Consider the following 55,608-nt stretch of genomic DNA (forward strand, 5'->3'; position numbering starts at 1 on the left):
CTCCGGACCCTACCCGCCCCCACCTCCCCGAACCCCAAAACAACCAACCTCCCCGGCCGCGTCGATCATGGAGTTGTGGCGGCAAACGAAAGTCGCGAATGCGGCCGAAACGGCCACCGCAACTCCATGATCGACAGGGTGAGACGCCGGCGCCGCCCCGCACGTCGTGTGCGGGGCGGCGTCGGAGAATCGGGGATCACCAGAACCGGCGGCGCTTGGCCTTCTGCGGACGGATCAGGTCCGCGCCCCTGGTGAGCAGCCGGGTCGCCCCGGAGGGACCACGCCGGGCCTCCAGGGTGTGGCTGAGCCTGCGGGCGCCAGCGGCGGCAAGCGGCACCGCGACCGCCATCACCGCCCACTGGGCAATGCGCTTCTGGATCATGTGGGTTCACCTCCGTCAGTGGCTTCTGACGTCTCTGGTACCCAGCGTGACCGGTTGGTAAGCCTCAGACCGTCGGGGCCACCGGATTGGGCAGCGCGCCGCCGAACCGCCGGTCGCGCTGGGCGTACAACTCGCAGGCGTACCAGAGGTGGCGGCGGTCGAAGTCGGGCCAGAGCGTGTCGAGGAAGACCAGCTCGGCGTACGCGGTCTGCCAGAGCAGGAAGTTGGAGATCCGCTCCTCGCCCGACGGGCGCAGGAACAGGTCCACCTCCGGGATCTCCGGGTGGTAGAGGTACTTCGCCACGGTCTTCTCGGTGACCTTCGCCGGGTCGAGTCGACCGGCCGCCACGTCCCGGGCGATCGCCGCGGCGGCGTCGCCGATCTCGGCCTGCCCGCCGTAGTTGACGCAGAACTGCAGGGTGAGCGTCGAGTTGCCCCGGGACATCTCCTCGGCGGTCTGCAACTCGGAGATGACGCTCTTCCACAGACGGCCGGGCCGGCCCGACCAGACCACCCGGACGCCGAGGTCGACCAGCTGGTCGCGGCGGCGACGGATGACGTCCCGGTTGAAGCCCATCAGGAACCGGACCTCGTCCGGCGAGCGCCGCCAGTTCTCGGTGGAGAACGCGTACGCCGAAAGGTAGGGGATGCCCATCTCGATGGCGCCTTCGATGGTGTCGAAGAGGCTGTGCTCCCCCGCCTCGTGACCCTTGGTGCGGGGCAGCCCGCGGTCCTTGGCCCACCGCCCGTTGCCGTCCATCACCACTGCCACGTGCTGCGGCACCGCCTCGCTGGGCAGCGCCGGCGGCCGGGCGCCGGACGGGTGGGGCGTCGGTGGCGTCGGCTCACGCCGGCTGGCCCTGGTGGATCGTCGGATCACTCGGCTCTCTCCCTGCTCGCACCGTCCGCTCCGGCCTCGACGTCGCCGCGCGGCCGGAGCATCGCCGCGCCACCGCCGCCGGGCGGCGGGGCCGTGCCGGCGACCGAGGGACCCCGGTCGACCAGCGGCAGCGAGCGTAGCGCGCGCTCCAGGTGCCACTGCAGGTGCGCCGCGACCAGCCCACTGCACTCCCGGCGTACGCCGGTGTCGGTGGCGTCCGCGATCACCCAGTCGCCGGTGGTCAGCGCGGACATCAGGTCGATGGTGGCCGGGGCGGGGTGGGCCGCGCCGGGCGGGCGGCAGTCCGGGCAGACGGCGCCGCCGGCCGGTACGGAGAACGCCCGGTGCCGGCCGGGGGTGCCGCAGACCGCGCACGCGATAAGCGCCGGCGCCCAGCCGGCGAGGGCCATCCCGCGCAGCAGGTACGCGTCGAGCACCAGGGTGGTGTCGTGCTCGCCACGGGACAGCGCCTTCAACGCGCCGACGGTGAGCTGGAACAACCGCAGCGACGGCTCCCGCTCGACCGGGGTGAGCCGCTCGGCGGTCTCGGCGATCGCGCTGGCCGCCGTGTAGCGGGGGTAGTCGCCGAGGAACCGCTTGCCGTACAGGTCGATGCCCTCGACCTGGCTGACCGTGTGCAGCGAGCTGCCGTGGTTTCCTTTGGGGTCGCCGGCGAGCTGGAGGTCGACGTGGCCGAACGGCTCCAACCGCGCCCCGAACTTGCTTGTGGTGCGGCGGATCCCGCGGGCCACCGCGCGGAGCCGGCCGTGCCGGCGGGTGAGCAGGGTGATGATCCGGTCGGACTCGCCGAGTTTCTGCACACGCAGCACCACCGCGTCGTCGCGGTAGAGCTGTCGGCGGTACCCGGCCATCGGGCCATTCTCCCTCGGGGTGTGAAATCAGGGTCGCTTCGGGGTGGACGCGCGGAAGAACCCCGATGCGCCCGGCTCGTGCCCGGCCGTAGCGTGCTGGCCATGGCACTGCTCGAAACCACCGCGGCCGTCCGCCGTCGCGTCACGGCCCCCGTCGCGCTGGGGATGACCGCCACCCTCATCCTGCTCGCCGGGTGCGACAACCTCTCGTTCCGTCGGCTCGACTACGACGACACCGAGGCGGTGAAGATCACCACGATCCGGATGCTGGGGGGCTCCGGCGACATCGTGGTCCGGGGCACCGGCCCGGTGGGCGAGGCGCGGATCAAGCGGGTGGTGCGCTACCAGGGGGGCGAGCCCAAGGCCCGGTACGAGATCAAGGGCAGCGAACTGGTCCTGGACAGCGACTGCGGCAACCGGTGCTCCGTCTCCTACGAGGTGACCGTGCCGGAGGGTGTCACCGTGCAGGGCGAGTCCGGGTCCGGTGACGTCGAGCTGAGCAAGATCGGTGCGGTCGACCTCCGGCTGGGTTCGGGGGACGTGCGGATCGTCGGCGCGACGGGGGCGGTCGGGGTGGAGACCGGCTCCGGAAACATCGAGGTCAGCGAGGCCACGGCGGCGGTCCGCCTGCGCGCCGGGTCCGGTGACATCACGGCTCGGCGGCTCGGTGGCGCGACCGACGCCGAGGCCGGCTCCGGCAACGTCACAGTCGAACTGGACACGCCGGCGGCGGCACGCGCGCACGCGTCCAGCGGCGACGTGACGGTGCTGGTGCCGCAGGGCAGCTACCGGGTGCGCTCCAGCACCGGCTCCGGCGACGACCGGGTCACCGTCGCCGACGATCCGGCCGCGTCCCTGGTGCTCGACGGGTCGGCCGGCAGCGGCGACGTCACGATCAGCCAGCGTTGAGGTCGACGGTGGCCGCATCCCCGGCCACCCGCTGCGCCGGCACCACGGCCCGTCCGGCGGCCGGCACGGGCCACGCCGCGCCGGGCCGGCCACCCGGTCCGGCAACGGGCCGGGCAGCCGACCCGGCCGGCGCCGGCGGGGCGCCCGGGATCAGCTCCGGAGGCCGCCGGGCGGCGACGTCCTCGACCCAGCCGACGGCCAGGGTGACGAGCCCGACCAGCGCGAAGACCAGCAGCACCCGGATGGCCAACCCCAGCAGGTTCTGGTGGGACCAGCCGACCACGTCGACGAGCGGGGTGAGCGCCACCACGAACGGCATGTGCCAGAGGTAGACAGTCAGCGCCCGCCGGTTGACCACGGTCACCGCCCGGTCGGCCAGCCGGTTGCGCCCCAGCCAGGCGATTCCGGCCGGCGCCCGACCGAGCACGATCAGGATGAACGCCGCGGACCAGAGGGCGTTGCCGAGGTGGTTGTCGTTGAGGTCGTACCCGCGTGGGCCGGGATGCGCGACGATCCACGCGCCGCCGACCACAGCGAGCGCCAGCGCCAGCGGGTACAGCACCCGGCCGGAGAGCCGGCGCAGCATCCCCGCGTGGTGGGCGAACCCGAGCAGCCACGCGCCGAAGTACAGGCCGAACTCACGCAGCACCGGCGGCGCCGGGTAGATGCCCACCTCGATCGCCACCAGCAGGAGGTACGGGGCGAGCAGGGTGGGCAGCGGCGCCCTGCGGAACAGCCAGAACGCCACAGGTGAGGCGAGCACGAACCACAGGTAGTCGCGCAGGTACCAGATGATGCTCAACGCCAGGGCGCCCCAGTTGTTGGCCGGCGGGTCGGCGATCGGGAACAGCCACAGCAGCAGTCGAGGGCTGGCAGCCAGCCCGCTGAACAGCATGGCCGGGACGAAGACCGCCGCCAGCACCCACAGTGACGGCAGCAGCCGGCGCAGCCGGCGACCGACCGCGGCCGGCCCGGACCGGGTGAGCGACGCGGCCATCAACGAGCCGGCCAGCGCGAACATCACCGACATGGCGGGGAAGACGAGGGTGAGGGTTGCCCACCCGGTGACGTGGTAGACGACTACTCGGACGATGGCCAGGAAGCGGAGCAGATCGAGATACCTGTTGCGCATCAGCCTGCATCTGGGTCGGGGACGCGGGGCGTACTCCCCCTACCCTGCGCGGCGCCGACGCCAAACGGCCGGCACCCCTACCAAACGTGAACCCTGCCATCGGTACGACCGAAAAAGATCATGGAACGCCCGACCGGGACACCCGGCCGGGCCCACGACGTGGATCAGAAGCCCAGCTTGCGCAGTTGCTTCGGGTCGCGCTGCCAGTCCTTCGCCACCCGTACGTGCAGGTCCAGATAGACCCGGGTGCCCAGCAGCTCCTCGATCTGGCGGCGGGCGTTGGTGCCGACCTCCTTGAGCCGGCTCGCCCGGTGACCGAGCACGATCGCCTTCTGGCTGGGCCGTTCCACGTACAGGTCGGCGTAGATCTTCATGACCTGCCCCTCGGGCATCATCTCCTCGACCACCACCGCGATCGAGTGCGGCAGCTCGTCGCGGACACCCTCCAGCGCGGCCTCCCGGATCAGCTCCGCGACCAGCACCTGCTCAGGGTCGTCGGTCAGCATGTCGTCCGGGTAGAGCTGCGGCGACGGCGGCAGGTACTTGGTCATCACATCGACAAGCGTGTCCACCTGGTGCCCGGAGACGGCGCTCACCGGCACGATCTCGGCGAACTCCCCCATCTCGCTGACCGCGAGCAACTGCTCGGCCAACCGGCGCTTGTCCACCAGGTCGGTCTTGGTGACCACGGCCAGCACGGTGGCCTTCAACTCGGCCAGCTCGCCGGAGATGAAGCGGTCCCCGCGCCCGACCGGCTCGTCGGCCGGGATGCAGAGGCCGATCACGTCGACCTCGGTCCAGGTCGAACGCACCAGGTCGTTGAGGCGCTCGCCCAGCAGCGTACGGGGACGGTGCAGACCAGGCGTGTCGACCAGGACCAGCTGCGATTCCGGACGGTGCAGCACGGCCCGGATGACGTGCCTGGTGGTCTGCGGCTTGTTCGACGTGATGGCGATCTTGGTGCCGACGATGGCGTTCGTCAGGGTGGACTTGCCGGCGTTGGGACGCCCCACGAAGCAACCGAACCCGGCCCGGTACGGACGCGGCTCCGGATCCCGCACGGGGCTCACCTGGTCACCGTGCCGAGCACGGTGCCGTCCGGCGCGGCCACGTGGATCGGCGCGTCCGCGGCGAGGTCACGGACCGCCGCGTGCCCGGCGCCGTCCAGCGTCGACGCCTCGGTCACCACGACCGCCGCCTCCAGCCGGCTCGCCCCCGCCGCCACCGCCGAGGCCACCGCCAACTGCAACGCGGTGAGGGTCAGCGAGGGCAGGGCGACACTGGCCGCCGCGTACGTCCGGCCGTCCTGGTCCCGGACGGCGGCCCCCTCCACCGCGGCGACCCGCCCGCGGGCTCCCCGGGCCAGGACCACCAGCTTGGCGTCCTCGGCGCTCAGCGGAGCCGGCGCGGTGGGGGTGGGCTGCGCGGGCGCGGCGGGTGTGTCAGGCATCGGCGGGTTGCCTCTCCTCGTCTCGGTTGTGACCCTGGTCGTCTCCGGGGCCGGTGTGCCCCGCGGTGTCCTGCTCGTCGCCCGGCTCGGCCCGGCTGACCAGGACCGTGTCGATCCGGTTGCGCCGGCCGGTGGTGCCCTCGGCGACCAGTCGGAGACCGGCGACCTCGGCCTCGGCGCCGGGGATCGGCACCCGCCCGAGCGACTGGGCGAGCAGACCGCCGACCGTCTCCACCTCGTCGGTGGGCAGGTCGGTGTCGAACAGCTCGCCCAGGTTCTCCACCGGCAGGCGGGCGGTGACCCGCACCGAGGAATCGGGCAGGCGTTCGACAGGCGGGCGTTCGACATCGTACTCGTCGGTGATCTCGCCGACGATCTCCTCCAGGATGTCCTCGATGGTGACCAGGCCGCCGGTGCCGCCGTACTCGTCGACGACGATGACCAGGTGGTTGCGGGCCGCCTGCATCTCCGACAGGAGGTCGTCCACCGGCTTGGACTCCGGTACGAAGGTCGCCGGGCGCATCAGCTCGGCCACCGGCAACTGCTCGGCCTGCGGATCACCGCCGCGGGAGCGCCGGATCAGGTCCTTGAGGTAGAGCACACCCAGCACGTCGTCGACGCTCTCGCCGATCACCGGGATGCGGGAGAAGCCGGACCGCAGGAAGAGCGCCAGCGCCTGCGCGAGGGTCTTGCCCTCCTCGATCCACACCATCTCCGTACGCGGCACCATCACCTCACGGGCGATGGTGTCGCCGAGCGCGAAGACCGAGTGGATCATCTGGCGTTCGCCGTGCTCGACCACGCCGCGCTGCTCGGCCAGGTCGACCAGCTCCCGCAGCTCGACCTGGGTGGCGAACGGGCCCTCCCGGAAGCCGCGCCCCGGGGTGACCGCGTTGCCGATGAGGATCAGCAGCGACGCGAGCGGGTTGAGTGCCCGGCCCAGCCAGCGGACCAGCGGCGCCACCGCCCGGCCCACGGCGTACGCGTGCTGCCGGCCGATGGTGCGCGGGGCGACCCCGACCACCACGAAGCTGACCACTGTCATCGCACCGGCGGTGACCAGCGCGGCGCGCCAGCCGGCGCCGAAGCTGTCCACCGCGACGAGCGCCACAAGTGTGGTGGCGGTCAGCTCGGCGAGCAGCCGCAACAGCAGGAGCAGGTTGAGGTGCCGGACCACGTCACCGGCGACGGCCTGGAGGGTGCGGGCGCCGCGTACGCCGTCCCGGGCCAGCTCGGCGGCCCGGGCCGGGGAGACCGCGGCGAGCGCCGCCTCGGTCATCGCGATCACACCGGCCAGCACGACCAGACCGGCCGCGAAGACGATCAGCTGCACATCGGGAAGGCCGGCGGTGGGGCCGGCCGCGAGTAACGGAGGAGTGGACATCACTGGGTGCGGGTCGACCGCCAGCTCGCCAGCAGCCGGGCCTGGAGGGCGAACATCTCCCGCTCCTCCTCCGGCTCCGCGTGGTCGTAGCCGAGCAGGTGCAGCACCCCGTGCACGGTGAGCAGGTGCAGCTCGTCCGCCGGGGTGTGCCCGGCGGCGGCCGCCTGCTTGGCCGCCACCTCGGGGCACAGCACGATGTCGCCGAGCAGGGCCGGCTCCCCACCGGCCGGGGCGCTCTCGCCCGGGCCGTGGTCGACGCTGCCCTCGTCCATGGGGAACGCGAGCACGTCGGTCGGGCCGTCGCCACCCATCCAGCGGTGGTTCAGCTCGGTCATGTAGTCGATGTCGACAAGCAGCACGGACAGCTCGGCGAGGGGGTTGACCCCCATCTCGTCGAGTGCGTGCCGGGCGACGGCGAGCACGGCGTCGGTGTCGACGTCGACACCGGACTCGTTGGCGATCTCGATGGACAACTGCTTTCCTCTGCTTTAGCGGCGGCGGCCGGCCCGGCCGCCCTGGGCGGGTCGCCCGGGCACGGCGTGGACGCCCTGCGCCTGCTGGTTCTCCCGCTCGGCGTCCCAGCGGGCGTACGCGTCGACGATCTCCCCGACCAGCCGGTGACGGACCACGTCGGAGCTGGACAGCTGGGCGAAGTGCACGTCCTCGACGTTCTCCAGGATCTCGCGGACGACCCGCAGACCGCTTGTCGTCCCGCCGGGAAGGTCCACCTGGGTGACGTCACCGGTAACGACGATCTTGGAGTTGAAGCCGAGCCGGGTGAGGAACATCTTCATCTGCTCGGGCGTCGTGTTCTGTGCCTCGTCCAGGATGATGAACGCGTCGGAGAGCGTACGGCCCCGCATGTAGGCCAGCGGGGCGACCTCGATCGTCCCCTGGGCCATCAGCTTCGGGATCGTCTCCGGGTCGAGCATCTCGTGCAGGGCGTCGTAGAGCGGACGCAGGTACGGGTCGATCTTCTCGTTCAGGGTGCCGGGCAGGAAGCCCAGTCGCTCGCCCGCCTCCACGGCCGGCCGGGTCAGGATGATCCGGTTGACCTGCTTGGCCTGCAACGCCTGGACGGCCTTCGCCATGGCCAGGTACGTCTTGCCGGTACCGGCCGGGCCGATGCCGAAGACGATGGTGTTCGAGTCGATCGCGTCGACGTACCGCTTCTGCCCGAGGGTCTTGGGGCGGATGGTGCGCCCGCGTCGGGAGAGGATGTTGAGCGTCAGGACCTCGGCGGGCCGCTCGGCGGTGCCCTGCTCGAGCATGCCGACGGTACGCCGGACGGCGTCAGTGGTCAGGGTCTCGCCTTTCTCGATGAGTTCGAGCAGCTCAGTGAAGACCCGCTCGGCGAGGGCGTTGTCCGCCGGGGCGCCGGTGATGGTGATCTCGTTGCCACGGACGTGCACGTCACTGGTGACCGAGCGTTCGACGAGTCGCAGGATCTCGTCACCCGCGCCGAGGAGGTTGACCATGATCTTCGAGTCGGGCACGGTGATCCTGGTCTGCACCCGGGGCGGGCCGGGAGGTGGGGTGCCGGTCATAGGTCGGGCCGAAGGGCCCTGCGCCACCTGCTCTCGATCTCGGCGCCGGCCCTGCTGGCACGGCGTGCGGACGTTCCACCCATCGTATCGGTTCAACGCGGGCCGCATCGCGCCCATTTCCGCTGGCCGCGATCAACTCCCGGCCCGGAAGTCGTACCTGTCGAACGTCTCCTGGTGGCGGGTGAAGCGGTACGTCGCCCAGTGCATCCGGATCACCGCGCCAGCGTCGTCGCGGGTGAGCCGCAGCAGCTCGCCGACCTCCCGACCGGAGACCGTCCGGTACACGTCGGGGCGGTCCGGCAACGGGGCGAAGACCGCAGGGGGACGCCCGGCCGGGTCCCGTTCGGCGCGCGCCTGGAGGGTGCCGTCGTGCCAGGAGAAGACGTACTCGGAGCCCTCCCCCCACCAGCGGCCGAGCAGGCCGCGCAGGGCGGCCGGAGCGGGGGCGCCGGGGCGCCACGGTTCGATCTCGGCCGGGTCGTGCTCGACGGCCTCGGCCAGCAACCGGTGCGGCAGCTCGAACAGCTCCGCCGCCGTACCGGACGAGCCGAGCACAGCCGCGCCCATCGCGCCGGCCGTGCCCTCGCCGCCCCGCCGGCCGTACACGCCGGCGAGGAAACCGGGCATCGCCCCGTCGTGCCCCACGTGCATCACCCGCTCGCCCTGCGGGATGAGGATCAGCCCGAGCCCGAAGCCGGCCCCCCAGAGCGTCTCGTCGGTGGTGGTCACCGGCCAGCGCATCTCGTCCAGGGTGCCCGGGGCGAGCACCGCGCCGGCCGGGTCCAGTGCCGCCGGGTCGGCCAGGAAGGCGGCCCAGCGGGCCATGTCCGTCGCCGTGCTCCACAGCTGGGCGGCCGGGCCGACCGCGCCGAAGTCGGTCGGCGGCTCCGGGTGCGCCTCGTCGGAGTACGCGTCGACCAGGTACCCGGTGGCCGCGCCCGGCCCCGGGGAGACGGTGGTGTCGGCGAGCCCCAGCGGCGTCAGGACCCGCTCGTCGAGCACCTCCGCCCAGGTGCCGCCGCGCAGCCGGGCCACCAGTTGCCCGAGCACGGCCAGGCCGAGGTTGGAGTAGTGGAACCGGCGGCCCGTCGGCAGCACCCGCTCGGCCCGGTCCAGCTCCGCCACCAACCGGGCGTCGTCCGGCGCGCTCAGGGAGTCCCACACGTCGCCGAACGGCTCGCGTTGCAGGCCGGCGGTGTGCGACAGCAGGCGGCGTACGGTCAGCTCGCCGTGCGCCGGCAGGTCCAGGTGCCGGCCCACCGGGTCGTCCAGGTCCAGCAGGCCGTCGTCGCGGCACTGGAGGGTGAGCGCCGCGGTGAAGGTCTTGGTGACCGAGCCGATCCGGAACTGGGTGCCCGGCCCCAGCGGGCTGTCGGTGCCGGTCTCGCCGACGGTGCAGCTCCACAGCGGCCGGTCGGCCCGGTGCAGCGCCGCCGACACCGCCGGCACCCGGGCGTCGGCCTGCACCCGGCGGACCAGCCGGCCCAACCGGTCGGGGGCGGCCGTCACGCCAGGTCCCGGGCGAGCATGGGGCCGAGCGGCGCGCCACCGAGCAGGTGCGCGTGCACGTGGAACACCTCCTGCCCGCCGTACCTCCCGGTGTTGAACATCAGCCGGAAACCGTCGCCGAGCAGCCCCTCGTCGTCCGCGACGACGGCGGCCGCGGCCAGCACCTCACCGGCCAGTCCCGGGTCGCCCTGGGCGAGGGTGGCGACGTCGGCGTAGTGCTCCTTCGGAATGACCAGGATGTGCACCGGGGCCTTCGGGGTGATGTCGCGGATGGCGAGGGTGGTGGCGGTCTCCCGGACCACGGTGGCCGGAATCTCCCCGGCGACGATGCGGCAGAACAGGCAGTCGGATCCCATCCGGGCAGTGTAAGGAGGAAACGGCTACGGCAGGATGGCCGGCATGACGGATCGAGCGGTACTCGTGACCGGAGCTTCGCGCGGCATCGGCCGGGCGGTGGCGGAGGCGTTCGCGGCCAGCGGGGACCGGGTGGCGATCCACCACCGCGACTCCGCCGACGCGGCCGAGCAGGTACGCGCCCACCTGCCCGGCGCGGGGCACGTCGTGGTCCGCGCGGACCTCACCGACCCGGACGCGGTCCGGGTGATGGTCGACCGGGCGGCCGAACTGCTCGGCGGGCTCGACGTGCTGGTCAACAACGCGGGGATGTACGGCGACCGGGACGACCCGCACCCGATCTTCGGCGCCACCTACGAGGAGTGGCAGCGGCGCTGGCGGCAGGTGCTGGAGACCAACCTGACCGGCGCCGGCAACGTCACCTGGTGCGCCGCGCAGCACATGCGCGGGCGCGGCGGTCGGATCGTCAACGTCTCGTCCCGGGGCGCGTTCCGGGGCGAGCCGGAGCAGCCGGCGTACGGGGCCAGCAAGGCGGGACTGAACGCGTTGGGCCAGTCCCTCGCGGTGGCGCTCGCGCCGTACGGCATCGCGGTGGCCACCGTCGCGCCGGGTTTCGTGGCGACCGACATGGTCACCGAGCACCTGCGCGGCGAGCAGGGCGCGGCGATCCGGGCGCAGAGCCCGTTCGACCGGGTGGCCCGGCCGGAGGAGATCGCCGCCGCCGTGCACTGGCTGGCCTCGCCAGAGGCCGAGTGGGCCTCGGGCACCATCGTCGACCTCAACGGCGCCTCCTACCTGCGCAGCTGACCGGAATCACCGGCGCTTCGAGGGTGGGTGCCGCCATTCGCAGGGTAAGTCTCTGCGGCATGGCCGACTCCACGCTGCTGGACCTCGCCGCCGACTACCGGGTGGTCGACGGGCACGACGACGATCCGGTCCTGCTCCGCCCCGACGGCACCCCCGTCGAGACGTGGCGTGAGGACTACCCCTACGACGAGCGGATGGGCCGCGACGAGTACGACCACCACAAGCGGCTGCTCCAGATCGAACTGCTGAAGCTCCAGGACTGGATCAAGGAGTCCGGCGAGCGGCTGGTGATCCTGTTCGAGGGCCGGGACGCGGCCGGCAAGGGCGGCACCATCAAACGGTTCATGGAGCACCTCAACCCGCGCGGCGCCTCCGTGGTGGCGCTGGCCAAGCCGGACGAGCGGGAGGCCGGCCAGTGGTACTTCCAGCGGTGGATGGCGCACCTGCCGGCGGCCGGTGAGATCGTGCTGTTCGATCGGTCCTGGTACAACAGGGCCGGCGTCGAGCGGGTGATGGGGTTCTGCAGCCGCAAGGAGTACCTGGAGTTCCTGCGCCAGGCCCCGGAGTTGGAACGGATGCTTGTGCGCTCGGGCATCCGGCTGGTCAAGTTCTGGTTCTCCGTGTCGCAGAACGAGCAGCGCACCCGCTTCGCGATCCGCCAGGTCGACCCGGTACGGCAGTGGAAGCTGTCGCCGATGGACATCGCCTCGCTCGACAGGTGGGACGAGTACACCGAGGCGAAGGAGGCGATGTTCTTCTGGACCGACACGGCCGACGCGCCGTGGACGGTGGTGAAGAGCAACGACAAGAAGCGGGCCCGCATCGAGGCGATGCGGCACGTCCTGCACCGCTTCGACTACACCGGCAGGGACCCCGAGGTGGTCGGCACACCCGACCCGCAGATCATCGGGCCGGCCGGGCTGGACCTGGGGCCGGAGGAGGAGGTAGTGCCGGTGTTCCCGAGGCCCTGAACGGTCACCAGCGGCCGAGGCGGGTGGCGAGCACGCTGAGCGCCGCCACCCCGGCCGTCGAGGTGCGCAGCACCGCCGGCCCGAGGCGTACCGGCCGGCCGCCGGCCTCCCGGAAGGCGGTCAGCTCGGCCGGGGCGATGCCGCCCTCCGGGCCGACCACCAGGACGATCTCCCCGGCGGTGGGCAGCTCGGCGGTGGTCAGCCGATCCTCGGCCTCCTCGTGCAGCACGAACGCGGCGGCGGCGCCGGCGATCCGGCGGGCCACAGTCGCGGTGGACTCGTCCGGCGCACCGGCCACCACCGGCAGCCACGGCCGGCGGGCCTGCTTCGCGGCCTCCCGGGCGGTGGCCACCCACTTCTCCCGGGCCCGTACGCCCCGGTCACCGCGCCACTGGGTGACCGAGCGGGACGCCGCCCAGGGCACGATCTCGTCCACCCCGACCTCGGTCATCGCCTGCACGGCCAACTCGCCCCGGTCGCCCTTGGCGATGCCCTGCACGGTGACGATCCGGGGTACGGGCGCGTCCGCGTACCCCCGGGAGGTGACAGTGACCTCCAGGCTGCCCCGGCCGACGGCGGTGACCACGGCGGCGGCCGTGCCGCCCCGCCCGTCGGCGAGCAGCAGGTCCTCGCCCACCCGCAGCCGTTGCACGGTGGCGGCGTGGTGCCCCTCCGGGCCGTCCAGGGTCAGCGCGTCACCGGTGGGCAGCGCCTCGACCAGGAACAGCGGCGCGGACACTCAGGCGTGCCCGTTGAACGCGTCGCGCATCCGGGAGAAGAAGCCACCCTGCTTGGACAGCTCGGCGACCTCCTCACCACGGGTCTTGGCGAAGTCGCGCAGCATCTTCTCCTGGTCCGGGTCGAGCTTGGTGGGCGTGCGGACGTCCAGGTGCACGTAGAGGTCGCCCCGGCCGGTGCCGCGCAGGTGCGGCACGCCCCGGGCGCGCAGCCGCAGGGTGCTGGCCGGCTGGGTGCCGGCCTTGACGTCGACGGTCTCCTCGCTGTCCAGCGTCTTGATGGTGAGTCGGGTGCCAAGCGCCGCCGCCGTCATCGGCACGGTAACCCTGCAGTGCAGGTCGTCGCCCTTGCGGGAGTACACGTCGTGCGGGCGCTCGTGGATCTCCACGTACAGGTCCCCGGCGGTGCCGCCGCCCGGGCCGACCTCGCCCTGCTGGGCCAGCCGGATCCGCATGCCGTCCTCGACACCGGCCGGGATCTTGACGGTCAGCGAGCGGCGGGTCCGCACCCGGCCGTCGCCGGCGCAGGTGGGGCAGGGGTGCGGGATGGTCGTGCCGTAGCCCTGGCAGACGGTGCACGGACGGGCCGAGACGACCTGGCCGAGGAAGGTGCGCTGCACCGACTGCACCTCGCCCCGGCCGCCGCACGCCTCGCAGGTGGCCAGGTGGGTGCCGGCGGCCGTGCCGGCGCCGGAGCAGGTGGTGCAGAGCACGGCGGTGTCGACGGTGATCGGAGCCTCGACGCCGAACGCCGTCTCGTGCAGGTCGAGTTCGAGTCGCAGGATCGCGTCGGCGCCCGGCCGGGTCCGCGGCCGTGGACCACGGGCGCCACCTCCCGCGCCGCCGAAGAACGCGTCCATGATGTCCTGGAAACCGACGAACGGGCCGGCCCCGCCCGGGCCGCCCGGGCCGCCCGCGCCGCCGCCTCCCGGGGCGAGCGGGTCGCCACCCAGGTCGACGATCTGCCGCTTCCGGTCGTCCGAGAGGACCTCGTACGCGGCGTTGATGTCCTTGAACTTCTCCTGAGCCTCCGGGTCCGGATTGACGTCCGGGTGGAACTGGCGCGCCAGCTTGCGGTAGGCGCGCTTGATCTCGTCATCGGAGGCTTCCCGGCTCACACCGAGGATGCCGTAGTAGTCCCTGGCCACTGCGTTCCGTGTCCTCATGTTCGTCTCGCGTTACGCCGACCGGCGGCCGCAGCCGGCCGTCGGCCCTGACTGGTCAGTTCTGGGCCAGCAGCTCGCCCACGTAGCGTGCCACGGCGCGCACCATGGCGATATTGCCGGGGTAGTCCATCCGGGTGGGCCCCAGCACCCCCAGGCCGCCCACGATCGTGGCGCCCGGGCCGTACCCGGTGCTGACCACCGAGGCGGCTCGCAGGTTGTCGAACTCGTTCTCGTCACCGATCAGCACCCGGGTCGTGCTCGGCTCGGTCTCGCCGATCAGCTTGAGGAGCACGACCTCCTCCTCCAGGGCCTCCAGGATGGGCCGCAGCGAACCCTGGAAGTCGAGCAGGCCGCCCCGGGTGAGGTTGGCGGTGCCGGCAAGCGCGATGCGTTCCTCGTGGCGCTCGACGAGCGTCTCCAGCAGAACGGTGGAGAGGGTGGTCATCGCGGGGCGCAGCTCGGGCGACGCCTCCTCGACCAGCGCCTGCACCAGCGGCGGAGTGTCCGACAGGCGGGCGCCGGCCAGCTTCTCGTTCACCAGTCGACGCAGGTCGGTGACGTCGTCGGCGGGCACCGGCCCGGGCAGCTCCACGAGCCGCTGCTCCACCCGCCCGGTGTCGGCGATCATGACGAGCATCAGCCGGGTGGTGGAGATCGGCACCAGCTCCAGGTGCCGCACCGAGGAGCGGGCCAGGCTCGGGTACTGCACGACTGCCACCTGCCGGGTCAGCTGGGCGAGCAGGCGTACGGTGCGGTGCACCACGTCGTCGAGGTCGACCGCGCCGACGAGGAAACGCTCGATGGCCCGACGCTCGGCCGGGCTGAGCGGCTTGACCCGGGACAGCCGGTCGACGAAGAGCCGGTAGCCGCGGTCGGTGGGCACCCGCCCCGCACTGGTGTGCGGCTGCCGGATGTAGCCCTCCTCCTCCAGCACGGCCATGTCGTTGCGGACCGTGGCCGGGGAGACCCCGAGCTGGTGCCGCTCGACAAGCGCCTTGCTGCCGACCGGCTCCTGGGTGGAGACGTAGTCCTCGACGATGGCGCGGAGCACGGCGAGCTTGCGGTCGTCGAGACCCATCCTCCGCACCTCCTGTCGCACGTCGGCCGCCGGCTCGATCTCAAGCCGGCGGACCGTCCTGGCACTCGACTGTAACGAGTGCCAGTCTACGTCGGCGCCCCCGCCAGCGCGATGATCAACGACAGCTCGTCGGTGCGGTCCGTACCACCCCGCCCGGTCCGATCGGCCCGGCCGACCGGGCGGTGTCGCTCTGGTGCGGCGTTGCCAACGGCACCTACCGTGACACCCATGACTGAACCTCCTCGCCCTCCCGGAGCGGGAGACCCCGGCAACTACCCGCCGGAGCCGACCTCACCGAGCTCGCCCCCATCGGCCGAGCCACCCACCGCACCACTGTCCGGGGCACCCGGCCCGGGCGGCTATCCCCCGGCCGGTGGCTATCCGCCGCCCACCGGTGACCAACCGTCGTCGGGCGGCTACCCTCCGCCGGGCGGCTACCCGCCCGGGGGCTATCCCCCGGCCGGAGGCAACCCCGGTGGCGGCTATCCGACCGGTGGCGCCTACGGCGGCCCCGGCGGCGGCTACGCCAACAACGAGGACAAGACCTGGGCGCTCGTCGCGCACTTCGGCGGTGCCGCCGGGATGATCGTCAGCGGTGGCGTGCTCGGCTGGATCGGCCCGCTGGTGGCGCTGCTGGCCCGGGGCAACCAGTCCCCCACGGTCCGTACGCACGCCGTGGCGGCGCTCAACTTCCAGCTCATCTGGTCGATCATCGGCCTGGTCGGCTGGGTGCTGTCCTGCATCGTGATCGGGTTCATCCCGGTCGCGGCGGCCGTGATCCTCGGCGCCGTGTTCGGCATCATCGCCGGCATCAAGGCCAACGAGGGGCAGTTCTACCGCTACCCGCTCTCCGCCAGCTTCATCAAGTGACGACGGGCCGGCCGCTCCCCCGGCCGGCCCGTCGCACCGCCCCCACCTGTAGGGCAGCGCTCCGGCTCAGGGCAGCAGGTCGCGGACCACGGCGTCGGCGAGCAGCCGGCCGCGCAGGGTGAGCACCGCCCGCCCGGCCGCGTACCTCCCGGCGTCCAGCAGACCGTCGGCCAACGCCCGTTCGGCGCCGGCCCGACCGGTGGCGTCGAGCACCGCAAGCGGCAGGCCGCTGGCGAGCCGCAGCCGGAGCATGACGTCCTCCATGTGCGCCTCGCCGGGGGTGAGCACCTCCCGGGCCAGGCCGGGCGACGCGCCGGCGGCCAGCCGCTGGGCGTACGCCGAGGGGTGTTTGACGTTCCACCAGCGCACCCCGCCGACGTGGCTGTGCGCCCCCGGCCCCAGCCCCCACCAGTCCGCGCCGGTCCAGTAGAGCAGGTTGTGCCGGCACCGGGCGTCCTCGGTGCGGGCCCAGTTGGAGACCTCGTACCAGGACAGGCCGGCCGCGTCGAGGGCGGCCTCGGCGGCCAGGTAGCGGTCCGCGGCGACGTCGTCACTGGGGTACGCCAGCTCGCCGCGCTTCATCCGCGCGGCGAGCCGGGTGCCGTCCTCGACGATCAGGGCGTACGCGCTGACGTGGTCCACCCCGGCGCCGACGACCTGGTCCAGCGAGGCCGCGAAGTCCTCGGCCCGCTCCCCCGGGGTGCCGTAGATCAGGTCGAGGTTGACGTGCTCGAACCCGGCGTCGCGCGCCTCGGACGCGGCGGCGGTGGCCCGGCCGGCGCTGTGCCTGCGGTCCAGGATCGCCAGCACGCCCGGGGAGGCGGACTGCATGCCCAGCGAGATCCGGGTGTAGCCGGCGTTCCGCAGCAGCTTCAACGACTCCGGGGTGACCGACTCCGGGTTGGCCTCGGTGGTCACCTCGGCGTCGGCGGCCAGCCCCCAGGTGCGGTCGATGCCGTCGAGGATGCGGGCCAGGTCGTCGGCGGGGAGCAGCGTGGGCGTGCCGCCGCCGACGAAGACGGTGTCGACCCGGGGCGGTGGGGTGTCGCCGAGCACCCGGGCGGCGAGCGCCAGCTCGGCCAGCACGGTGTCGGCGTACCCCTCGCGGCTGGCGCCGCCGCCCAACTCGGCCGCCGTGTAGGTGTTGAAGTCGCAGTAGCCGCAGCGGCTGGCGCAGAACGGCACGTGGACGTACACGCCGAAGCCGCGCGCGCCGACCGCAGTGGTGGCGGTGGCGGGCAGCGATCCGTCGACAGGGACGGTCTCACCATCTGGAAGGACGCCGGGCATGGCCACTAGTGTGCCCGGCATGACCTCTCCCGACGTCCTCGTGCGGGTCGCCACGGCCCGTGGGGTGACCACCCTCACCCTGGACAGCCCGCACAACCGCAACGCGCTCTCCACGGCCCTGATGACCCAACTGCTGGCGGGGCTGGCCGACGCCGTCGCCGACGACGCGGTCCGGGCGATCGTGCTCGACCACACCGGTCCGGTGTTCTGCTCGGGGGCCGACCTGAAGGAGACCGCCGCGGCGTACGCCAGCGGTTCGGTGCCCGCCGGGATGCTGGGTGACGTGCTCGCCGCGCTGTGGGACTGCCCGAAGCCGGTGCTGGCCCGGGTCGGCGGACCGGCGCGCGCCGGTGGGCTGGGCCTGATCGCCGCCGCCGATCTGGCGGTCTGCGCCGACGAGGCGACGTTCGCGTTCACCGAGGTGCGGATCGGGGTCATCCCGGCGGTGATCTCGGCGACCGTGCTGCCCCGGCTGCACCCGCGTGCCGCCGCCGAGCTGTACCTGACCGGGGACACCTTCGACGGTCGGCGGGCCGCCGAGGTCGGCCTGGTCACGGCCTCCGTGCCGGCGGACGGGCTGGATGACGCGGTGCGGCGCTGGTGCGACTCGCTGGTCCGTGGCGCGCCCCGCGCGTTGGCCGGCGCGAAGGAGCTGCTGCGCCGGCCGGGCACCGCCGAACTGCGCGACGACCTGACGCGGCTCTCCGCCCTCTCGACCGGTTTCTTCCTCTCCGATGAGGGGCGCGAGGGGGTCATGGCGTTCCGCGGAAAACGACCGGCGAGCTGGGTGCCCGCTCCCGACGTGGATCACGGCGATCACGCCGGGTAGGACCGAGCCTTCCGCCCGGGACGCCGCGCGGCCGGTGGCGTCCCGGTCACCAGGCGGTCGCGCCGCCGTCGACCATCCGGTGACGCGGGAGACAGGCCTGCGGAGCAGGTGAGATCCGCGCGGAACCGGGAAGTTCCCGATCGGGTACGGGCCGGCAGAGCCGACCCCGAACCGGTCGGACGACCCGGACGACGCCAACGGGGACGTACGCTTGCCGAACTGTGTCGACCAGGGGGTGTGGGTGCGAACTCGGGCAGCCGTGGCAGGTGGAGTGGTGCTCATCCTTGTCGCCGTGATCGGAATCTGGCTCGTCGTACGGCAGGCCGGGGACCGTCTGCAACTGCCCCTGGCCCGCAAGTGCACAGTCCAGGCCGACGGCCGGGTGGCGCTGGACGCCGACCAGATGGCCAACGCGGCGACCATCGCGGCGATCGGAGCGCAGCGGGGCATGCCCGAGCGGGCCGTGGTGGTCGCGCTGGCCACCGCGTACCAGGAGTCGGGGCTGCGCAACCTCGCCGACGGCGACCGGGACTCGGTCGGCCTGTTCCAGCAGCGGCCGAGCCAGGGCTGGGGCACCCAGGCGCAGATCCGCGACCCCCGGTACGCGGCGAACCGCTTCTACGCGGCGCTGAAGAAGGTGCGCGGCTGGGAGAAGATGCGGGTCACCGACGCCGCCCAGCGGGTGCAGCGTTCGGCGTTCCCCGAGGCGTACCAGAAGTGGGCCGACGAGTCCGAGGTGCTCAGCCGGGCACTGTTGGGCGAGGCCACCAGTGCGGTCGCCTGCACGGTGGGGCGTACCCCGGTGATGCGGGGCGCGGCGGCGGCCGCGCAGCTGACCCACAACCTGAAGCTGGACTGGGGGTTGTCCGGCACCGACGCGGCCGACCTGACCGGGCTGACGGTGCCGGCGGCCGACCAGCGCGACGGCTGGCGGTACGCGCACTGGCTGGTTTCGCACGCCCAGGACCACGGGGTGAAGCGGGTCCGCTTCGGCGGCCGGGAGTGGACCGCCCGCAACGGCACGTGGGGTCCGGTGGACGGCGAGCAGGGGCCGGCCGGGCAGGTGCTGGCGGAGGTCTTCGCCGAGGGGTGAGCTAGCCGGATCTCCTAACCGGCAGTCACCGCACAATCGGGCATCCTGCCACGTAACGCCCAATTGATCATATAGATGTCACTCTTCGCAGTAGAACCGCTGCACTAGGTCCGGCCCGGGTCCACCCGCGCCGTACGCCCTCCCCGATGTCTGGACAGTCGCGTTACGATCGGCGGCCTGTGCCAGAAAAGGTTTCACCTCATGGGGAGGGGTACGACGCGGTGTTCGATTACGGCGACCGGACCGGCTACGAACCGATCAGCGACACTGACCGCAAGGAGTTCCACGAGCAGGGCTTCCTCCTGCTGCGCAACGTCCTGACGGAGGACCACCGGGCGGCGCTGGAGGCGGCTGTCGACCGCGTCTACGCGGAGGAGCAGGCCAAGGGCACCACCAAGAAGGACGGCACCCTGCACCTGCTGGGCTTCCTGGAGCGCGACGAGCTCTTCGGTGAGCTGCTGACCCACCCGATCGCCTTCCCGTACATGTGGGGGCTGGCCGGCTGGAACATCTACACCCACCACAACCACCTGGACGTCACCCCGCCGGCCGCCGAGCCGGAGAAGCCCTACTGGGGCTGGCACCAGGACGGGTACCGGCAGAACTCCGACCCGGAGACGATGGACCCGAACCTGCCCCGGCCGATGTTCTCGCTGAAGGTCGCGTACGTGCTGTCCGACCTCTCCGAGACCGGCCGCGGCGCCACCAAGGTCATCCCGGGCAGCCACCTGTGGAACTCACTGGACCGGCCCAAGGACCTCAGCGTGCACAACCCCGACCCGGAGGGCACGGTGGAGATCACCGCCAACCCGGGTGACGCCTTCATCTTCGACCGCCGGCAGTGGCACTCCCGGTCGACGAACCTGTCGACCATCACCCGCAAGATGCTGTTCGTCGGCTACACCTACCGGTGGATCCGCCCGCTGGACGAGCTGCACCCCGACGTGAACGGCGAGTGGTACCGCAACCGCACGCCCGTGCAGCGCCAGCTGATCGGTGAGGGCACCCACACCGCCAACTACTGGGGCATCAACTGGGACGGGTACGTCGACGACGAGATCCCGCTGCGCAAGGAGCTCAAGGAGCGCGGTCTGCTCGACCGCAACATTCCCTGGCTGCGCTGATCTGCTACCCGTGCGGAAGGCCCCCTGTGCGCAGGGGGCCTTCCTCGCTTTTCAGCCGCGACCGGCGAGACGGCGACGGGCCTTCTCCCGGATCTTCTCCGGCAGGTCCTCGGCGTCGAGCAGCCGGGGCAGCAGCTCCGGCTCCAGACTCGTCGCCCGGAACACCTCGCCGATGGTGACCCCGTGCGCGGGGCGTTCCACCACCTCGACCGGGTCACCGGCGCCCACCTCCCCCGCACGCAGCACCCGCAGGTACGCCCCCGGTGTGGCGCGGACGGTGAAGCGCCGGATCAGGTCCGGAACGCCCCAGAAGCCGGCGAACGTCGTACACGGCGTACGCGGCATCGTCACCTGGAGCACCGCCGTGCCGACCGCCCACTGCTCGCCGATGACCGCCCCGGTGACATCCACCGCGTAGGTGGTCAGGTTCTCACCGAAGCCCCCCGAACGGATCGACCGGCCGATCTCGGCCGACCACCACGCGGCGTCCTCCTCGGCGTACGCGTAGACGGCCTTGTCCGCACCGCCGTGATGGGCCCGCTCGCCGATGAAGTCGCCGGCGAGGCCCTCGGCGAGCACCGGTACCGGGCCGTCGACGGGCCGCTTGTCGATGCCGCTGCGGCCGCTCGCGTCGCCGGCCCACTCCGCCTCGGTCACGATCCCGAGGTTCACCGCTGCCACCCTGCCGGTCATGACGGTCAGCCTAGGTGAATCCGCACTGCGGGCTTGACCTTGACGCTGCGTCAACCCTCCATGCTGGCTGCCATGAGCACCTCGCCAACAACCGATCAGGTCGAACAGCCCCCGATACACGTGCAGGGCCTGGAGAAGTCGTTCAAACAACTGAAGGTGCTGCGCGGCGTGGACATCGACGTGGCGCGGGGCAGCATCTTCGCCCTGCTCGGCTCGAACGGGGCGGGCAAGACCACCGTGGTGAAGATCCTGTCCACGCTGCTCAAGGCCGACGCGGGGACCGCCCGGGTCAACGGCTTCGACGTCGCGGCCCAGGCCGCCCGCGTACGCGAGTCGATCAGTCTCACCGGGCAGTTCGCGGCGGTCGACGAGGTCCTCAGCGGACGGGAGAACCTCGTCCTGGTCGCCAAGCTCAGGCACCTCAAGGCCCCGGGAACGATCGCGGACGACCTGCTGAAGCGCTTCTCGCTGACCGAGGCGGGCACCCGGAGGGTGGCGACGTACTCCGGTGGCATGCGGCGCCGACTGGACATCGCGATGAGTCTCATCGGGGAGCCGCCGGTGATCTTCCTCGACGAGCCGACAACCGGGTTGGACCCGGAGGCGCGCATCGAGGTGTGGCAGGCCGTCAAGGAGCTTGCCAAGGGCGGTACGACAGTACTGCTCACCACTCAGTACCTCGACGAGGCGGAGCAGCTCGCCGACCGGATCGCGATCCTGCACGAGGGCCGGATCATCGTGGACGGCACCCTCGACGAGCTCAAGCGGCTCCTCCCACCCGCCGAGGTCGAGTACGTCGAGAAGCAGCCGACCCTCGAGGACGTCTTCCTCACCCTCGTCGGCGCCAAAACGGAGAAGGAACAACGATGAACAAGCACTTCCTCGGCGACACCGCCGTCCTGCTGGGCCGTTCGCTGCGCCACATCGCCCGCAGCCCGGACACCATCATCACCACCGCGATCATGCCGATCGCCTTCATGCTGCTGTTCGTCTACGTCTTCGGCGGCGCGATCGAGACCGGCTCCGACTCGTACGTGAACTATCTGCTGCCCGGCATTCTGATCATCACGATCGCCTCGGGCATCTCCTACACCGCCTTCCGGCTCTTCCTGGACATGAAGGGCGGCATCTTCGAACGATTCCAGTCCATGCCGATCGCACGATCCTCCGTGCTGTGGGCGCACGTCCTGACCTCGCTTGTCGCCAACCTGATCTCGCTCGTGGTCGTCGTGCTCGTTGCCCTGATGATGGGCTTCCGTACGGGAGTGGGCGTGCTGGGCTGGCTTGCCGTCGCCGGCATCCTGGTCCTGTTCACCCTGGCGCTGACCTGGATCGCCGTGATCCCCGGCCTCACCGCAAAGACTCTGGACGGTGCTAGCGCGTTCTCCTACCCGCTCATCTTCCTGCCGTTCGTCAGCTCGGCCTTCGTGCCCACCCAGTCCATGCCCGGCCCGGTGCGCGCCTTCGCCGAGCACCAGCCGGTGACCTCCATCGTCAACGCGATCCGGGACCTGTTCACCAAGCAGCCGATCGGCACCGACATCTGGATCGCCCTCGCCTGGTGCGTCGGCATCCTCGTTCTCGCCTACCTGTTCGCCACCGTCACCTACCGTCGCAGGATCTCCTGAGCCGGCGTCGACCAAAGTTGGGCGAACAGCGGGCAGGATCGGAGCATGCTGACGATCGGTCAACTGGCGGCGTACGCCGGCGTCACGGTGCGGGCGGTGCGGCACTACCACCAGATCGGGCTACTGCCTGAGCCGGAACGGGACCCTTCGGGTTACCGACGGTACGCCGCGACGGCAGCCGTGTCCCTCATCAAGATCCGCACCCTCGCCGACGCCGGCGTGCCGCTGTCGCAGATCAGTCGGATGCTCGAAGCCGAAGCGTCAGCCTTCGCCGAAGCGATTCGAACCATCGACAACCATTTGCGCGACGAGATCGAACGGCTGGAGACCAGCCGTCGACACATCGGGCAGCTCACCGCCGGGGACAGTCTGGCGCTCCCACCGGAGGTGGCCGCCTATCTCGATCGGCTCCGGAGCATCGGGGCGTCGGAGCGGATGGTGGAGGCTGAACGGGACGGGTGGATCCTGGTCGCGGCGCGCTGGCCCGACCGCATCGTCGAGTGGATGCCCGGGAAGGTCGCCCAACTCGACGATCCGCAGGTCGTCCGGCTCTACCGGGTGCTGTCGGAAATCTTCGACGGCGACGTGGAGGACGACCCGCGTCTGGCGGAGGCCGCCGACATCATGGCGTGCCTGGCGGAGCAGGCACACGCCGCCGGTGAGGTCATTCTCGGCGAGGAGGCCGACGACGATCTCCCGCACGACCTGATCGACGCGCTCGCCGTCGAGTCCGATCCGCGGGTGGAGCGGCTGCGGGAGCTGATGCGCGAGCGCGGCTGGTCCGGTTGGAACCGGATGGAGCGGCTGGCCGAGCCTCCCGCCTGATCGCCCGGGCGTCCCTGCACACGGTCAGCCCTTGACGGCGCCCGCGACCAGACCGGAGACCATCCGTCGCTGCACCAGCAGGAAGAAGATGATGACCGGCAGGGTGAACAGGGTGGAGGCGGCCATCACCGGCCCCCAGTTGGTGTCGTCGCGGCCGAAGAAGAAGGTCATCGCCACCGGCAGCGTGTAGCGGCCCTGGTCGTTGATGAACGTCAACGCGAAGATCAGCTCGTTCCAGGCCGTGATGAAGGAGAAGATGCTGGTCGCCACCAGGCCCGGCGCGACGAGGGGGAACAGCACCCGCCGGAACGTCTGGGCCCGACTCGCCCCGTCGATCGCCGCCGCCTCCTCCAACTCCTTGGGCACCGCGGCGACGAAGCCGCGCAGCATCCACACCGCGAACGGCAGCGAGAACCCGAGGTACGTGAGGATCAGGCTGGGCAGCGTGTTGTACAGACCGAGCCGCTGGATCATCAGGAAGAGCGGGATGACAAGCGCCTCCAGCGGGATCATCTGCACCACCAGCAGCATGATCAGGAAGCTGGTCCGCAGCGTGAAGCGGAACCGGGCCACGGCGGTCGCGGCGAGCAGTGCCACCAGGCCGCTGAGCACCACCGTCGAGACCGCGACGATCGCGCTGTTGACGAAGAAGTCGAGGAAACTCACGCCCGGGATCAGGTTGCCGGTCAGGATCTCCCGGTAGTGCTCCAGCGTCGGGTGCGCCGGCACCGGCTGCGGAGTGGACGAGAAGATCTCCCTGCTCGGCTTCAGCGAGGTGGAGATCATCCAGTAGACGGGGAACGCCGCGAAGAGCGCGACCAGCAGCCCGGCGCCGTTGAGGGCGATCTTCTTCACGACTCGTCCTCCTGCCTGAGCACCATCCGTACGTAGAAGCCGGTGACCACCAGCAGGATCAGCGTGAGGATCACCGCGATGGCCGCGCCGAGCCCGTACTTCGGCGGCGGCGAGAAGGCTTCGGCGTACGAGTAGATGGAGAGCATGAACGTCGGCCGGTCCTGGGTGCCGCCGGCCAGCACGAACTGCTGGGTGAAGACCTTGAAGTCCCAGATGGTGGAGAGCACGATCAGGATCCCGAAGACCGGGCGCAGCAGCGGGAAGGTGATCTTCCAGAAGACCCGCCACGGGCTCGCGCCGTCCACCCGGGCCGCCTCGTGCAACTCGCTCGGCACGCTCTTGAGACCAGCGAGCACGCTCACCGCGATGAACGGGAACGAGTGCCAGACCACCACAAGGGTGAGGATGGCGAAGAACAGCAGGGGCGAGTTGAACCAGCCGTAGCCGGTCCAGTCGCTACGGCCGAAGAGGGAGTTGGACAGGCCGTCCGGCAGCGCGTTGAACAGCCAGGTGACCAGGCCGCTCGTGTCGTCGAAAATCCACTTCCAGACGATCGTGCCGGTCAGCGCCGGGGTGGCCCAGGCGAGCATCACGCAACTGGCCACGAAGGTGGCCATCTTGCGACCCAGCCGGTTGAGCAGCAGCCCGACCAGGGTGCCGAGGACCATGGTGAGCAGCACGTTCGCCGCGGCGAACAGGACCGTGTTGCGCAGCACCGTCAGGAAGAACGGATCGGACAGGATGTCTGTGTAGTTGCCGAGCCCCACCCACGGCCACTCCCGGTCGCCGCGCAGTTGCCGGACGCTGTTGAGGCGGTAGAAGGACATCGCCACGACCTGACCGAGCGGCCAGAGCAGCAACACCCCGATGATCACCAGGGCGGGCAGGAGCAGCAGGTAGGGCAGGCGGTCCACCCGGCGACGCCGCCGCGCGGGGTTCTCCCGCGCGGCGGCCGTCTCCGGCACCTCGGTCAGCGTGGTCACTTGGCGTTGAGGATGCTTTCCATCTCACCGGCCGCATCGGCGGTAGCCTTCTCGACCGTCTTCTGACCCTTCATGACCGAGCTGTTCATCGCCTGGGTCACCGTCTTGGTCCGGCTGACCTCCACCCACTTCGGGGTGAGCGGCGTGAGCTTGGTGTTCTGCATGGTCGTGGCGAACGCCGCCATCACCTTGTCGTTGGCGTACGTGTCACCGGCGACCAGATCCTGGTAGACCGGGAAGAAGCCGAGGCTGCTGGCGAAGGCCTGCGCGTTCTTCTTGTTCAGCAGCACGGTCAGGTAGTCCCAGGCGAGGTCCTGACGCTCGCTGTCCTTCCAGATCGCCACGTCCGAACCGCCCGCGAAGCCGGGCGCGGCCTTGCCGTCCGGGCCGGGGATCGGGAACGTACCCCAGACCTTCTCGATCTCCGGGTTGTCCTTCTTGATGGCGCCCTGCTGCCAGCTGCCGGCGAACGCCATCGCGGCCTTGCCGGTGGCGAACTGGGTACGCGCGTCGATCTCGTTCCAGCCGGCGGCGGCCGGCGGGGCCACCTTGTGCACCGTCACCAGGTCGGTCCAGTACTTGACGGCCCGCTGCGCCTCCGGCGTCGTGTAGCCCGACTTCCAGGTGCCGCCCTGGTTGCTGGCGATCTCCCCGCCGGCACCCCAGAGGAAGGAGTAGAACGGCAGCTCGGAATTGCCCGGCAGCGCGATGCCGTACGTGCCCGGCTTCTTCGCCTGCACGGTCTTGGCGACGGCGACCAGGTCGTCCCAGGTCTTCGGCGGCTGCACGCCGGCCTCGGCGAACCAGTCGGTGCGGTAGTAGATCGCCCGCACGCCCGCGTACCACGGCACGCCGTACTGCTTGCCGTCGAGCTGCGCGTTGCGCACCAGGTCGGGCAGCAGGTCCTTGCTCTCGGCCCAGCCGCCCATCCGCCCGCTGACGTCGGCGAGCGCCTCCTGGGCAGCCCAGCCCTGGGTCTCGGTGTTGCCCAGCTCGGTGATGTCCGGCCCCTCGCCGCCGGCCAGCGCCGCCTGGAACTTCTTGGGTGCCTCGAGCCAGGGAATGTACTGCACGACCACGTCGGTGTCGGGGTGCTTCTGGCGGAACTCCGTCTCGACGGAGTCGAGGAACTTGTTCTGGGCGTCGCCGCCCTCGCCCATCATCCAGACCGTCAGTTTGCTGTTGTCGGACGCCTCGTCACCGGAGCCTCCGCAGCCGGTCAGCACCATCGCGGCCGAGGCCACCATGGCGGTGACCGGGGCCAGCCGCTTCCACCTGTTCACGCCAGTTCTCCCCTCGCGCCGCCTGGAACTAACCTTCTCCGCCGCACCTTAGTACGAAGAATTCCTTTACGACAGTGGGAGGTGTCCGCGACCGTACCGCAGCCGCAGGGCCCGGTACGGCGTGGCACCGGGCCGAAGTCGGGCACTCCAGCACGAAAGAGCGCCCGGCCGATGGCCGGGCGCTCTTTTCAAGCGGTGCTGTGCAACCAGGTGATACCGGGTTGTTATCGGGTGACGCTGCGGCGGCGACCCACACCGGCCACCAGCGCGACCGCGATGGCCGCCACGACGACCTGCACCAGCAGCTCGCCCCAGTCGATGCCGCTGGTCTCGGTGGCGATGCCGACCGCCCGCGCCAGCACGGTGCCCAGCAGGGCCGCGCCCACACCGATCAGCAGGTGCAGCCAGATCGGCATGTTCTGCCGACCCGGGACGACCAGGCGGCCGAGCGCGCCGACGATGAGACCAACAACGAGCGCAGTGATGATGCCCCACACGGTGAGCTCCACGGTCGCCCTCCTTCAAAGAATGTCTGACACACGAAGTTGTGTGTTTCCTGTCGTGACCGCTAAGTGCCCGACCGGCCTGAAGTCCAAACCGACTTCGTCCACCAGACGATCACGACTTGGCCTACCTGGGCAGGTTCCACCAGCCCGGCAGGAACGCCGATGGGCGCCCGACCTGTCGGTCGGACGCCCATCGGAGGGTCGCGGTGGTACGGGTGGTGCGGCTGTCAGTGGGTGACGCTGCGGCGGCGACCCACGCCGGCCACCAGCGCGACCGCGATGGCCGCCACGACGACCTGCACCAGCAGCTCGCCCCAGTCGATGCCGCTGGTCTCGGTGGCGATGCCGACCGCCCGCGCCAGCACGGTGCCCAGCAGGGCCGCGCCCACACCGATCAGCAGGTGCAGCCACATGGGCATGTTCTGCCGACCCGGGACGACCAGGCGGCCCAGGGCTCCGACGATGAGACCAACAACGAGCGCAGTGATGATGCCCCACACGGTGAGCTCCACGGTCGCCCTCCTTCGAAGAATGTCTGACACACGAGGTGTGTGCTTCCTGTCGTGACCGCTAAGTGCCCGACGGGTCAAAAATCCAAACCGACTCACGGCAAAAGGCAGCGCCCGCCGTCTATGTCCAAGGAGCTGCGTCGATTGGCGACACACGCATCCGCACAGGTAGGAGGCCTTCTCGCCGGGACCGCCAACCCCCGGCGGCGGCCGAAAAATTTCTCCACACCACCGGACGCCAGCACCCCGCCGAGCGGGCGCGAGGACGCCCCAGGGCAGTCCGCCGCGCCGGCACCCACACGGCAAGATCCGCGCAACTTCAGGGAAACTGGTGCCTCGGCGCGGCCGCAGGCAGCACTATCCCCGAAGGTGCGCGGATCTTGGTGGCTCGGTGCGGCCAACCAGCGCCGGCGGACTACTTCTTTCCGGCGGCCTTGCCGTCGCCGGAGTCGGAGGAGAGGGCGGCGATGAACGCCTCCTGCGGCACCTCGACCCGGCCGACCATCTTCATCCGCTTCTTGCCCTCCTTCTGCTTCTCCAGCAGCTTGCGCTTACGGCTGATGTCACCGCCGTAGCACTTGGCGAGCACGTCCTTGCGGATCGCCCGGATCGTCTCCCGGGCGATGACCCGGCTGCCGATGGCCGCCTGGATCGGCACCTCGAACTGCTGGCGCGGGATCAGGGTGCGCAGCTTCGCGGCGATGGTGACGCCGTAGTTGTACGCCTTGTCCTTGTGCACGATGGCGCTGAACGCGTCCACCGGCTCGCCGTGCAGCAGGATGTCGACCTTCACCAGGTCGGACGCCTGCTCGCCGGAGGGCTCGTAGTCGAGCGAGGCGTAGCCCTTGGTACGGCTCTTCAACTGGTCGAAGAAGTCGTAGATGATCTCCGCGAGGGGCAGCGTGTAGCGCAGCTCCACCCGGTCGGCGGAGAGGTAGTCCATGCCGAGCAGGGTGCCGCGACGGCCCTGGCACAGCTCCATGACCGCGCCCACGTAGTCGTTGGGCGTCAGCACGGTGGCCCGGACCACCGGCTCGTACACCTCGGCGATCTTGCCGGTGGGGTACTCGCTCGGGTTGGTGACGACGATCTCCGCGCCGTCGTCCGTGATCGCCCGGTAGACGACGTTGGGCGCGGTGGAGATCAGGTCGAGGTTGTACTCGCGCTCCAGCCGCTCCCGGATGATCTCCAGGTGGAGCAGGCCGAGGAAGCCGCAGCGGAAGCCGAAGCCCAGCGCGCCGGAGGTCTCCGGCTCGTAGTCCAGGGCTGCGTCGTTGAGCTTGAGCTTGTCCAGTGCCTCACGCAGGTTGGGGTAGTCGGACCCGTCGATCGGGTAGAGGCCGGAGTAGACCATCGGCTTCGGGTCCTTGTAGCCGCCCAGCGCCTCGGCGGCCGGCCGGCTGTTGATGGTGACCGTGTCACCGACCCGGGACTGGCGGACGTCCTTCACGCCGGTGATCAGGTAGCCGACCTCGCCGACGCCGAGCGCCTCCGCCTTGACCATCTCGGGCGAGATGACGCCGATCTCCAGCAGCTCGTGCACCGCGCCGGTGGACATCATCTTGATCCGCTCGCGGGCGCTGATCCGCCCGTCGATGACCCGGACGTACGTGACGACGCCGCGGTACACGTCGTACACCGAATCGAAGATCATCGCCCGGGCGGGCGCCTCGGCGTCGCCGACCGGCGGGATGAACTGCCGGACGATCTCGTCGAGCAGGTGCGGCACCCCCTCGCCGGTCTTGCCGGAGACCCGGATGCAGTCGGCCGGGTCACCACCGATGAGGTGGGCCAGTTCCTCGGCGTACTTCTCCGGCTGGGCGGCCGGCAGGTCGATCTTGTTGAGCACCGGGATGATGCGCAGGTCGTTCTCGAGGGCCAGGTAGAGGTTGGCCAGGGTCTGCGCCTCGATGCCCTGCGCGGCGTCGACAAGCAGCACGGCACCCTCGCAGGCGGCCAGCGACCGGGACACCTCGTAGGTGAAGTCCACGTGCCCCGGGGTGTCGATCATGTTGAGGACGGCGTGCTCACCGGCCCGCTCGCCCTCGCGGATGGTCCACGGCATGCGAACGGCCTGGCTCTTGATGGTGATGCCGCGCTCGCGCTCGATGTCCATCCGGTCCAGGTACTGCGCGCGCATCTGCCGGGGGTCGACCACGCCGGTGAGCTGCAACATCCGGTCGGCCAGGGTCGACTTCCCGTGGTCGATGTGGGCGATGATGCCGAAGTTCCGGATGCGACCGGGGTCGGTGGCACCAGGGGCGTTCGCGCCGGGATCGAGCTTCGGTGGCACAGCGGTCCGTTCTGGTCGGCTGACGTGAACAGGCCGGCGCGCCGCCGACCCCCTCCATGTTCCCACGCCGCCGGGGTACGCCCGCTGCGCGGGCGACGGATCGGCCGGGGAACCTCACTCCGGCGGCGGCTCCACGAAGAGCGCGGCCAGCCGGGGCAGTCGCCGGCGGGCCTCCTCCTCGTCGTCGAAGTCCCAGAAGTCGTTGAGGTCGGGGGTCCGCACCGGGTCGCGGTCCGCCGGCAGCTCCGTCGCGGTGGCCTTTCGGTACGCGTCCCAGGGCACCGAGAGCATCTGCTCGGCGGAGAACTCCTCCCCGCTGAGCGAGGCCGCCCGCACCTGGGGCAGTTCGGCAAGCGAGTCCGGGTCGGCGACCGCGCGGGCGAAGACGGCCCGCCCCTGGGTCATCAGCCAGCCCCGGAAGTGCTCGAACCCGTCCGCCGAGGCGCCCCCGTTGATCAGGTACGCCGCACCCCACAGATCCGCCCTGTGCGACGCGGCCAGCACCCGCGTCTGGTGCCGGGCGTACCCGACGATGTCCTCCGGGTCGCGTTCGGCGAGCAGCGCGACGGCCCGCGCGGCCACCGGGCCGGGCTCTCCCCCGCCCCCGGCCCGTGCCTGGTCGATCAGGTGCCAGAAGTCCTCGGTCCTCATGGCTTGGCAGTCTGGCAGTGTCGCCGCGCACCCCGCACGTACCCCGGGGCAGCATGGTGGGGTGTCCCCGACTCCGCTGCCTCCCGTGCCGTACCACGCCAGCGCGCTGCGCCCGTCCTGGCAGGCGTTGCCGGCGGCGCTGCGGACCGCGGTCGCGGACCGGCTGGGCGCGCCGGTGGTCACCGCCCGGGTCGCGGGCGCGGGCTTCACCCGGGGGTTCGCCGCCGTGCTCGACACCGCCGACGGCGGTCGGGCCTTCGTCAAGGCGGCACCCGCCGCCGAGCAACCGCACCTGGTCGAGTGGTACGCCCGGGAGGCCGCGATCCTCGACCGGCTGCCGGCCGATCTGCCGGCGCCCCGCCCCCGGTGGACCCTCCACGAGGCCGGCTGGTTCGTGCTCTGCACCGACGCGGTCGACGGGCACACCCCGCGCCTGCCCTGGGTGCCCGCCGAGCTGGACGCCGCGCTCGACGGCTACGCGCAGGTCGCCGCCGCCCTGGCCGACGCGCCGGCCGGGCTGACCGCGCTGGGCCTGCCGCACCTGGCCGACCTGGCGCGCTCGGACATCCTCTGGTGGGAGGAGGTCGCCGCCGGCCGGGAGCCGTCGCCGCCGCTGCCCGAGCCGGTACGGGGACGGCTACCCGAGCTGGTGGCGCTGGAGGCCCGCCTTCCCGGGTACGCCGCCGAGGCGGCCGGGCTGATCCACGGCGACCTGCGGGTCGACAACGTGCTGATCGACGCGGACGGCCGGGCCTGGTTCTGTGACTGGACCTGGGTCTGCCACGGGCCGCCCTGGTTCGACCTGGCCGGCCTGCTGCTCACCGCGTACGCCGGCGGGCTGGACGCGGACCGGCTCTTCGCCGCGCACCCGGCGACTGCGGGCGCACCTCCGGACGCGCTGGACGCGACCCTGGCCGCGTTGGCCGGCTACTACCTCACCGGTGCCGCGGCGACGCCGCCCACGGCCTCGCCGCACCTGCCCGCCCACCAGCGGTGGAGCGGCGAACAGTCGCTCGACTGGCTTGCCCGCCGCCAGGGCTGGCAGTGACCGACGGCAGCGACCGGGGGCGTATTCTGGTCCCCGACGGGCCGGGTCCGTCCGCGCGATGGCCGAGCCGTTTTGGCTCGTCCCGGGCGACCTGGTAACCTGGCTCTTCGCGCAGCGATGACGCATGTTCGTCATCTCGCGCAGAAGCTGACCAACCCGAGCTATCAAGACGAGGCTGTCGCGTGGCGAACATCAAGTCCCAGATCAAGCGCAACCGGCAGAACGAGAAGGCCCGGCTGCGCAACAAGTCGGTCAAGTCGTCGCTGAAGACCGCCGTCCGGAAGTTCAACGAGGCTGCCGAGGCCGGTGACGTCGAGAAGGCCACCGCGCTCATGCAGGACGCCTCTCGCAAGCTGGACAAGGCCGTCAGCAAGGGCGTGATCCACGCCAACCAGGCCGCGAACCGCAAGTCCGCGATCGCGAAGCGCGTGGTTGCGCTCGCCGCCTGACGACTTCGCCGTCAGACTGATTCGGAAAGCCCCGGACCCTCGGTCCGGGGCTTCCGTGTGTCCGCGGCCAGCCTTCGCTCCCGCAGACCTGGTGCTCAGTCTGACGAGTCGGCGCGGCGGGTGGGCGGCACCGGATCGGCGGTGATCACCACGCCCGGCACGGTGTGCCTGACCCACTCGACCCGGGCGCGGCCGACGACCGGCTCCATCTGCCTGCGGAAACGGTCGCGTTCCTGCTCGGGCACCAGCGCGGCGGACCGGACCACGACCGCGGCCACCAGGTCGTTGAGTTTGACCATGACCGCCACCACGGCGGGCAGCACCAGCACCGACCACCAGGTGACCAGCTCGGCGAGGGCGAGCAGCACCGCCAGGGCGATGGTGCCCTCGAAGAAGAGGAAGCAGAGCACTCCCCCGGGGTTGACGAACCGCAGGCCGAGGAGCCGGGCGTACAGCGGCCGGTACCGTTCCTCCTCGGCGGGGATGGTGGCCCACGCCGTGCGGTTCGGCCCCGTCACCGGGTGCTGCCCTGCCGGGCCGCCGCGACCGAGAAGACGGCACGCTCCAGGGCGTACGCCCGGTCGTCGGAGCCGCCCTTGACTGCCGCGTTGCACTCGGCGGCGACCTGCATGGCCCGGACCAGGCCCTCCGGCGTCCAGCCGCGCCCCTGCCGCTGCGCACGCTCGATCTTCCAGGCCGGCATCCCGAGGCTGCTGGCGAGCTGGTACGCGTTGCCCCGCCCGGCCGAAGCCACCCGCGCCACCGTCCGCACCCCGTCGGCCAGGGCGTCGGCGATGGGCACCGGGTCGACGCCGACGTGCAGGGCCCAGCGCAGCGCCTCCAACGCGGCAGGCACGTCGCCGACCATTGTGGCGTCCGCCACCGTGAAGCCGGTCACCTCGACCCGCCCCCGGTAGTAGCGGGAGACCGTCTCGGCGCTGATCCGCCCGTCGGTGTCCGCGATCAGTTGGGAGCAGGCGGCGGCCAGCTCGCGCAGGTCGTTGCCGACGGCCGCAATGAGCGCCTCGGCGGCGTCGTCGGCGCACCTGCCGCCGGCCCGGCGGATCTCGTCACGGACGAAGGCCACCCGGTCGCGGTGCCCCTTGAGCTTGGCCGCCGGGACGACCGTCGCGCCGGCCGCGCGCAGCCCGTCGGCGAACGCCTTGCCCTTGGCGCCACCCAGGTGCAGCACCAGCAGTTGCACGTCCGGGTCGGGGTTCTTCGCGTACGACAGCAGGGCGGTGACCAGGTCCTTGCGGGCGTCCTGGCCGGAACGCAGGATCAGCAGCCGCCGCCCACCGAACAGCGACGGGCTGAGCATCTCGGCGATCTCGCCGACGGTGAGCGCGCTGGCCTGGTACTCGCGGACGTCCACCTCGGGGTCGACAGCGCGAACCTTCGCGACAGCTTCGGTGACCGCGCGCGTGGCGAGCAGTTCCTCGTCGCCGAGGACGAGCAGAATGGGGGCGAGGTCGGCGGGGGTCACGCCGCCCATATTCGCACGGCCCACGGCGCGATCGTGCCTGCTCATCCGGCGCTCAGTCGGCGCAGCCCGCACACAGTGCAAATCCAGACATTCACCGTAATTCACCGCCTAATTGACAATACGGTTGCCTTTTCCGGCTCACCTGTGCAATTTCCACCAATCTCCCCCGGCCTGCTCATGGCCGCCGCCCCGCCGGCACCCCACGGCGGACCACCCCCAGGCCGGAGCCGGTGCGGAGCACCGCCAGATCGCCGTCGGTGTCGGTTCGCAGCACCCGGGCGCCACCCCTGCCCAGCCGGGCCAACAGCCCCGGGTTCGGATGCCCGTACGTGTTGCCGGCGCCGACGGGCACCAGCGCGACGGCGGGCCGCACGGCGTCGAGAAACCCCGGATCCTGGTACGCCGAACCGTGGTGGGCGACCTTCAACACGTCCGCCCGCAGCTGTCCGGGGCCGGCCCGGGCCAGCACCGCGTGCTGCTCCTCGGTCTCCGCGTCACCGGGCAGCAGGATCCGCACCCCGGCGACCGTGGCGCGCAGCATCAGCGAGTTGTTGTTCGGGTCGGATCTGGTGCCGGCGAGCGGGTACGGCGGGCCGAGCACCAGCAGGTCGACAGCGCCGACCGGATGGCGGGCGCCGGCCACGGTGGTCAGCAGCGCGGCCCGCCCACCGGCAGCCGCCGCCCGGACCTGCTCCCGACCGCTCTCCGGATCCGTCGAAGGTGGAGTCAGCACAGCGCCCACCCGCCGTCCCCGGAACACCCCGGCCACCCCACCCACGTGGTCGGCGTGAAAGTGGCTGACCACCAGGAGCGGCACCTCCCGTACGCCGAGTCGGCGCAGGCAGGCGTCCACCGCTGCCGGCTCCGGCCCGGCGTCCACCACCACCGCCCGACCAGGGGCGACGGACAGCACCAGGGCGTCGCCCTGACCCACCGCGCAGGCCACCACCACCCACCCCGGCGGCGGCCAGCCGGCAGCCACCAGCCGAACCGGAAGGGCACCTAGCACGCCGGCGACACCGATCACCGCCACCAGTCGCCGTACGAGTGGCCGGCGCACCGCGACCAGCAGCGCGACGGTCAGCGCGGCCAGCAGCAGGGCTCCCGACGCCCCGCCCGGCCAGGGCAGGGTGCCGCCCGGCAGCCGCGAACCGTGCCGGGCGATGACGACCAGCCACCAGGCCGGCCAGCTCGCCAGCCACGCGGCGAACTCGGCGCCCGCCGGCCACAGCGGCGACACCGTCGCCGCCACCACGCCGAGGATGGTCGCCGGCGCGATGGCCGGCACCGCCAGCAGGTTCGCCGGGACGGCCGCCAGACTGACCGTGCCGGAGATGCCCGCGACGACCGGCCCGCAGGCCAGTTGCGCGGCCGCCGGCACGGCCAGCGCCTCGGCCACACCCGGCGGAACGCCGCGCCGGCGCAGCCCGTCACGCCAGCGCGGCGCGAGCAGCAGCAGGCCACCAGTGGCCAGCACGGACAGCGCGAACCCGGCATCGCCGGCCAACTCCGGGTCGACCAACACCAGCACGGTGATCGCGGCGGCCAACGCGGGCAGCGCGGCCCGGGGACGACCGGCGGCCAGCGCGGCGAGCCCGATAGCCCCCATCGTGGCCGCCCGCACGACACTCGGCGACGGGCGGACCAGGATGACGAAGCCGACAAGCGCCACCCCGCAGAGCCCGGCGGCGAGCCACGGGCCGGCGCGCGTCCACCGGGCCAGCAGCAGCACCGCCCCTACGACAATCGCCACATTGCTTCCCGAGACGGCATTGAGGTGCGTCATGCCGGTGGCCTGGAAGTCCTCCTCGACTGCGGGCGGCAACCGGCTGGTGTCCCCCACGACCAGCCCGGGCAGCAGCCCGCCCGGGTCGTCGGGCAGCGGCGCGCAGGCCCGTTGCAGGCCGGCGCGGAGCGTGCCGGCGGCGCGTTGCGCCCAGGACGGCGCCCCGTGGCGTGTGGGCGGGCCGTTGGTGCTGAGCACCGCCCCGGTCAGGTCACCGCCACGCGGAACGCCGAGGCGCCCCTCGGCGGTGAGGCGCTGCCCGGGGAGCAGGCCCCGCCAGGCCGGGTCGGTGGCCAGGACGAGCACCCGCACCGGCGCACGGATCCGTCGGCCGCCCGGATCGGTGAGCCGGACCAGTTCCGTCGACACCAGCAGCATGCCCGGCCGACCGGCGCTCCGGATCGGACGTGGATCGTCCCGGACCACCAGGTCAGCGCTGACCGGGGCGCGTTGCTCGGCCAGGGCACGGATCGGCGGCGCGTCCCGGACGGCGAGCCGGGCCGCGGTGGCCGCCCCTGCGCAGACCACGCCGAGACCGACCGCGACGACGATCCAGCCGTACCGGCGGGAGACGGCCCGCGGTCGGCCGCAACAGCCGAGCAGGTGCAGGGCACCCGCTGCCGTCACCACCGCTGCCGCCCCGGCGACCACCACGAGTGGGCGGATGCCGAGGTGCAGTCCGGCGAGCGCGGTGAGCCAGGTGCCCACCGCCAGCCCGGCCAGCCGCAGGTCCGGCGGGACGGGCTCAGCCTCGGTGGCAGCTGGCGCCACGGCCCGGCCGCTCACACCGTCACCAGGTCCTTCAACTGCTCGTAGCGGGCGTCCCCGATCCCGTCGACCTGGCGCAGGTCGCCGACGGCCTTGAACCCGCCGTGCTGTTCGCGGTGGGTGAGGATGCGCTGGGCGAGCACCGGGCCGACCCCGGGCAGCGCGTCGAGCTGGGCGAGGGTGGCGGTGTTGAGGTTCAGCGGCCCGGCGGCGGGTGGGGCACCGGCCGCCGCAGGGCCCGCCGCGCCGCCCGGCATCGGTGGTGGCGTCACCCCGACGACGATCAACTCGCCGTCGGTGACCTTGCGGGCCGGGTTGAGCAGCGCCACGTCGACGCCGGGCAGGGCCCCACCGGCCGCCTGGACCGCGTCGGCGAGCCGCGACCCGGCTGGCAGCCGCACCAGCCCGGGTCTGCGGACCTTGCCGGCGACCGCCACCACCACCTCGGCCGCGCCGGACGCGCCCGGGGCAACCACCTCGGAGGCCGCCGTGACCGCGTCGGTCAGCGGGGCCACCGGCTCGGCGTGCGGCCGGGAACGCCAGGCCCACCCGGCCGCGGCCAGCACCACCACCACGGCGACGACCGCCAGTGCCCGCACCCCGCGCCGCCCCGGATCGAACGCCCCGGGCCCGGGCAACCGCGACGCGGGATCGGCCACGAGGCCGTCCGACACCACGCCCGCGTCCGGATCCGCGGACGACACGCCGGCCAGGGGTACGCCAGCGGTCGGCACCTCGGCCCGGAGCGACGGCCCGCCAACCGGTGGAGCCGTCAGCCGGCGCAGCCGCTGGCGTACCTCTGTCTCCTCGTCGTGCGACACGGCCCGACGCTAGGGGCGGCGGACGGCCCGAAGGGGCGCGGTGACCTGTCCCTGTGGACAACCAGCGCCACTGTGGACAACGCCCTGATCATGCTTCGATCTGCTAGAGATACGGCGCTCCCGACGAACGGCGTCCACGGGACCGGGTCGGGCGGTCAGCGGGCCTCCGGATCGAGGCCGAGGACGGCCCGTCCCCCGTCCACCGGCAGGATGACACCGTTGACGAAGCTCGCGGCCGGTGACAGCAGGTACGCGACCGCCTCGGCCACCTCCTCGGCACGCCCGATGCGGCCCACCGGGTGCAGCCGGTTGAGTTCAGCGTCGATCCACTCGGCCTGGGACGGTTCCTGGGCGGCGAGGAATTCGGCGTACCGCTCGGTGGCGATCGAGCCGAGCGCGACGGCGTTGGCGCGGATGCCGTGCCGCCCGTACTCGACGGCCAGCGCCCGGGTCAGCCCCTCCACGGCGGCCTTCGCGGTGGCGTACGGCAGGGCGCCGGACACGGGCCGGCGGGCCTGGTGCGACGAGACGTTGACGATCGCGCCGCCGGTGCCGGCGGCGAGGAAGCGGCGCACGGCGACGGCAGCGCCGACCACGGCGGGGCGCAGGTTCAGCCCGATCAGGTCCAGGACCGTGTCGGCCGGCGCGGAGTGCAGCGCGGCGTCGCGGAAGACCGCCGCGTTGTTGACCCAGCCGGCGAGCGGGGCGGCGCGTTCGGCCAGGTCGGCGGCGTGCTCGGCGACCCGCTCGTCACCGGCGTCACCGACCACCGGGACGAGTCGGTCGGCGGCGGTGTGCCCGGCCAGCCAGTCGACGGCGTCGGCGTCCCGTTCCACGACGACGACTGTCGCGCCGGTCGCCACGAGTCGTCGCACCACGGCCCGGCCGACGCCACGGCCGCCTCCGGTGACCACGCAGGAGGTCGACACCGGCTCAGCCGCCCGGGCGGCGGTGGACGACCACGGAGGCCAGCCCCGGGCCGGCGTGCGCGGCGACCACCGCGCCGGCCTCGGAGACGTACGTGTCGTGCAGCCGGTCACCGAACCGCTCGGTCAGCGCGGCGAGCAGCGTCTCGGCCCGTTGCGGCGCGGCGAGGTGGTGCACGCCGAGGTCGACGTCGTCGTCGCCGGCCGCCTCGACGGCCAGGTCGACGAGCCGGGCCACGCCCCGACTGGCGGTACGGACCTTCTCCCGCAGCACGATCGCCCCGTCCGGCATGTGCATGATCGGCTTGACCGACAGGGCGGTGCCGAGCAGCGCCTCGGCCGCGTTGATCCGGCCTCCCCGACGGAGGAACTCCAGCGTGTCGACGTAGAACCAGACGGTGGTCCGGGCGACGGCGGCGAGCGCGGCGTCGCGTACCCCGGTCAGGTCGGCGCCGGCCGCGGCGGCGGTGGCGGCCGCGATGGCCGGGAAGCCGAGCCCCATGCCGGTGGAGCGACTGTCGACGACCTCGACGCGGCCGTCGAAGTCGGCGGCGGCGAGCCGGGCCGCCTCGACCGTGCCGGACAGCGCGGCGGAGATGTGCACCGAGACGACGCCGTCGGCGCCGTCGTCGAGCAGCCGGCGGTACGTGCGGGCGAACTGCTCGGGTGCCGGCCGGGAGGTGGTAGCGGTGACCCGCCGGGCGCTCAACGCCAGTGTGGCGTCGGCCGGCTGGGTCTCCACCCCCTCCAGCCCTTCCGCGCCGTTGAGCACGACTGTCAACGGGACGACTGTCAGCCGGTGCGCCTGCACCAGCTCGGGCGGAAGGTAGGCGGTGGAGTCGATGACAACCGCGACGGGCATGCCCGGCACGCTAGCCGATCGGGGCGTCGAACGCCGAGGCGGAAGCGCTCAGATCGCGTCGACGACCACCGGGGCGGTGACCAGGCCGACATTGTGTGCCCGCAACTGCCAGCCACGGACGTCCTGCGGACGTCCGACAGCCGGCGCGCGGTCGTCGTGCCGCAGTTCGCTCCAGTGGCAGTTGGCCAAAGAACCGATGGTGCGCAGCACGCCGGTGTCCCAACCGAGCAGGTGGCCGATGCCCTGCCGGCTGGCGCCGCCGTGGGTGGCGATCACCACGGTGCCGCCCGGTGCCGCGTCGGCGGCCTCCCGCAGTGCGGTGCCGACCCGCTCGCCAATGTCGTGCAGGGGCTCCAGATCCGCCCCCGGATCCGGGTCGCCCGCCCGCCAGCGGGCGTACTCCTCGGGGAAGCGCTCGGCGGCCTCGGTGAGGTGCAGACCCTGCCACTGGCCGAAGTGCCGCTCGCGCAGCCGTACGTCGGTGCGGACCGGCAGGCCGGTCAGCGCGACGAGCGCGGCGGCGGTCTCCGCGGCGCGGCTCAGGTCGCTGGACACGATGGCGTCGGGCCGCAGCGCCGCGAGCAGCGGCGCGGCGGCGCGGGCCTGGTCGCGGCCCAGCTCGTTGAGGGGTACGTCGGTCTGCCCCTGGACGCGGTTGGCGGCGTTCCAGTCGGTGTTGCCGTGCCGCCAGACGATCAGTCGGGTCATTCGGCTGCGGCGGGCCCGCCGGCGTCGGCCTCGACCAGGTCGCGGTCGACGAACGGGATGGTGGGGCAGTCCTTCCAGAGCCGGTCGAGCGCGTAGAACTCGCGCTCCTCGGTGTGCTGGACGTGCACCACGATGTCGACGTAGTCGAGCAGCACCCAGCGGCCACCACGCTCGCCCTCGCGCCGGATCGGCTTGGCCTTCTCCGGCAGCTCCAGCAGGCGCTCCTCGATGGCGTCGACGATGGCCAGCACCTGACGCTCGTTGGGGGCGGCAGCGAGCACGAACGCGTCGGTGATGGCGAGCTGGTCGCCGACGTCGATGATCGCGATGTCCTGCGCCTTCTTGTCGGCGGCGGCCTGGGCGGCCGCCATTGCCAGCTCGTGAGCGCGTTCGGAAACTGTCACCGTTCTCCTTCGATCAACCGTGCGATCCTCCAAGCGTCTCATACCCGGCGGCGCCTCGACCTGTCAGTTCTGGTCGGTCAGGGGCACGATCCGTCCCATACCGGGCGCGATCAGGGCTGATAGAGGCGTCGCTTCGCGATGTACTGCACCACACCGTCGGGCACCAGGTACCAGACCGGCTCACCCCGGGCGACCCGGGCGCGGCAGTCGGTCGACGAGATGGACATCGCCGGGACCTGGATCAGGCTTACCGTGTCCGCCGGCAGGTGCTTGTCGGTCAGCTGGAAGCCGGGCCGAGTCACCCCGACGAAGTGGGCCAGCTCGAATATCTCGTCCAGGTCCTTCCACGACAGGATGCGTTGCAGCGCGTCCGCGCCGGTGATGAAGAACAGCTGCACCTTGGGGCCGTACTCGGCCTGGAGGTCGCGCAGGGTGTCGACGGTGTAGGTGGGGCCGCTGCGGTCGATGTCGACCCGGCTGACCTGGAAGCGGGGGTTGGAGGCGGTCGCGATGACCGTCATGAGGTACCGGTCCTCGGCCGGGCTGACCGGTTCGTCGGCCTTCTGCCACGGCTGCCCGGTGGGGACGAAGACCACCTCGTCCAGGCCGAACCGGTCGGCCACCTCGCTGGCCGCGACGAGGTGCCCGTGGTGGATCGGGTCGAAGGTGCCACCCATGATCCCGATCCGCCGGATATCTTCCTCCACCCCGTGATCGTAGGCCGGGCGTCCGGCCCGGACGTGCGGGGTCGCCGCACCGATACTCGTGGGCATATACTCGTCCACGAGTAACAGGAGGTGCATCATGGGGAAGCGGCGCAAGGTCGGCAACCTGCTGGCGCTGGCCGTCCTGTCCGCCCTGGTCCAGCGGCCGATGCACCCGTACGAGATCGCCACCGCACTGCGTTCCTGGGGCAAGGACCAGGACATGGAGTTCAAGTGGGGATCCTTCTACACGGTCATCCGCAACATGGACAGACACCGCATGATCGAGGCCGTGGAGAGCGTCCGCGAGGGCCGACGCCCGGAACGCACCGTCTACCGCATCACCGACGTGGGGCGGGCGGAGCTGATCGACTGGGCCCGCGAGCTGGTCTCCACACCGATGCCGGAGCATCCCCGCTTCCGGGCCGGCCTGTCCGTCCTCGCCGCCCTGCACCCCGACGAGGCCACCGACCTGCTGCGGCAGCGGCTCGACCGCCTGGAGGACGCCATCCGCCAGGACCGCGAAACGCTCGACGCGCACCTGCGGGACATCCCGCGGCTGTTCCTGGTCGAGTCGGAGTACGACCTCGCCATGCGCGAGGCGGAGGCCGCCTGGCTGCGGGCGCTGCTCGCCGAGATGACCTCGGGCGGCTACCCGGGGCTGGACACCTGGCGGGCCTTCCACGAGACCGGCGCGATGCCCGCCGAGCTGACCGAACTGGCCGAGAGGACCACCAGCGACCCCGACACCACCGACTGACGGACGGCTCCGGCGGGGTGCGCCAACACCCCGCCGGAGCCCTTACCCCGAACCGACACCTGGGAAGGCGCCCGGCCCGAAGCGGCAACCACGAGGATAACCGGGCTCCCTCCCAGGCCAGGTCCGCGCGCCCGCGCGCGGACCACGACACCCAGGGAGAGAGCATGACCACGGTACGAACCGCGATCGTCATCGGCGGCGGCATCGCCGGACCGGTGACCGCGCTGGCACTGACCCGTGCCGGCATCGCCGCCACCGTCCACGAGGCGTACCCGGCCACCGCCACCGGGGCCGGCGGCATCGGCGGCACCCTCGCGCTCGCGCCCAACGGCGTGGCGGCCCTGCGCGCGGTCGGCGCGCAGGAGGCGGTGACGGCCATCGCCACCCCCATCCACCGCAGCGCCATGGCCGTCGGGCATCGGCGCATCGCACTGCCCACGCTCGCCGGAGTGCCGCCGCTGCGGGTGGTGCACCGGGCCGAGCTGCACCGCGTACTGCACGACCGGGCGTGCGCCGAGGGCGTCTCCTTCGCGTACGGCAGTCGGCTGGTCGACGCCGAGCAGACCGACAGTGGAGTGACCGCCCGTTTCGAGGACGGCAGCACCGCCTCCGCCGACGTCCTCGTCGGCGCGGACGGCATCCGGTCCACGGTCCGCAGGCTCATCGACCCGTCGGCGCCCGGCCCCCGGTTCACCGGCCTGCTCAGCTTCGAGGCGGTCGCCAGGCACGAGGTGGACGTCGAGCCGGGCACGATGACGTTCGCGTTCGGGCGACGCGGCTACTACCTGTACTGGCCCGAGCCCGGCGGCGGCACCCGGTGGGGGGCCAACCTGCCGCAGCAGCGACCGATGAGCCTCGTCGAGGCCCGGGCCGTACCGGCCGGACAGTGGCTGGACACGCTGCGCGCCAGCTACGGCGACGACGACCCGGGCCGGCAGCTGATGGCGACAAGCACGGCCGACGAACTCCAGGTGGTCGGCTCGTTGCAGATCATGCCGCCGGTGCCGCACTGGCACCGGGGGCGGATGGTGCTTGTCGGCGACGCCGTGCACGCGCCGTCGAACAGCTCCGGGCAGGGGGCGTCGCTGGCCATCGAGAGCGGGGTGCAACTCGCCCGCTGTCTGCGTGACCTGCCCGACGTGGAGTCGGCGTTCGCCGCGTACGTGCGGCTGCGTCGCACCCGGGTCGAGAAGGTCGCCGCCCGGGCGGCACGGATCAACCACGCCAAGGCGCCCGGGCCGGTCGCCCGGACGCTGATGCCCCTGCTGATGCCGCTGCTGGTGCGCACGGCCATGGACCCGGAGAAGACCGTCGCCGACGAGCAGCGATACGCCATCGACTGGGACGCCCCGGTGACGGCGGAGCCAGCGCTGCGCTGAGACGGGGCGCGGGGTGGCCGGTCCAGCCACCCCGCGTCCACCCGGCGCGTCAGGCCGCCGCGGCGGCCACCGCCGTCCGGGCGACGAGCGCGCGCCGCAGATCGTCGTCGGCGTCGACGACCACCCGGCGCAGGCCCGGGGTCAGGTCGTCGCGGGCGAGCAGCGCCGCGGCCGCCTCCCGGGTCGGCTGCGCCACGGCGTAGCGGGGGAACGCCAGCGTCGCCACCCGGTCGGCCGTCCACGCGGTACGCCGAGCCGCGGCAGCCGGCATGTCGGTGAAGTACCGCTCGACGTACGCGGCGGTCAACTCGGCCTGCTCGGGCTGCCAGAACCCCTCGGCGGTCGCCTCCAACAGCCGGTTCGACAACTCGGTGTCGCGCACGATGATGTCCCACGCCGCCTGCTTCGCGGCCGGGTCGGGCAGGGCGGCCCGACACCGGGCGGCCCGTTCCGCGCCCGTGGAGCTGACGTCGGCCGCGGCCTCGGCGGCGATCTCCGCCGCACCGGCGGCGCCCAGCACCACCAGTCGCCGCAGCACCGCCCAGCGAAGCTCCGCGTCGATTTTCAGCCCGGCCGGCACGTCCCGGCCGGCGAGCCATCCGACGAGCAGATCCGTGTCGGTGGTCGCGGCGATCCAGCCCCGCGCGGCGGCGAGCTGCAGCGACTCCCCCGCCGGCGCCCCGTCGAGCAGGCGCTGGCACGCACCGGCGATCCGGGCGAGCGCCGCCGACCGGGTCAGCGGGTCGAGGTAGCGGTCGACAAGCGACCGGCTGAGGCCCAGCACGTCCTCCGCGATGATCACCTCCGTCTCGGCCGGCAGCGCCGCGACCATCAGGTCGACCAGGCCGGTGACCGGCCGCTCCCCGTCGGTCGCCGCGTCCAGCGCCTCGCTCCAGAGCACCGCCCGGGTGAGGGAGTCGGCCAGACCGGGCAGCACCAGCGGGACGGCGTCCGCCGACGCCGGGTCGAGACGCACCTTCGCGAAGGTGAGATCGCCGTCGTTGAGCAGCAGCAGCCGGGCCGCCTGCTCACCGGCCAGCTCACCGAGCACGGTGCGACCGCCGTCGACGGCCGGGTCCAGATCCACCTCGTGACGCCGCACGGTGCCGTCCGCCGCGTACCGGCCCACGCCGATCCGGTGCGGGCGCAGCACCGGGTACGACTCGGGGGCGGTCTGCACCACTGCCACCTCGGTGTAGCGGCCGTCCGCGTCGACTGTCACCTCGGCGCGCAGCGTGTTGACCTGCGACCGGCGCAACCACAGCTCGGCCCAACCGGACAGGTCCCGACCGCCGGCCGCGGTGCCGCCTTCGCTCGCGACCGCGGGGCTCGCAAGCTCACTCCTCGCGTTCGCGGAGAGGCTGGTCAGCAGGTCGGCGAGGGTGGCGTTGCCGAAGCGGTGCGCGGCGAAGTGCGCGTTCAGGCCGGCGAGGAACGCCTCGTCGCCGAGCCACGCCACCAGCTGCCGCAGCACGCTGGCACCCTTGGCGTACGAGATGCCATCGACGTTGAGCAGGCCCTCGGCGGCGTCGGCCACCTCCTGCGGCGCCACCGGGTGGGTGGAGGGGCGCTGGTCGGCCGCGTACCCCCAGGCCTTGCGGCGCATGGCGAACGTCGTCCACGTCCCCTGGAAGCGGGTCGCCTCGGCGGCGACCCGCACGCCCAGGTACTCCGCGAAGGACTCGTTGAGCCACAGGTCGTCCCACCAGCGCATGGTGACCAGGTTGCCGAACCACATGTGCGCCATCTCGTGGGCGATCGTGGTGGCCCGCATCTCCCGCTGGGTGTCGGTGACTGCCGACCGGAACACGTAGTCGTCGCGGAACGCCACGATGCCCGGGTGCTCCATGGCACCGAGGTTGAACTCGGGCACGAACGCCTGCTCGTACTTGCCGAACGGGTAGCGCTCGGCGAAGAGCTGGTGGAACCGGTCCAGGCACTGCCGGGTGATGGTGAGGATCTCGTCGGCGTCGGCGTCCAGGTGCTCGGCGAGCGACTGTCGGCAGTAGAGGGCGAGCGGCACGCCGTCGTGCTCGGCCCGCCGTACGTGGTACGGGCCGGCGATCAGCGAGAAGAGATAGGTCGACAGCGGGACAGTCGGGGCGAACTCCCAGCGCCCGGGGGCCGGGTTGGCGGACACCTCGGCGTTGCCGGAGACCGTCCAGCCCGGTGGTGCGGTGACCGTGAGGGCGAACGACGCCTTGAGGTCGGGCTGGTCGAACGCGGCGAAGATCCGCTGCACGTTGTCGAGGAACGTCACGGCGTACAGGTAGGTCTCGCCGTCGGCCGGGTCGACGAAGCGGTGCATCCCCTCCCCGGTGTTCGAATACGCCATCTCGGCCTCGACGAACAGCGTGTTCGTCGCCTCCAGGTCACCCAGTGGCAGCCGGTTGTCGGTGAGCGTGCCGGGGTCGATGTGGCGGCCGTTGAGGCGTACCGCCAGCAGTTGGGCGGGCTTGACCTCGGCGAAGGTCGCGGTGCCGGGGGTCGCCCGGAACCGGACCTCGACACGGGAACGGAACGTGTCCCCGTCGCCGGTCAGGTCGAGGTCCACCTGATAGGACTCGACAGTAATCGCCGCGCCACGCGCGGTCGCCTCTACACGGGTCAGGCTCGGCATCCGCTTATCCTGCCCGATGGGGATCGGCACCCGGTCACCACACGACCCTCGGCACTGGAGGAAAGAACCATGGCGCAGCACCCCAAGGGCGACTTCGACCTCTCGCGGGCGGTCTGGCAGCGGGCCGAGGGGGACACCTCCGACAGCGCGGTGGAGGTCGCCTTCGTCGATGATCTGATCGGCATGCGCAACTCCGCCGAGCCGGAGGGCCCGGTGCTGGTCTTCACCCAGGCCGAGTGGGACGCGTTCGTCGCCGGCGCGCAGGACGGCGAGTTCGATCTGGACTGACGGCTCCCCGGTCGCGGGTGGCCCCGGACAGCCGCCACCCGCGATCGCCCGTCAGGCATCGCCGTCGCCCCAGCCGAGGCCTCCCGGGCCCGGGGCGTGGTGGAAGCCGGGATGATCGGCCACGTCGACGCAGCGCTCCCCGTCCGGGCCGACCGCACCGCAGAACAGCCGCTCGGCCCGGTGCCACGCGTCGGCCGGTGACAGGGCCGCCGCGCCGAGCGCCACCTCCGGGCGGAGCAGGCTCAACGCCTCCGCGTACCCCACTGCCAGCTCGCGGGCGTCGACCGGGTCGGGCGCGGTGAAGCCCAGGTGCACGGTGAAGAAGCGGCGCGGGCGGGTCGGCCGGCCGGGCGGCCCGATCAGCGCCCGTGCCTCCCGGCCCGCGCCCAGCGCACCGACCGCCCGCCGCTGCCGCCAGTACGGCGACCTGTTGTCGCGCATCTCGCCCTCCCCGTGGTCGTGGCCGTCGGCCAGCCGGATCCGCAGGGTGACCGGCGATCCCGCCGACGGCGGCTCCACCAGCTAGCCAACCAGGTTCCGCCGCCCCTGGGAGGGGCCAGCGGGCGCTCTGTCGACGCGGGGATTCAGCGGCGGCCACGCGGGTAGACGCAGCCGGGCCGCGGCGACGGCCGCCACCCGCACCCGAGGAGGCCCGATGGCGACCATGCCGGCCGACCGCACCCCGGACAGCACCCTCGCGCTGCTCCGCGCCGGCTACCGGTTCATCGGCGAGCGCTGCGACCGGTACGGCAGCGACATCTTCCAGACCCGGATCCTGCTCGCGCCGACCATCTGCCTCCGTGGCCGGCCAGCGGCCGTGCTGTTCTACGACAACGAGCGCTTCCAACGGCAGGGCGCGATGCCGTTGCGGGTGCAGCGGACCCTCACCGGCCGGGGTGGCGTGCAGGGGCTGGACGGGTCGGAGCACGCCGACCGCAAGGCCATGCTCATGTCGATCATGACGCCGACCGCGATCCGGCAGCTCGGCCAGCTCTTCGACGAAGAGTGGCGGGCCCGGATCCCGGCCTGGGAGGCCGCCGGGCCGGTGACGCTCTACGACGAGCTGGGCCGACTGCTGACCCGGGTGGTGTGCGCCTGGGCCGGGGTGCCGCTGCCGACGTCCCAGGTCGACCGCCGCGCCGTCGATCTGCACGCCATGATCGGGGCGCCGGCCATGGTCGGACCCCGGCACTGGCGAGGGCTGCTCGCCCGCCGCCGCGCCGAACGCTGGATCGCCGGAGTCATCGAGCGGACCCGCCTCGGCCTGCACCCGGCGCCGGGCGGCACCGCCCTGGCGGTGATCGCCGAGCACCGGGACGCGCGGGGGATGCTGCTCCCCCGCCGGATCGCGGCGGTGGAGCTGCTCAACGTGCTGCGGCCGGTGGTCGCCGTCGACCAGTACATCGCCTTCGCCGCGCTCGCCCTGCACGACCACCCCGCCTGGAGGCAGCGGGTCCGCGGCGACGACGAGGCGACCGAGCAGTTCGTCCAGGAGGTACGCCGCTACTACCCCTTCTTCCCGATGGCGGCGGCCCGGGTCCGGCGCTCCTTCGACTGGCAGGGCCACCACTTCCCCCGGGGACGGCGGGTGCTGCTCGACCTCTACGGCACCAACCACCACCCGACGCTCTGGCCCCAACCCGAGCTGTTCCGGCCGGAACGGTTCGCCGGCCGGCGCGGCGACGCGTTCGACCTGATCCCGCAGGGCGGCGGCGACCACTGGGCGGGGCACCGGTGCGCCGGCGAATGGATCACCATCGACCTGATGAAACGGGCGGTCACCAACCTCACCACCACCATGCGCTACGACGTCCCCGTCCAAAACCTGGCCCTGGACCTGCACCGGATGCCCGCGCTGCCGCCCGTCGACCTGACCCTCGCCAACATCCGCCCCGCCGACTGAGGCCGCCCTGCTCAGACCACCGAAACGACAGTCCGGTTTCAACGACCGGAGCACGGGCACCTGCTGCTGGCGGCCACCCCTCCCACCCGCCCGGCCGCACACCTGCCTGGGAGGCGCCCATGCCCGTCGAGGCAAGGCATGACGCCCGGCGAGCCGGAGACGACCCCGCCGGCACGCCGCCGACCGGCCTGCCGATGTCGTACGTGCTGCCGCTGCGCTGGCACCACGACGCGGGCCTGTCCGAGCTGACCGACCACCTGCGCTGGCTGGCCGGCCGCGTCGAGGTGCTCGTGGTCGACGGCTCACCCCCGGACGTCTTCGCCCGGCACGCCGACGCGTGGCGCGGCCTGGTCCGACACCTTCCGCCCGACCCCACCCGGCGAGGGCTCAACGGCAAGGTCGTCGGGGTGCTCACCGGGGTCCGCGCGGCACGCCACGAACACGTGGTGATCGCCGACGACGACGTCCGGTACGACGAGGCCGGGCTACGCGCGGTGCACCGGCTGCTGGACCGGGCCGACCTGGTCCGGCCGCAGAACTACTTCGACCCGCTGCCCTGGCACGCCTGGTGGGACACCGGCCGGACGCTGCTCAACCGGGCGCTCGGCGACGACTACCCAGGCACCCTCGCGGTCCGCCGCAGCACGTTCCTGGGCATGGGCGGGTACGACCCGGACGTCCTCTTCGAGAACCTGGAGTTGATCCGCACCGTGCGCGCGTACGGCGGGGTCGAGGCCAGGCCGGCCTGGCTGTACGTACGTCGACTGCCGCCGGAGACTGCGCACTTCCGGGGCCAGCGGGTCCGCCAGGCGTACGACGACCTGGCCCAGCCGGCCCGCCTGGTGACCGCGCTCGCGGTCCTGCCGGCGCTGGCGGCGGCGGCCGCGACCCGCCGGCGTGGGCCGCTGCTCGCCATGGCGACCGCGGTCGTCGCCGTGGCCGAGGTGGGCCGCCGCCGCGCCCGTGGCAACACAGTGTTCCCACGGAGCACCCCGCTGGCCGCCCCACTCTGGCTGGTGGAACGCGGCATCTGCAGCTGGCTGGCGGTCGGCCAGCGCCTCCTGTTCGGCGGCGTCCGCTACGGCAGCACGCGTATCCGCCGAGCCGCCCGCCCTGCGTGACCCGTCGGCGGGGACGGTAGCCGCGCGGCTCGACCACGATGCGGGGGGGGGACACGCGACAGCTCGCGGGCACCGGCGTGGTGACCGCGAGCTGTCGGCGGTGGGGTCGGTTGTTTCAGGGGCGGGACTGGGCGGTGTCCTTGACGTCGTGCGCGGCCGACGTCGTGTCGTCCTTGACGGCGTGCACGGCGTCCTGCGCGGTGGACTTCACCGACTCGGCGGCGTGCTGGGCCGGCTCGCGCAGCTCCTCCTTGAGCTCGCTGGCCACCTCGCCCAGCTTCTCCTTCACCGCCCCGCTGTGCTCGCTTACCTTCTCCTTGACCTGGACGGCGGCCTGCTGCTCCCGGCGGGAGGCCGGGACCAACGAGGAGGCCAGCCAGCCCACCCCGAAGGCGATCAGGCCGGCGGCGAGGGGGTTGCCCTGGGACTTCTGCCGGATCACCCGCGGCGCGCTGTGGGCGGCGTCGCTGACGGTGGAGGCCGCCGAGTGCGCGGCGTCGCTGACACTGGAGGCCGCCGACGAGGCGCGGTCGCCCACCGAGTGGGCGGCGTGGCCGGTGCCGTGGCCGAGGTCAGACGCGGTTCCCATGACCTTGTCCCTCACATTCTGCAGCGCGGAACGGGCCCGCTGCTTGCGGTCGTCGACGATGCGGCTGGGGCTGACCTTGTACGCCAGGGCGTCCACATCGGAGCTGAGGCTGTTGCGGGTGGCTTCGATCTCGCGGCGGATCTGGTCGGGATCGGTGCTCATCGGGTGACTCCCTCCGAATGTGGCTTGAGCGCGTCGGGGATCCGCTGCACGCTGTCGTTGGTCTGCTTGAGGCCGCGTACGTGCTGGGCGTTCTGCTTGGCCTTGGAGTAGAGGACGGCGGCGACCGCAGCCCAGATGACGGCCACGATCAGCGCCGCCAGGCCGGAGTCCATGACGTTGTCCAGGAACTGCCACACGGCGATGGAGACGAACAGCGCCACCATGTAGCCGCCGAAACCGGCGCCGCCGAAGAGCCCGGCGGCCTTGCCCGCCTTCTTGCCCTCCTGGCGGATCTCCGCCTTGGCGAGCTCGACCTCCTGGCGCATGAGCGTCGACAGGTCGGTGGTGACCTGACGCATCAGGTCACCCAGCGAGCTGCCCTTCACCTCCGCCGCGGTGTGCGGGGCACCCGCATCGGGGCGGTATCCGGAGTCCAGCCCGGACCCCTGCGTCGGCATGGTCATGCCGTCGCCTCCCTTCGGATGGCTCGGCGGCTCACGGGCGGGTGGTGCCGCTGGACGGCACGCCCGGCAGTGGGTCGGTCTGGTTCACCGGCGGCAGCGGCTGCCCGGTGCCGGTGTGCTCACCCTGGACCGGGTCGGTGTAGCCACCGGGGGCCGGGTCGGCGTAGCCACCGGAGGTCGGCTCGGTGTACGTGCCGGGGGTCGGGTCGAGGTAGCCGCCCTGCGGGACGGTGTCCTGCGCCGGCTGGGTCGGGATCACCGCGGTCTGCTCCGGGTCGTACGCACCGGCGCCGCGGTAGCTCGGGGAGACGCTGCCGGAGTCGTCACCGGCGGCGGAGATGCTGCGGGTCAGTCGTCCGGCGAGCACACCGAGCACGGCCGCGCCGACCAGGAAGGTGCCCGGGTTGCGTCGCGCGTAGTCGCGTACCTCGGTGATCAGGTCGCCCGGCTGGCGCTCGTCCAGCCAGCCGGCCACACCGTGCACCCGGTCGGCGGCCTGGCGGGCCAGCTCGCTCACCGGCCCGGCCTGGCCACCCTGCTCGGCCATCGAGCGCATCTCGTCGGCGATCGAACGCAGCCCGGTGGCCGCGCGGCGCTGCTGCTCGCCGGCCTGGCTGGTGAGCTGGGTACGCGCCTCGCCGTACAGGTTGCGGGCCTGCCGGGCGGCCTCGCGGCCGACCTCGGTGCCCTGCTCCTTGGCGGTCTGCGCGACCGCTCCACCAGCGTGGGCGGCCTCCGAGCCGACCTGGCGGGCCTGCTCGCGGACGCCACCGCCATTTGTCGACTGCTGTCCATAGGTGGAAGTCGTAGGTGACAGATCGTAGGTCATGATGTCCCTTCCGCTCGGAAAGTCGTCGCGGTTGTGCTGGGGGGATGTCGACCGCGTCACCGCGGCCTCCGCCACTTCACCTACCCTGCGTTTTCTCTTCCATACCTCTTCGTGCATTTCTTTGCGGCGCCGACAGGATCGACTTCAAAATGGAGGATCGTGATGTCGCCGCCACGGACGGTGGGATTCGCGGGGCCAGCAGATCCACGAAGGGGGCAGCGGTGGCACGAGACGCGCGAGGTGGCCGGCGGTCCGGCCCGCGACCCCGGGTGCAGGTGGCCGCGCTCGCCGTCGCCGGGGCCTTCCTGCTGATCGGTGTCCTCGGGTTCATCCCCGGCATCACCACCGACTACGGCGAGCTGGCCTTCGCCGGGCACCACTCGGAGGCGCGGCTGCTCGGGCTCTTCCAGGTGTCGATCCTGCACAACGCGGTGCACCTGCTGTTCGGGCTGGCCGGTCTCGTGCTGGCCCGTACCATCGCCGGCGCCCGTCTCTTCCTCGCCGGCGGTGGCGCGATCTACCTCGCCCTCTGGCTCTACGGCCTGGCGATCGAGGCCGTCGACGCGGAGGGTGGCGCGAACATCCTGCCGGTCAACTCGGCCGACAACTGGCTGCACCTCGCGCTCGGCTTCGGCATGCTCGCCCTCGGGCTGCTGCTGTCGAACCAGGTGGGCACCGGCGGACGGCTGGACACCCCCGCCGACCGGCCCTGACCTGCCGCTGGAGCGGTTTCGCGGCCCTCGGGGTGTGGGTATCTCGGGGCGATCCGCGAAGGAGGTGACGAGATGCTGGCAGGCGTACCTGGTGCAGCACGCCTCGCCCGAGTCGAAGCCGGTCACCGTCGAGCACCCCAGCACCGGGGCCTGAGCGCCGGGTGCGGCGGCGGGACCGTCAGGCCGCGACCGGAAGCCGCTTGGCGAAACAGACGCTGTACGGGTTGCCGACGTACTCGCCGTAGACCGGGATCGGCTCGTAGCCGCACGACGTGTACAGCCCGATGGCGACCGGGAGGTACGTGCCGGTCTCCAGGCAGACCACCGAGTGGCCCTGCCGGAACGCGCACTCCTCCAACGCGGCCAGCAGTTGGCGGGCGATACCCCGACCCCGGTACGCCGGGCGGACGTACATCCGCTTGACCTCGCCGGTGCTGGCGTCGAGCGCCTGGAGGCCACCGCAGGCGACCGCCCGGCCGTTCACCACCACCGCCAGGTAGCGGATGTCGTCGTGGGTGACGGTGACCTGCCCGTCCAGACCGCCATCGGCCTCGCGCAGCTCACGCTGCTGGGCGCCGACAAGTGCGGCGATCTCCGGATCGGTGGCGGGCCGCGCTTCGATCAACATCACCCAACGTTAGGCGGGGTGGATTTCGCGGAGGTTTCCGGCAGTCAACCCGATCACGGAGCGCAATCGGCTACTCGGCGTCGTCCTCGTCGTCGATGGCGTCGTCGTCGGACGAGTCCGCGCCGACCTCGTCGGCCGAGCGCACCCGGCGGGCCTTGCGAGCGGCGAGCCGCTCGGCCGCCGACGCCCGGTTCGACTTCTCCTCCAGCCGGATGTCGGTGCCCCGGTTGCCGGGCACGAACTCCACCCCGGCGAAGAGCGTCGGCTGCCAGTCGAACTCGCGCTCGCCGATGCGGACCAGGTCACCCGGCTGCGCGCCGGCCTTGGCCAGCTTGTCCTCGACACCGAGCCGGGCCAGCCGGTCGGCCAGGTAGCCGACCGCCTCGTCGTTGTCGAAGTTCGTCTGCTTGACCCACCGCTCCGGCCGGACGCCACGCACGGTGAACGAGCCGTCCGACTCGGCCGTGATGGTGAAGCCGGCGTCGTCAACGGCGAGCGGCCGGATCACGATCCGGGTCGGCTCGGCCGGAGGCGCTGCCTTGCGCTCCGCCTCGACCAGCTCGGCCATCGCGTACGTCAGCTCCTTGAGCCCCTCGCGGGTGGCCGCGGAGACCTCGAACACCCGGTAGCCGCGCTCCTCCAGGTCCGGGCGGACGATCTCGGCGAGGTCCCGGCCGTCCGGTACGTCGACCTTGTTCACGGCCACCAGCCGCGGGCGGTCGGCCAGCCCGCCGTACTGGCTCAGCTCGGCCTCGATGGCGTCGATGTCGGCGACCGGGTCACGGCCGGGCTCCAGGGTCGCCGAGTCGATGACGTGCACCAGCACGGCGCAGCGCTCGATGTGCCGCAGGAACTCCAGGCCCAGGCCCTTGCCGGTGGCCGCGCCCGGGATCAACCCCGGCACGTCGGCGACGGTGAACGTGTGGTTGTCCACCCGGACCACACCGAGGTTGGGCACGAGGGTGGTGAACGGGTAGTCGGCGATCTTCGGCTTCGCGGCGGAGATCACCGAGATCAGCGACGACTTGCCGGCCGACGGGAAACCCACCAGACCCACGTCGGCGACGCTCTTGAGCTCCAGCACGATGTCCAACTGGTCGCCGGGCTCCCCCAGCTCGGCAAAGCCCGGAGCCTTGCGCTTGGCGTTGGCAAGCGAGGCGTTGCCCCGCCCGCCGCGCCCACCACGGGCCACCTCGAAGGTGGTGCCGGCGCCCACCATGTCGGCCAGGACGGTGCCGTCGGTGGTCTGCACGACGGTGCCGTTGGGCACCTTGAGCACCAGGTTGTGGCCGTTGGCCCCGTCCCGGTTCGACCCGGCGCCGCCCTTGCCGTTGTCGGCCTTGACGTGCGGGTGGAAGTGGAAGTCGAGCAGGGTGGTCACCTGCGGGTCGACCACCAGCGACACGCTGCCGCCGTGCCCACCGTTGCCGCCGTCCGGCCCACCGAAGGGCTTGAACTTCTCGCGGTGGATCGAGACACAACCGTGCCCGCCATCGCCGGCCTGCAGATGCAGAACGACCCGGTCAACGAACGTTGCCACGGCGTCAATCCTTCCAGCGAGGTTCGACCTCGCACTTCGCGAAAAAGGCTAAGCGGGCCGGGACCCGGAGGTCCGCGGCCCGCTTAGCCCGAGAACTACTGCTGCGGAACGATGCTGACGGTCTTGCGACCGCGCTTGGTGCCGAACAGGACCGCACCGGCGGACAGCGCGAACAGCGTGTCGTCGCCGCCACGGCCGACCAGGTCACCGGGGTGGAACTTGGTGCCACGCTGCCGGATGATGATCTCACCGGCGCTGACGACCTGACCACCGAAGCGCTTCACGCCAAGTCGCTGGGCCGCGGAGTCACGACCGTTACGCGAGCTGGACGCACCCTTTTTGTGAGCCATTGGAGGACGACCTACTTCCCGCTGGAGATGCCGGTCACCTTGACCTGGGTCAACGGCTGGCGGTGACCCTGGCGCTTGTGGTAGCCGGTCTTGTTCTTGAACTTGTGGATCCGGATCTTCGGGCCCTTGGTGTGCGCGGCGATCTCGCCGGACACCGCGACCTCGGCAAGCTTCGCCGCGTCGGTCACCAGGTCGTCACCGTCGACGAGGAGCACCGCGGTGAGCTTCACCGCGTCACCGGGAGCACCGGTGAGCTTCTCGACCTCGATCACGTCGCCCTCGGCGACCTTGTACTGCTTGCCGCCGGTCTTGACGATCGCGTACATCGGAGGCGGACTCCCTGTCGTTGAGGCTGCTGGCGGTTGTCCCCGTGGCGGCTCGCCGGGTAGCAGTGCACGGCGGCGCGGGCACACGGGAACACGGCACACCAAAAGTGCGCCGCAGGCAAGAGTACGCCATCGCCGGCCCGGACCCCAAACCGGCCCGCCCTGCTCAGCGCGGACAGAGCTGGTCGAGACGCTGCTGAAGCCTGTCGAGTTCGGTCTCGTCGATCGACTCGACGTCGACGCCGAGCGCGGCGACCTCGGTCCCGATGTCGGTGAGCAGCGTCTTGAGCTGCGGATCGGCCGTCCGCGCCGACTGCTCCCGCAGCGCCGTCCGCCAGCCCGTCAGCGCCGCCTCGGCCCGCTCGCGGGCGGCCTCGGCGGTGGCGCTGTCCCCGTCGCCCAGCGCCGCGATCATCCGGCCCAGCTCCTCCACGTACGTCTGGACGGCGCTGGCGCCGACCTGCCGCGCGGCGGCGCAGACCGGTGCGGTGTCGCCGGCCGCCGCGCCGCCACCCGCGGGCGTGCTGGCCGGACCGGTGGGGACTCCCCCGGTGGTCGAACCGGTCGGACTCTCGTCGGTGCCGCAGCCGCCCCCGGTGGAGAGCGCGGCGACCAGCACGGTGACGGCGAGCAGACGACGCATCTTCTTCTCCTGACCGGAAGGTGGCCGGACCGGCGAGGTCCCTCCCCCGTCACTATGCCGGGGAAGGGACCTCGTCAAACATCGGGCCGGTCAGACGGTCAGGGGCGGGTCCGCCGGCGGGCGCCACCCCGGCGGGAACGGCGACGGCCCGCGCCGCCCTCGGTGCTCTCCTCGTCGGAGTCACCGTCGGCGAGCGCGTCCGGGTCGTCCGCGGCGGCCAGCCGGGCCGACTCGCCCTGCTGGCTGTCCGACACGGCCGGCGCGGCGGCGGTGTCCGACTCGTAGCGGGACAGGTCGTAGCCCATGGTGTCGACGTAGTCGGCGTCCGGCTCGGCGGCGCTGTCGGTCTCGGTGACCTCGACCACCGCCTTCTCCGCCGACGCGCTCTTGCGCGCCCGGCGGCGGGACGACGCGGTGCCCTGCTCGGCGGGCGGGGCGGCGGCGACCGACGAGGCGACGGCCTTGACCTTCTCCCCCGCGCCACCGGTACGCGGCTTCTCCGGCACCGGCTCGGTGTGGATGATGACGCCCCGGCCCTTGCAGCACTCGCAGGTCTCGCTGAACGCCTCCAGCAGCCCCGCGCCGATCCGCTTGCGGGTCATCTGCACCAGGCCGAGCGAGGTGATCTCGGTGACCTGGTGCTTGGTCCGGTCCCGGCCCAGGCACTCGGTCAGCCGGCGCAGCACCAGCTCGCGGTTCGACTCGAGCACCATGTCGATGA

Annotated in this window: 61 protein-coding genes (1 of these 61 only partly in view); 18 read left to right on the plus strand and 43 right to left on the minus strand. The window is 72.2% G+C overall.

Annotated features, from left to right (window positions below; all coding sequences use genetic code 11):
- Positions 1-196: 196 nt before the first annotated feature.
- The 3 genes from FHG89_RS17105 to recO all read right to left on the minus strand — a co-directional run bounded on the left by FHG89_RS17105 (position 197) and on the right by recO (position 2,134).
- Positions 197-382, minus strand: coding sequence for a hypothetical protein (locus tag FHG89_RS17105; RefSeq protein WP_007463934.1), 186 nt, complete (start codon positions 380-382; stop codon positions 197-199).
- 64 nt (positions 383-446) lie between these two features.
- Positions 447-1,259 (minus strand): isoprenyl transferase, encoded by an 813-nt coding sequence (locus tag FHG89_RS17110; protein ID WP_139585437.1) that lies wholly within the window; start codon positions 1,257-1,259, stop codon positions 447-449.
- Positions 1,259-2,134 (minus strand): DNA repair protein RecO, encoded by an 876-nt coding sequence (recO, locus tag FHG89_RS17115; protein ID WP_139585385.1) that lies wholly within the window; start codon positions 2,132-2,134, stop codon positions 1,259-1,261. Before recO ends, FHG89_RS17110 begins: the two co-directional genes overlap by 1 nt.
- A gap of 102 nt (positions 2,135-2,236) precedes the next feature.
- Here recO and FHG89_RS17120 point away from each other — a divergent pair, with 102 nt between their 5' ends.
- Positions 2,237-3,043, plus strand: a complete 807-nt coding sequence (locus FHG89_RS17120) for a DUF4097 family beta strand repeat-containing protein (RefSeq protein WP_139585386.1) — start codon at positions 2,237-2,239, stop codon at positions 3,041-3,043.
- Here the strand turns inward: FHG89_RS17120 and FHG89_RS17125 are convergent.
- The 8 genes from FHG89_RS17125 to FHG89_RS17160 all read right to left on the minus strand — a co-directional run bounded on the left by FHG89_RS17125 (position 3,030) and on the right by FHG89_RS17160 (position 10,421).
- Positions 3,030-4,175, minus strand: a complete 1,146-nt coding sequence (locus tag FHG89_RS17125) for an acyltransferase family protein (RefSeq protein WP_139585387.1) — start codon at positions 4,173-4,175, stop codon at positions 3,030-3,032. The genes FHG89_RS17120 and FHG89_RS17125 overlap by 14 nt on opposite strands.
- A 164-nt stretch (positions 4,176-4,339) precedes the next feature.
- Positions 4,340-5,236 carry a GTPase Era gene (gene era, locus FHG89_RS17130; RefSeq protein WP_139585438.1) on the minus strand — a complete coding sequence of 299 codons (897 nt, stop codon included), beginning with the start codon at positions 5,234-5,236 and terminating at the stop codon, positions 4,340-4,342.
- Positions 5,237-5,241: 5 nt separating this feature from the next.
- On the minus strand, positions 5,242-5,625 hold the full coding sequence (locus FHG89_RS17135) for a cytidine deaminase (RefSeq protein ID WP_139585388.1): 384 nt from the start codon (positions 5,623-5,625) through the stop codon (positions 5,242-5,244).
- Positions 5,618-7,033, minus strand: a complete 1,416-nt coding sequence (locus FHG89_RS17140; RefSeq protein ID WP_244295567.1) for a hemolysin family protein — start codon at positions 7,031-7,033, stop codon at positions 5,618-5,620. Before FHG89_RS17140 ends, FHG89_RS17135 begins: the two co-directional genes overlap by 8 nt.
- Positions 7,009-7,482: an rRNA maturation RNase YbeY gene (gene ybeY, locus FHG89_RS17145; protein ID WP_139585390.1), complete on the minus strand. Its 474-nt coding sequence runs from the start codon at positions 7,480-7,482 to the stop codon at positions 7,009-7,011. The genes FHG89_RS17140 and ybeY overlap by 25 nt, the downstream gene beginning before the upstream one ends.
- Positions 7,483-7,497: 15 nt before the next feature.
- Positions 7,498-8,556 carry a PhoH family protein gene (locus FHG89_RS17150; RefSeq protein ID WP_139585391.1) on the minus strand — a complete coding sequence of 353 codons (1,059 nt, stop codon included), beginning with the start codon at positions 8,554-8,556 and terminating at the stop codon, positions 7,498-7,500.
- 132 nt (positions 8,557-8,688) lie between these two features.
- Positions 8,689-10,065: a serine hydrolase domain-containing protein gene (locus FHG89_RS17155; RefSeq protein ID WP_139585392.1), complete on the minus strand. Its 1,377-nt coding sequence runs from the start codon at positions 10,063-10,065 to the stop codon at positions 8,689-8,691.
- Complete coding sequence (locus FHG89_RS17160) at positions 10,062-10,421, minus strand: histidine triad nucleotide-binding protein (protein WP_139585393.1); 360 nt, start codon at positions 10,419-10,421, stop codon at positions 10,062-10,064. The genes FHG89_RS17155 and FHG89_RS17160 overlap by 4 nt, the downstream gene beginning before the upstream one ends.
- A gap of 43 nt (positions 10,422-10,464) precedes the next feature.
- Between FHG89_RS17160 and FHG89_RS17165 the strand changes: the two genes are divergently transcribed.
- Both FHG89_RS17165 and ppk2 read left to right on the plus strand, forming a co-directional pair.
- Positions 10,465-11,226, plus strand: coding sequence for an SDR family NAD(P)-dependent oxidoreductase (locus FHG89_RS17165; protein ID WP_139585394.1), 762 nt, complete (start codon positions 10,465-10,467; stop codon positions 11,224-11,226).
- A gap of 59 nt (positions 11,227-11,285) precedes the next feature.
- A complete protein-coding gene (gene ppk2 / locus FHG89_RS17170) occupies positions 11,286-12,197 on the plus strand; it encodes a polyphosphate kinase 2 (RefSeq protein WP_139585395.1) in 912 nt (303 codons plus the stop codon).
- 4 nt (positions 12,198-12,201) lie between these two features.
- Here the strand turns inward: ppk2 and FHG89_RS17175 are convergent, their stop codons facing one another.
- From FHG89_RS17175 to hrcA, 3 genes are all read right to left on the minus strand, one after another.
- The gene (locus FHG89_RS17175; protein ID WP_139585396.1) at positions 12,202-12,936 is read right to left on the minus strand and encodes a 16S rRNA (uracil(1498)-N(3))-methyltransferase; all 735 of its coding nucleotides are present in this window, start codon (positions 12,934-12,936) and stop codon (positions 12,202-12,204) included.
- Positions 12,937-14,082 carry a molecular chaperone DnaJ gene (gene dnaJ, locus FHG89_RS17180; protein WP_181518639.1) on the minus strand — a complete coding sequence of 382 codons (1,146 nt, stop codon included), beginning with the start codon at positions 14,080-14,082 and terminating at the stop codon, positions 12,937-12,939.
- Between the two features lie 73 nt (positions 14,083-14,155).
- Positions 14,156-15,178: a heat-inducible transcriptional repressor HrcA gene (gene hrcA, locus FHG89_RS17185; protein ID WP_139585397.1), complete on the minus strand. Its 1,023-nt coding sequence runs from the start codon at positions 15,176-15,178 to the stop codon at positions 14,156-14,158.
- A gap of 228 nt (positions 15,179-15,406) precedes the next feature.
- Here hrcA and FHG89_RS17190 point away from each other — a divergent pair, with 228 nt between their 5' ends.
- On the plus strand, positions 15,407-16,048 hold the full coding sequence (locus tag FHG89_RS17190; protein ID WP_139585398.1) for a DUF4870 domain-containing protein: 642 nt from the start codon (positions 15,407-15,409) through the stop codon (positions 16,046-16,048).
- Positions 16,049-16,114: 66 nt separating this feature from the next.
- Here FHG89_RS17190 and hemW read toward each other — a convergent pair whose 3' ends face one another.
- Positions 16,115-17,338, minus strand: coding sequence for a radical SAM family heme chaperone HemW (gene hemW / locus FHG89_RS17195; RefSeq protein ID WP_208761004.1), 1,224 nt, complete (start codon positions 17,336-17,338; stop codon positions 16,115-16,117).
- Positions 17,339-17,357: 19 nt separating this feature from the next.
- Here hemW and FHG89_RS17200 point away from each other — a divergent pair, with 19 nt between their 5' ends.
- The 3 genes from FHG89_RS17200 (at position 17,358) to FHG89_RS17210 (ending at position 20,384) form a co-directional block, all read left to right on the plus strand.
- Positions 17,358-18,167, plus strand: coding sequence for an enoyl-CoA hydratase-related protein (locus FHG89_RS17200; RefSeq protein ID WP_139585400.1), 810 nt, complete (start codon positions 17,358-17,360; stop codon positions 18,165-18,167).
- A 235-nt stretch (positions 18,168-18,402) separates the two neighbouring features.
- The gene (locus tag FHG89_RS17205; protein ID WP_139585401.1) at positions 18,403-19,260 is read left to right on the plus strand and encodes a hypothetical protein; all 858 of its coding nucleotides are present in this window, start codon (positions 18,403-18,405) and stop codon (positions 19,258-19,260) included.
- A gap of 221 nt (positions 19,261-19,481) precedes the next feature.
- Complete coding sequence (locus FHG89_RS17210; protein WP_088988074.1) at positions 19,482-20,384, plus strand: phytanoyl-CoA dioxygenase family protein; 903 nt, start codon at positions 19,482-19,484, stop codon at positions 20,382-20,384.
- A 51-nt stretch (positions 20,385-20,435) separates the two neighbouring features.
- On the opposite strand, the gene FHG89_RS17215 is transcribed toward FHG89_RS17210, so the two are convergent.
- The gene (locus FHG89_RS17215) at positions 20,436-21,077 is read right to left on the minus strand and encodes an MOSC domain-containing protein (protein ID WP_244295560.1); all 642 of its coding nucleotides are present in this window, start codon (positions 21,075-21,077) and stop codon (positions 20,436-20,438) included.
- Between the two features lie 72 nt (positions 21,078-21,149).
- Here FHG89_RS17215 and FHG89_RS17220 point away from each other — a divergent pair, with 72 nt between their 5' ends.
- The 3 genes from FHG89_RS17220 to FHG89_RS17230 are packed head-to-tail and all read left to right on the plus strand — an operon-like array spanning position 21,150 to position 23,530.
- Positions 21,150-21,947 (plus strand): ABC transporter ATP-binding protein, encoded by a 798-nt coding sequence (locus FHG89_RS17220; protein WP_139585403.1) that lies wholly within the window; start codon positions 21,150-21,152, stop codon positions 21,945-21,947.
- Entirely contained in the window at positions 21,944-22,705 is a 762-nt protein-coding gene (locus FHG89_RS17225) for an ABC transporter permease (RefSeq protein WP_139585404.1), read from the plus strand. The genes FHG89_RS17220 and FHG89_RS17225 overlap by 4 nt, the downstream gene beginning before the upstream one ends.
- 45 nt (positions 22,706-22,750) lie before the next feature.
- Entirely contained in the window at positions 22,751-23,530 is a 780-nt protein-coding gene (locus FHG89_RS17230; protein WP_139585405.1) for a MerR family transcriptional regulator, read from the plus strand.
- A gap of 24 nt (positions 23,531-23,554) precedes the next feature.
- Here the strand turns inward: FHG89_RS17230 and FHG89_RS17235 are convergent, their stop codons facing one another.
- From FHG89_RS17235 to FHG89_RS17265, 7 genes are all read right to left on the minus strand, one after another.
- Positions 23,555-24,385 (minus strand): carbohydrate ABC transporter permease, encoded by an 831-nt coding sequence (locus FHG89_RS17235; RefSeq protein ID WP_139585406.1) that lies wholly within the window; start codon positions 24,383-24,385, stop codon positions 23,555-23,557.
- A complete protein-coding gene (locus FHG89_RS17240; protein ID WP_139585407.1) occupies positions 24,382-25,368 on the minus strand; it encodes a carbohydrate ABC transporter permease in 987 nt (328 codons plus the stop codon). Before FHG89_RS17240 ends, FHG89_RS17235 begins: the two co-directional genes overlap by 4 nt.
- Positions 25,365-26,651 (minus strand): sugar ABC transporter substrate-binding protein, encoded by a 1,287-nt coding sequence (locus FHG89_RS17245; RefSeq protein ID WP_139585408.1) that lies wholly within the window; start codon positions 26,649-26,651, stop codon positions 25,365-25,367. The genes FHG89_RS17240 and FHG89_RS17245 overlap by 4 nt, the downstream gene beginning before the upstream one ends.
- Positions 26,652-26,875: 224 nt before the next feature.
- The gene (locus FHG89_RS17250; protein WP_139585409.1) at positions 26,876-27,160 is read right to left on the minus strand and encodes a GlsB/YeaQ/YmgE family stress response membrane protein; all 285 of its coding nucleotides are present in this window, start codon (positions 27,158-27,160) and stop codon (positions 26,876-26,878) included.
- Positions 27,161-27,384: 224 nt separating this feature from the next.
- Positions 27,385-27,669 (minus strand): GlsB/YeaQ/YmgE family stress response membrane protein, encoded by a 285-nt coding sequence (locus FHG89_RS17255; protein WP_139585410.1) that lies wholly within the window; start codon positions 27,667-27,669, stop codon positions 27,385-27,387.
- Between the two features lie 412 nt (positions 27,670-28,081).
- On the minus strand, positions 28,082-29,959 hold the full coding sequence (gene lepA, locus FHG89_RS17260; protein ID WP_139585411.1) for a translation elongation factor 4: 1,878 nt from the start codon (positions 29,957-29,959) through the stop codon (positions 28,082-28,084).
- Between the two features lie 114 nt (positions 29,960-30,073).
- Positions 30,074-30,610: a DUF4240 domain-containing protein gene (locus tag FHG89_RS17265; RefSeq protein WP_139585412.1), complete on the minus strand. Its 537-nt coding sequence runs from the start codon at positions 30,608-30,610 to the stop codon at positions 30,074-30,076.
- Positions 30,611-30,671: 61 nt separating this feature from the next.
- On the opposite strand from FHG89_RS17265, the gene FHG89_RS17270 reads away from it, so the two are divergent.
- Positions 30,672-31,658: a phosphotransferase gene (locus tag FHG89_RS17270; RefSeq protein WP_244295562.1), complete on the plus strand. Its 987-nt coding sequence runs from the start codon at positions 30,672-30,674 to the stop codon at positions 31,656-31,658.
- Between the two features lie 182 nt (positions 31,659-31,840).
- Entirely contained in the window at positions 31,841-32,107 is a 267-nt protein-coding gene (gene rpsT, locus FHG89_RS17275; RefSeq protein ID WP_139585414.1) for a 30S ribosomal protein S20, read from the plus strand.
- 95 nt (positions 32,108-32,202) lie between these two features.
- Here rpsT and FHG89_RS17280 read toward each other — a convergent pair whose 3' ends face one another.
- The 9 genes from FHG89_RS17280 to nadD form a co-directional block, all read right to left on the minus strand.
- A complete protein-coding gene (locus tag FHG89_RS17280; protein ID WP_139585415.1) occupies positions 32,203-32,625 on the minus strand; it encodes a hypothetical protein in 423 nt (140 codons plus the stop codon).
- Positions 32,622-33,602 carry a DNA polymerase III subunit delta gene (gene holA / locus FHG89_RS17285; protein ID WP_139585440.1) on the minus strand — a complete coding sequence of 327 codons (981 nt, stop codon included), beginning with the start codon at positions 33,600-33,602 and terminating at the stop codon, positions 32,622-32,624. Before holA ends, FHG89_RS17280 begins: the two co-directional genes overlap by 4 nt.
- Before the next feature lie 166 nt (positions 33,603-33,768).
- Entirely contained in the window at positions 33,769-36,165 is a 2,397-nt protein-coding gene (locus FHG89_RS17290; RefSeq protein ID WP_139585416.1) for a ComEC/Rec2 family competence protein, read from the minus strand.
- A complete protein-coding gene (locus tag FHG89_RS17295) occupies positions 36,162-36,968 on the minus strand; it encodes a ComEA family DNA-binding protein (protein WP_139585417.1) in 807 nt (268 codons plus the stop codon). Before FHG89_RS17295 ends, FHG89_RS17290 begins: the two co-directional genes overlap by 4 nt.
- Before the next feature lie 155 nt (positions 36,969-37,123).
- Positions 37,124-37,897 carry an SDR family NAD(P)-dependent oxidoreductase gene (locus FHG89_RS17300; protein WP_139585418.1) on the minus strand — a complete coding sequence of 258 codons (774 nt, stop codon included), beginning with the start codon at positions 37,895-37,897 and terminating at the stop codon, positions 37,124-37,126.
- 4 nt (positions 37,898-37,901) lie between these two features.
- The gene (locus FHG89_RS17305; RefSeq protein ID WP_139585419.1) at positions 37,902-38,756 is read right to left on the minus strand and encodes a DegV family protein; all 855 of its coding nucleotides are present in this window, start codon (positions 38,754-38,756) and stop codon (positions 37,902-37,904) included.
- A 48-nt stretch (positions 38,757-38,804) separates the two neighbouring features.
- A complete protein-coding gene (locus FHG89_RS17310; protein ID WP_139585420.1) occupies positions 38,805-39,464 on the minus strand; it encodes a histidine phosphatase family protein in 660 nt (219 codons plus the stop codon).
- On the minus strand, positions 39,461-39,868 hold the full coding sequence (gene rsfS / locus FHG89_RS17315) for a ribosome silencing factor (RefSeq protein ID WP_139585421.1): 408 nt from the start codon (positions 39,866-39,868) through the stop codon (positions 39,461-39,463). Before rsfS ends, FHG89_RS17310 begins: the two co-directional genes overlap by 4 nt.
- A 110-nt stretch (positions 39,869-39,978) precedes the next feature.
- Positions 39,979-40,575: a nicotinate-nucleotide adenylyltransferase gene (gene nadD, locus FHG89_RS17320; protein ID WP_139585422.1), complete on the minus strand. Its 597-nt coding sequence runs from the start codon at positions 40,573-40,575 to the stop codon at positions 39,979-39,981.
- Between the two features lie 97 nt (positions 40,576-40,672).
- Here nadD and FHG89_RS17325 point away from each other — a divergent pair, with 97 nt between their 5' ends.
- Together FHG89_RS17325 and FHG89_RS17330 are read left to right on the plus strand one after the other, a co-directional pair.
- On the plus strand, positions 40,673-41,332 hold the full coding sequence (locus FHG89_RS17325) for a PadR family transcriptional regulator (protein WP_139585423.1): 660 nt from the start codon (positions 40,673-40,675) through the stop codon (positions 41,330-41,332).
- Positions 41,333-41,496: 164 nt separating this feature from the next.
- The gene (locus FHG89_RS17330; RefSeq protein ID WP_139585424.1) at positions 41,497-42,711 is read left to right on the plus strand and encodes an FAD-dependent monooxygenase; all 1,215 of its coding nucleotides are present in this window, start codon (positions 41,497-41,499) and stop codon (positions 42,709-42,711) included.
- Positions 42,712-42,760: 49 nt separating this feature from the next.
- Here FHG89_RS17330 and pepN read toward each other — a convergent pair whose 3' ends face one another.
- Positions 42,761-45,331, minus strand: a complete 2,571-nt coding sequence (gene pepN / locus FHG89_RS17335) for an aminopeptidase N (protein ID WP_139585425.1) — start codon at positions 45,329-45,331, stop codon at positions 42,761-42,763.
- Positions 45,332-45,400: 69 nt separating this feature from the next.
- Here pepN and FHG89_RS17340 point away from each other — a divergent pair, with 69 nt between their 5' ends.
- Entirely contained in the window at positions 45,401-45,619 is a 219-nt protein-coding gene (locus FHG89_RS17340) for a DUF397 domain-containing protein (protein WP_030491749.1), read from the plus strand.
- 51 nt (positions 45,620-45,670) lie between these two features.
- Here the strand turns inward: FHG89_RS17340 and FHG89_RS17345 are convergent, their stop codons facing one another.
- Positions 45,671-46,138 (minus strand): hypothetical protein, encoded by a 468-nt coding sequence (locus FHG89_RS17345; protein WP_244295564.1) that lies wholly within the window; start codon positions 46,136-46,138, stop codon positions 45,671-45,673.
- 136 nt (positions 46,139-46,274) lie between these two features.
- Here FHG89_RS17345 and FHG89_RS17350 point away from each other — a divergent pair, with 136 nt between their 5' ends.
- Positions 46,275-47,522, plus strand: a complete 1,248-nt coding sequence (locus FHG89_RS17350; RefSeq protein WP_139585426.1) for a cytochrome P450 — start codon at positions 46,275-46,277, stop codon at positions 47,520-47,522.
- Between the two features lie 119 nt (positions 47,523-47,641).
- Complete coding sequence (locus FHG89_RS17355; protein ID WP_139585427.1) at positions 47,642-48,643, plus strand: glycosyltransferase family 2 protein; 1,002 nt, start codon at positions 47,642-47,644, stop codon at positions 48,641-48,643.
- A gap of 115 nt (positions 48,644-48,758) precedes the next feature.
- Here FHG89_RS17355 and FHG89_RS17360 read toward each other — a convergent pair whose 3' ends face one another.
- From FHG89_RS17360 to FHG89_RS17370, 3 genes are read right to left on the minus strand one after another with little or no spacing between them, the layout of a single operon-like run.
- Positions 48,759-49,394 (minus strand): DUF3618 domain-containing protein, encoded by a 636-nt coding sequence (locus FHG89_RS17360; protein WP_139585428.1) that lies wholly within the window; start codon positions 49,392-49,394, stop codon positions 48,759-48,761.
- Complete coding sequence (locus tag FHG89_RS17365; protein WP_139585429.1) at positions 49,391-49,858, minus strand: phage holin family protein; 468 nt, start codon at positions 49,856-49,858, stop codon at positions 49,391-49,393. The genes FHG89_RS17360 and FHG89_RS17365 overlap by 4 nt, the downstream gene beginning before the upstream one ends.
- Positions 49,859-49,889: 31 nt before the next feature.
- On the minus strand, positions 49,890-50,687 hold the full coding sequence (locus tag FHG89_RS17370) for a hypothetical protein (protein ID WP_139585430.1): 798 nt from the start codon (positions 50,685-50,687) through the stop codon (positions 49,890-49,892).
- A gap of 221 nt (positions 50,688-50,908) precedes the next feature.
- On the opposite strand from FHG89_RS17370, the gene FHG89_RS17375 reads away from it, so the two are divergent.
- Positions 50,909-51,400, plus strand: coding sequence for a DUF4383 domain-containing protein (locus tag FHG89_RS17375; RefSeq protein WP_244295566.1), 492 nt, complete (start codon positions 50,909-50,911; stop codon positions 51,398-51,400).
- 178 nt (positions 51,401-51,578) lie between these two features.
- Here FHG89_RS17375 and FHG89_RS17380 read toward each other — a convergent pair whose 3' ends face one another.
- The 6 genes from FHG89_RS17380 to FHG89_RS17405 all read right to left on the minus strand — a co-directional run.
- Positions 51,579-52,028 carry a GNAT family N-acetyltransferase gene (locus FHG89_RS17380; RefSeq protein WP_139585432.1) on the minus strand — a complete coding sequence of 150 codons (450 nt, stop codon included), beginning with the start codon at positions 52,026-52,028 and terminating at the stop codon, positions 51,579-51,581.
- 70 nt (positions 52,029-52,098) lie between these two features.
- The gene (gene obgE, locus FHG89_RS17385; RefSeq protein WP_139585433.1) at positions 52,099-53,568 is read right to left on the minus strand and encodes a GTPase ObgE; all 1,470 of its coding nucleotides are present in this window, start codon (positions 53,566-53,568) and stop codon (positions 52,099-52,101) included.
- Positions 53,569-53,663: 95 nt separating this feature from the next.
- On the minus strand, positions 53,664-53,918 hold the full coding sequence (gene rpmA / locus FHG89_RS17390) for a 50S ribosomal protein L27 (RefSeq protein WP_007464062.1): 255 nt from the start codon (positions 53,916-53,918) through the stop codon (positions 53,664-53,666).
- A gap of 11 nt (positions 53,919-53,929) precedes the next feature.
- Complete coding sequence (gene rplU / locus FHG89_RS17395) at positions 53,930-54,244, minus strand: 50S ribosomal protein L21 (RefSeq protein WP_007464063.1); 315 nt, start codon at positions 54,242-54,244, stop codon at positions 53,930-53,932.
- 166 nt (positions 54,245-54,410) lie between these two features.
- Positions 54,411-54,887 (minus strand): hypothetical protein, encoded by a 477-nt coding sequence (locus tag FHG89_RS17400; RefSeq protein ID WP_139585434.1) that lies wholly within the window; start codon positions 54,885-54,887, stop codon positions 54,411-54,413.
- Between the two features lie 98 nt (positions 54,888-54,985).
- Positions 54,986-55,608 carry the end of an Rne/Rng family ribonuclease gene (locus FHG89_RS17405; RefSeq protein WP_139585435.1) on the minus strand. Its footprint extends 2,392 nt past the window's final position, so only the last 623 of its 3,015 coding nucleotides appear in the window; its start codon lies off the right edge, out of view — the gene reads right to left on this strand; the stop codon is at positions 54,986-54,988.

The sequence above is a fragment of the Micromonospora orduensis genome (genome assembly GCF_006228125.1).
Taxonomy (GTDB): domain Bacteria; phylum Actinomycetota; class Actinomycetes; order Mycobacteriales; family Micromonosporaceae; genus Micromonospora; species Micromonospora orduensis.

Coding starts and splice junctions, on each gene's coding strand:
- FHG89_RS17105 (WP_007463934.1), bottom strand. CDS start 382: ATGATCCAGAAGCGCATTGCCCAGTGGGCGGTGATGGCGGTCGCGGTG.
- recO (WP_139585385.1), bottom strand. CDS start 2,134: ATGGCCGGGTACCGCCGACAGCTCTACCGCGACGACGCGGTGGTGCTG.
- FHG89_RS17120 (WP_139585386.1), top strand. CDS start 2,237: ATGGCACTGCTCGAAACCACCGCGGCCGTCCGCCGTCGCGTCACGGCC.
- FHG89_RS17125 (WP_139585387.1), bottom strand. CDS start 4,175: ATGCGCAACAGGTATCTCGATCTGCTCCGCTTCCTGGCCATCGTCCGA.
- FHG89_RS17135 (WP_139585388.1), bottom strand. CDS start 5,625: ATGCCTGACACACCCGCCGCGCCCGCGCAGCCCACCCCCACCGCGCCG.
- FHG89_RS17150 (WP_139585391.1), bottom strand. CDS start 8,556: ATGACCGGCACCCCACCTCCCGGCCCGCCCCGGGTGCAGACCAGGATC.
- FHG89_RS17160 (WP_139585393.1), bottom strand. CDS start 10,421: ATGGGATCCGACTGCCTGTTCTGCCGCATCGTCGCCGGGGAGATTCCG.
- FHG89_RS17165 (WP_139585394.1), top strand. CDS start 10,465: ATGACGGATCGAGCGGTACTCGTGACCGGAGCTTCGCGCGGCATCGGC.
- ppk2 (WP_139585395.1), top strand. CDS start 11,286: ATGGCCGACTCCACGCTGCTGGACCTCGCCGCCGACTACCGGGTGGTC.
- hrcA (WP_139585397.1), bottom strand. CDS start 15,178: ATGGGTCTCGACGACCGCAAGCTCGCCGTGCTCCGCGCCATCGTCGAG.
- FHG89_RS17190 (WP_139585398.1), top strand. CDS start 15,407: ATGACTGAACCTCCTCGCCCTCCCGGAGCGGGAGACCCCGGCAACTAC.
- hemW (WP_208761004.1), bottom strand. CDS start 17,338: ATGCCCGGCGTCCTTCCAGATGGTGAGACCGTCCCTGTCGACGGATCG.
- FHG89_RS17200 (WP_139585400.1), top strand. CDS start 17,358: ATGACCTCTCCCGACGTCCTCGTGCGGGTCGCCACGGCCCGTGGGGTG.
- FHG89_RS17215 (WP_244295560.1), bottom strand. CDS start 21,077: ATGACCGGCAGGGTGGCAGCGGTGAACCTCGGGATCGTGACCGAGGCG.
- FHG89_RS17220 (WP_139585403.1), top strand. CDS start 21,150: ATGAGCACCTCGCCAACAACCGATCAGGTCGAACAGCCCCCGATACAC.
- FHG89_RS17225 (WP_139585404.1), top strand. CDS start 21,944: ATGAACAAGCACTTCCTCGGCGACACCGCCGTCCTGCTGGGCCGTTCG.
- FHG89_RS17230 (WP_139585405.1), top strand. CDS start 22,751: ATGCTGACGATCGGTCAACTGGCGGCGTACGCCGGCGTCACGGTGCGG.
- FHG89_RS17265 (WP_139585412.1), bottom strand. CDS start 30,610: ATGAGGACCGAGGACTTCTGGCACCTGATCGACCAGGCACGGGCCGGG.
- holA (WP_139585440.1), bottom strand. CDS start 33,602: ATGGGCGGCGTGACCCCCGCCGACCTCGCCCCCATTCTGCTCGTCCTC.
- FHG89_RS17305 (WP_139585419.1), bottom strand. CDS start 38,756: ATGCCCGTCGCGGTTGTCATCGACTCCACCGCCTACCTTCCGCCCGAG.
- FHG89_RS17310 (WP_139585420.1), bottom strand. CDS start 39,464: ATGACCCGACTGATCGTCTGGCGGCACGGCAACACCGACTGGAACGCC.
- FHG89_RS17325 (WP_139585423.1), top strand. CDS start 40,673: ATGGGGAAGCGGCGCAAGGTCGGCAACCTGCTGGCGCTGGCCGTCCTG.
- FHG89_RS17330 (WP_139585424.1), top strand. CDS start 41,497: ATGACCACGGTACGAACCGCGATCGTCATCGGCGGCGGCATCGCCGGA.
- pepN (WP_139585425.1), bottom strand. CDS start 45,331: ATGCCGAGCCTGACCCGTGTAGAGGCGACCGCGCGTGGCGCGGCGATT.
- FHG89_RS17340 (WP_030491749.1), top strand. CDS start 45,401: ATGGCGCAGCACCCCAAGGGCGACTTCGACCTCTCGCGGGCGGTCTGG.
- FHG89_RS17350 (WP_139585426.1), top strand. CDS start 46,275: ATGGCGACCATGCCGGCCGACCGCACCCCGGACAGCACCCTCGCGCTG.
- FHG89_RS17355 (WP_139585427.1), top strand. CDS start 47,642: ATGCCCGTCGAGGCAAGGCATGACGCCCGGCGAGCCGGAGACGACCCC.
- FHG89_RS17360 (WP_139585428.1), bottom strand. CDS start 49,394: ATGAGCACCGATCCCGACCAGATCCGCCGCGAGATCGAAGCCACCCGC.
- FHG89_RS17365 (WP_139585429.1), bottom strand. CDS start 49,858: ATGACCATGCCGACGCAGGGGTCCGGGCTGGACTCCGGATACCGCCCC.
- FHG89_RS17370 (WP_139585430.1), bottom strand. CDS start 50,687: ATGACCTACGATCTGTCACCTACGACTTCCACCTATGGACAGCAGTCG.
- FHG89_RS17380 (WP_139585432.1), bottom strand. CDS start 52,028: ATGTTGATCGAAGCGCGGCCCGCCACCGATCCGGAGATCGCCGCACTT.
- rpmA (WP_007464062.1), bottom strand. CDS start 53,918: ATGGCTCACAAAAAGGGTGCGTCCAGCTCGCGTAACGGTCGTGACTCC.
- rplU (WP_007464063.1), bottom strand. CDS start 54,244: ATGTACGCGATCGTCAAGACCGGCGGCAAGCAGTACAAGGTCGCCGAG.
- FHG89_RS17400 (WP_139585434.1), bottom strand. CDS start 54,887: ATGCGTCGTCTGCTCGCCGTCACCGTGCTGGTCGCCGCGCTCTCCACC.